General features: G+C 62.0%; 52 protein-coding genes (2 of these 52 cut by a window edge). 35 read left to right on the top strand and 17 right to left on the bottom strand.

Annotation, left to right across the window (positions count from 1 at the left end; all coding sequences use genetic code 11):
- The 3 genes in view from ACIQUI_RS02810 to ACIQUI_RS02800 are tightly spaced (each overlapping or abutting the next) and all read right to left on the bottom strand, a layout consistent with a single transcriptional unit that may run on beyond the window.
- On the bottom strand, positions 1–70 hold the beginning of the coding sequence (locus tag ACIQUI_RS02810; protein WP_403194779.1) for an MFS transporter. Its footprint begins 1,142 nt before the window's first position; the window shows 70 of its 1,212 coding nt (coding positions 1–70); its start codon is at positions 68–70; its stop codon lies beyond the left edge, outside the window.
- The gene (locus ACIQUI_RS02805; RefSeq protein ID WP_403194777.1) at positions 67–855 is read right to left on the bottom strand and encodes an alanyl-tRNA editing protein; all 789 of its coding nucleotides are present in this window, start codon (positions 853–855) and stop codon (positions 67–69) included. The genes ACIQUI_RS02810 and ACIQUI_RS02805 overlap by 4 nt, the downstream gene beginning before the upstream one ends.
- Complete coding sequence (locus tag ACIQUI_RS02800) at positions 852–1,565, bottom strand: serine O-acetyltransferase (protein ID WP_403194775.1); 714 nt, start codon at positions 1,563–1,565, stop codon at positions 852–854. Before ACIQUI_RS02800 ends, ACIQUI_RS02805 begins: the two co-directional genes overlap by 4 nt.
- 171 nt (positions 1,566–1,736) lie before the next feature.
- On the opposite strand from ACIQUI_RS02800, the gene ACIQUI_RS02795 reads away from it, so the two are divergent.
- The 7 genes from ACIQUI_RS02795 to pdeM all read left to right on the top strand — a co-directional run bounded on the left by ACIQUI_RS02795 (position 1,737) and on the right by pdeM (position 13,099).
- Positions 1,737–3,077 carry a PLP-dependent aminotransferase family protein gene (locus ACIQUI_RS02795; protein WP_403194773.1) on the top strand — a complete coding sequence of 447 codons (1,341 nt, stop codon included), beginning with the start codon at positions 1,737–1,739 and terminating at the stop codon, positions 3,075–3,077.
- Between the two features lie 103 nt (positions 3,078–3,180).
- Positions 3,181–5,622, top strand: a complete 2,442-nt coding sequence (locus ACIQUI_RS02790) for a penicillin acylase family protein (RefSeq protein ID WP_403194771.1) — start codon at positions 3,181–3,183, stop codon at positions 5,620–5,622.
- Positions 5,623–5,800: 178 nt separating this feature from the next.
- Positions 5,801–6,817 carry a ligase-associated DNA damage response exonuclease gene (locus tag ACIQUI_RS02785; RefSeq protein WP_403194769.1) on the top strand — a complete coding sequence of 339 codons (1,017 nt, stop codon included), beginning with the start codon at positions 5,801–5,803 and terminating at the stop codon, positions 6,815–6,817.
- Positions 6,814–8,472, top strand: a complete 1,659-nt coding sequence (locus ACIQUI_RS02780; protein WP_403194767.1) for an ATP-dependent DNA ligase — start codon at positions 6,814–6,816, stop codon at positions 8,470–8,472. The genes ACIQUI_RS02785 and ACIQUI_RS02780 overlap by 4 nt, the downstream gene beginning before the upstream one ends.
- Positions 8,473–8,815: 343 nt before the next feature.
- Complete coding sequence (locus tag ACIQUI_RS02775; RefSeq protein ID WP_403194765.1) at positions 8,816–9,931, top strand: succinylglutamate desuccinylase/aspartoacylase family protein; 1,116 nt, start codon at positions 8,816–8,818, stop codon at positions 9,929–9,931.
- 67 nt (positions 9,932–9,998) lie between these two features.
- Positions 9,999–12,452, top strand: coding sequence for a ligase-associated DNA damage response DEXH box helicase (locus ACIQUI_RS02770; protein WP_403194763.1), 2,454 nt, complete (start codon positions 9,999–10,001; stop codon positions 12,450–12,452).
- Complete coding sequence (pdeM, locus tag ACIQUI_RS02765; RefSeq protein ID WP_403194761.1) at positions 12,449–13,099, top strand: ligase-associated DNA damage response endonuclease PdeM; 651 nt, start codon at positions 12,449–12,451, stop codon at positions 13,097–13,099. Before ACIQUI_RS02770 ends, pdeM begins: the two co-directional genes overlap by 4 nt.
- Before the next feature lie 6 nt (positions 13,100–13,105).
- Here the strand turns inward: pdeM and ACIQUI_RS02760 are convergent, their stop codons facing one another.
- Positions 13,106–13,333 carry a hypothetical protein gene (locus ACIQUI_RS02760; protein ID WP_016498226.1) on the bottom strand — a complete coding sequence of 76 codons (228 nt, stop codon included), beginning with the start codon at positions 13,331–13,333 and terminating at the stop codon, positions 13,106–13,108.
- A 94-nt stretch (positions 13,334–13,427) separates the two neighbouring features.
- Positions 13,428–13,994 carry a dCTP deaminase gene (gene dcd / locus ACIQUI_RS02755; protein WP_003258001.1) on the bottom strand — a complete coding sequence of 189 codons (567 nt, stop codon included), beginning with the start codon at positions 13,992–13,994 and terminating at the stop codon, positions 13,428–13,430.
- 327 nt (positions 13,995–14,321) lie between these two features.
- Between dcd and ACIQUI_RS02750 the strand changes: the two genes are divergently transcribed.
- Positions 14,322–14,531: a cold-shock protein gene (locus tag ACIQUI_RS02750; RefSeq protein ID WP_016488765.1), complete on the top strand. Its 210-nt coding sequence runs from the start codon at positions 14,322–14,324 to the stop codon at positions 14,529–14,531.
- A gap of 186 nt (positions 14,532–14,717) precedes the next feature.
- Here the strand turns inward: ACIQUI_RS02750 and apbC are convergent, their stop codons facing one another.
- Positions 14,718–15,812, bottom strand: coding sequence for an iron-sulfur cluster carrier protein ApbC (apbC, locus tag ACIQUI_RS02745; protein ID WP_403194759.1), 1,095 nt, complete (start codon positions 15,810–15,812; stop codon positions 14,718–14,720).
- A 158-nt stretch (positions 15,813–15,970) separates the two neighbouring features.
- On the opposite strand from apbC, the gene metG reads away from it, so the two are divergent.
- From metG to ACIQUI_RS02710, 7 genes are all read left to right on the top strand, one after another.
- Positions 15,971–18,010 (top strand): methionine--tRNA ligase, encoded by a 2,040-nt coding sequence (gene metG, locus ACIQUI_RS02740; RefSeq protein WP_403194757.1) that lies wholly within the window; start codon positions 15,971–15,973, stop codon positions 18,008–18,010.
- 89 nt (positions 18,011–18,099) lie between these two features.
- On the top strand, positions 18,100–18,648 hold the full coding sequence (locus ACIQUI_RS02735) for an Rnf-Nqr domain containing protein (protein ID WP_403194756.1): 549 nt from the start codon (positions 18,100–18,102) through the stop codon (positions 18,646–18,648).
- Complete coding sequence (locus ACIQUI_RS02730; RefSeq protein WP_403194754.1) at positions 18,645–19,619, top strand: RnfABCDGE type electron transport complex subunit D; 975 nt, start codon at positions 18,645–18,647, stop codon at positions 19,617–19,619. The genes ACIQUI_RS02735 and ACIQUI_RS02730 overlap by 4 nt, the downstream gene beginning before the upstream one ends.
- Positions 19,616–20,218, top strand: coding sequence for an RnfABCDGE type electron transport complex subunit G (locus ACIQUI_RS02725; protein ID WP_403194753.1), 603 nt, complete (start codon positions 19,616–19,618; stop codon positions 20,216–20,218). The genes ACIQUI_RS02730 and ACIQUI_RS02725 overlap by 4 nt, the downstream gene beginning before the upstream one ends.
- Positions 20,211–20,735: an Rnf-Nqr domain containing protein gene (locus ACIQUI_RS02720; RefSeq protein WP_403194751.1), complete on the top strand. Its 525-nt coding sequence runs from the start codon at positions 20,211–20,213 to the stop codon at positions 20,733–20,735. Before ACIQUI_RS02725 ends, ACIQUI_RS02720 begins: the two co-directional genes overlap by 8 nt.
- A 4-nt stretch (positions 20,736–20,739) precedes the next feature.
- A complete protein-coding gene (gene nth, locus ACIQUI_RS02715) occupies positions 20,740–21,378 on the top strand; it encodes an endonuclease III (RefSeq protein WP_403194749.1) in 639 nt (212 codons plus the stop codon).
- Positions 21,379–21,482: 104 nt separating this feature from the next.
- Positions 21,483–21,659 (top strand): PA3496 family putative envelope integrity protein, encoded by a 177-nt coding sequence (locus tag ACIQUI_RS02710; protein ID WP_403194747.1) that lies wholly within the window; start codon positions 21,483–21,485, stop codon positions 21,657–21,659.
- 55 nt (positions 21,660–21,714) lie between these two features.
- Here ACIQUI_RS02710 and ACIQUI_RS02705 read toward each other — a convergent pair whose 3' ends face one another.
- On the bottom strand, positions 21,715–22,338 hold the full coding sequence (locus ACIQUI_RS02705) for a response regulator (protein ID WP_403194745.1): 624 nt from the start codon (positions 22,336–22,338) through the stop codon (positions 21,715–21,717).
- A 369-nt stretch (positions 22,339–22,707) separates the two neighbouring features.
- Between ACIQUI_RS02705 and ACIQUI_RS02700 the strand changes: the two genes are divergently transcribed.
- Positions 22,708–23,190, top strand: a complete 483-nt coding sequence (locus tag ACIQUI_RS02700; RefSeq protein WP_403194744.1) for a hypothetical protein — start codon at positions 22,708–22,710, stop codon at positions 23,188–23,190.
- A gap of 71 nt (positions 23,191–23,261) precedes the next feature.
- On the opposite strand, the gene ACIQUI_RS02695 is transcribed toward ACIQUI_RS02700, so the two are convergent.
- Positions 23,262–24,479, bottom strand: coding sequence for an argininosuccinate synthase (locus ACIQUI_RS02695; RefSeq protein WP_403194742.1), 1,218 nt, complete (start codon positions 24,477–24,479; stop codon positions 23,262–23,264).
- A 480-nt stretch (positions 24,480–24,959) separates the two neighbouring features.
- Positions 24,960–25,880 carry an OmpA family protein gene (locus ACIQUI_RS02690; protein ID WP_403194741.1) on the bottom strand — a complete coding sequence of 307 codons (921 nt, stop codon included), beginning with the start codon at positions 25,878–25,880 and terminating at the stop codon, positions 24,960–24,962.
- A gap of 130 nt (positions 25,881–26,010) precedes the next feature.
- Here ACIQUI_RS02690 and pyrC point away from each other — a divergent pair, with 130 nt between their 5' ends.
- Positions 26,011–27,057, top strand: a complete 1,047-nt coding sequence (gene pyrC / locus ACIQUI_RS02685) for a dihydroorotase (RefSeq protein WP_403194739.1) — start codon at positions 26,011–26,013, stop codon at positions 27,055–27,057.
- 23 nt (positions 27,058–27,080) lie between these two features.
- Positions 27,081–27,728 (top strand): ribonuclease T, encoded by a 648-nt coding sequence (gene rnt, locus ACIQUI_RS02680; RefSeq protein ID WP_391138263.1) that lies wholly within the window; start codon positions 27,081–27,083, stop codon positions 27,726–27,728.
- 166 nt (positions 27,729–27,894) lie between these two features.
- Here the strand turns inward: rnt and ACIQUI_RS02675 are convergent, their stop codons facing one another.
- Both ACIQUI_RS02675 and ACIQUI_RS02670 read right to left on the bottom strand, forming a co-directional pair.
- Entirely contained in the window at positions 27,895–29,205 is a 1,311-nt protein-coding gene (locus tag ACIQUI_RS02675) for an IS4 family transposase (RefSeq protein WP_403194819.1), read from the bottom strand.
- A 120-nt stretch (positions 29,206–29,325) separates the two neighbouring features.
- Complete coding sequence (locus tag ACIQUI_RS02670; protein ID WP_264360545.1) at positions 29,326–29,928, bottom strand: peroxiredoxin; 603 nt, start codon at positions 29,926–29,928, stop codon at positions 29,326–29,328.
- A 224-nt stretch (positions 29,929–30,152) separates the two neighbouring features.
- Between ACIQUI_RS02670 and ACIQUI_RS02665 the strand changes: the two genes are divergently transcribed.
- Together ACIQUI_RS02665 and bfr are read left to right on the top strand one after the other, a co-directional pair.
- Positions 30,153–30,371, top strand: coding sequence for a bacterioferritin-associated ferredoxin (locus ACIQUI_RS02665; RefSeq protein ID WP_045185737.1), 219 nt, complete (start codon positions 30,153–30,155; stop codon positions 30,369–30,371).
- A gap of 201 nt (positions 30,372–30,572) precedes the next feature.
- Complete coding sequence (gene bfr, locus ACIQUI_RS02660) at positions 30,573–31,046, top strand: bacterioferritin (RefSeq protein WP_060497889.1); 474 nt, start codon at positions 30,573–30,575, stop codon at positions 31,044–31,046.
- A gap of 57 nt (positions 31,047–31,103) precedes the next feature.
- On the opposite strand, the gene grxD is transcribed toward bfr, so the two are convergent.
- Both grxD and ACIQUI_RS02650 read right to left on the bottom strand, forming a co-directional pair.
- Entirely contained in the window at positions 31,104–31,439 is a 336-nt protein-coding gene (gene grxD, locus ACIQUI_RS02655) for a Grx4 family monothiol glutaredoxin (protein ID WP_056802131.1), read from the bottom strand.
- 91 nt (positions 31,440–31,530) lie between these two features.
- On the bottom strand, positions 31,531–33,639 hold the full coding sequence (locus ACIQUI_RS02650; RefSeq protein WP_403194736.1) for a molybdopterin oxidoreductase family protein: 2,109 nt from the start codon (positions 33,637–33,639) through the stop codon (positions 31,531–31,533).
- A gap of 374 nt (positions 33,640–34,013) precedes the next feature.
- Between ACIQUI_RS02650 and argF the strand changes: the two genes are divergently transcribed.
- Positions 34,014–34,934 carry an ornithine carbamoyltransferase gene (argF, locus tag ACIQUI_RS02645; protein ID WP_403194735.1) on the top strand — a complete coding sequence of 307 codons (921 nt, stop codon included), beginning with the start codon at positions 34,014–34,016 and terminating at the stop codon, positions 34,932–34,934.
- Positions 34,931–36,040 carry an ABC transporter ATP-binding protein gene (locus ACIQUI_RS02640; protein ID WP_403194733.1) on the top strand — a complete coding sequence of 370 codons (1,110 nt, stop codon included), beginning with the start codon at positions 34,931–34,933 and terminating at the stop codon, positions 36,038–36,040. Before argF ends, ACIQUI_RS02640 begins: the two co-directional genes overlap by 4 nt.
- A gap of 137 nt (positions 36,041–36,177) precedes the next feature.
- Here ACIQUI_RS02640 and ybaK read toward each other — a convergent pair whose 3' ends face one another.
- Positions 36,178–36,648: a Cys-tRNA(Pro) deacylase gene (gene ybaK, locus ACIQUI_RS02635; protein ID WP_016488787.1), complete on the bottom strand. Its 471-nt coding sequence runs from the start codon at positions 36,646–36,648 to the stop codon at positions 36,178–36,180.
- Between the two features lie 303 nt (positions 36,649–36,951).
- On the opposite strand from ybaK, the gene ACIQUI_RS02630 reads away from it, so the two are divergent.
- The 4 genes from ACIQUI_RS02630 (at position 36,952) to glpD (ending at position 42,364) form a co-directional block, all read left to right on the top strand.
- The gene (locus ACIQUI_RS02630; RefSeq protein WP_403194731.1) at positions 36,952–37,803 is read left to right on the top strand and encodes an MIP/aquaporin family protein; all 852 of its coding nucleotides are present in this window, start codon (positions 36,952–36,954) and stop codon (positions 37,801–37,803) included.
- Positions 37,804–37,854: 51 nt separating this feature from the next.
- Positions 37,855–39,354 carry a glycerol kinase GlpK gene (gene glpK, locus ACIQUI_RS02625; RefSeq protein ID WP_403194729.1) on the top strand — a complete coding sequence of 500 codons (1,500 nt, stop codon included), beginning with the start codon at positions 37,855–37,857 and terminating at the stop codon, positions 39,352–39,354.
- A gap of 272 nt (positions 39,355–39,626) precedes the next feature.
- Entirely contained in the window at positions 39,627–40,382 is a 756-nt protein-coding gene (gene glpR, locus ACIQUI_RS02620) for a DNA-binding transcriptional repressor GlpR (protein WP_403194726.1), read from the top strand.
- Positions 40,383–40,837: 455 nt separating this feature from the next.
- Positions 40,838–42,364: a glycerol-3-phosphate dehydrogenase gene (gene glpD / locus ACIQUI_RS02615; RefSeq protein WP_403194724.1), complete on the top strand. Its 1,527-nt coding sequence runs from the start codon at positions 40,838–40,840 to the stop codon at positions 42,362–42,364.
- Positions 42,365–42,388: 24 nt separating this feature from the next.
- Here glpD and ACIQUI_RS02610 read toward each other — a convergent pair whose 3' ends face one another.
- Positions 42,389–46,714, bottom strand: coding sequence for an NEL-type E3 ubiquitin ligase domain-containing protein (locus ACIQUI_RS02610; protein WP_403194722.1), 4,326 nt, complete (start codon positions 46,712–46,714; stop codon positions 42,389–42,391).
- A 341-nt stretch (positions 46,715–47,055) separates the two neighbouring features.
- On the opposite strand from ACIQUI_RS02610, the gene ACIQUI_RS02605 reads away from it, so the two are divergent.
- From ACIQUI_RS02605 to ACIQUI_RS02575, 7 genes are all read left to right on the top strand, one after another.
- The gene (locus tag ACIQUI_RS02605) at positions 47,056–47,973 is read left to right on the top strand and encodes a glutamate/aspartate ABC transporter substrate-binding protein (protein ID WP_391137335.1); all 918 of its coding nucleotides are present in this window, start codon (positions 47,056–47,058) and stop codon (positions 47,971–47,973) included.
- Positions 47,974–48,115: 142 nt separating this feature from the next.
- On the top strand, positions 48,116–48,862 hold the full coding sequence (locus tag ACIQUI_RS02600; protein ID WP_403194720.1) for an amino acid ABC transporter permease: 747 nt from the start codon (positions 48,116–48,118) through the stop codon (positions 48,860–48,862).
- Positions 48,863–49,534, top strand: coding sequence for an amino acid ABC transporter permease (locus ACIQUI_RS02595; protein ID WP_201201001.1), 672 nt, complete (start codon positions 48,863–48,865; stop codon positions 49,532–49,534).
- Entirely contained in the window at positions 49,531–50,265 is a 735-nt protein-coding gene (locus ACIQUI_RS02590) for an amino acid ABC transporter ATP-binding protein (RefSeq protein WP_201173783.1), read from the top strand. The genes ACIQUI_RS02595 and ACIQUI_RS02590 overlap by 4 nt, the downstream gene beginning before the upstream one ends.
- 73 nt (positions 50,266–50,338) lie before the next feature.
- Positions 50,339–52,243, top strand: coding sequence for an ATP-binding protein (locus ACIQUI_RS02585; RefSeq protein ID WP_403194717.1), 1,905 nt, complete (start codon positions 50,339–50,341; stop codon positions 52,241–52,243).
- Complete coding sequence (locus tag ACIQUI_RS02580) at positions 52,240–53,568, top strand: sigma-54-dependent transcriptional regulator (protein ID WP_403194715.1); 1,329 nt, start codon at positions 52,240–52,242, stop codon at positions 53,566–53,568. Before ACIQUI_RS02585 ends, ACIQUI_RS02580 begins: the two co-directional genes overlap by 4 nt.
- A gap of 25 nt (positions 53,569–53,593) precedes the next feature.
- The gene (locus ACIQUI_RS02575; protein WP_403194714.1) at positions 53,594–53,929 is read left to right on the top strand and encodes a GlpM family protein; all 336 of its coding nucleotides are present in this window, start codon (positions 53,594–53,596) and stop codon (positions 53,927–53,929) included.
- Positions 53,930–54,104: 175 nt separating this feature from the next.
- On the opposite strand, the gene ACIQUI_RS02570 is transcribed toward ACIQUI_RS02575, so the two are convergent.
- The gene (locus ACIQUI_RS02570) at positions 54,105–55,100 is read right to left on the bottom strand and encodes an alpha/beta fold hydrolase (protein WP_403194712.1); all 996 of its coding nucleotides are present in this window, start codon (positions 55,098–55,100) and stop codon (positions 54,105–54,107) included.
- 196 nt (positions 55,101–55,296) lie between these two features.
- Here ACIQUI_RS02570 and metR point away from each other — a divergent pair, with 196 nt between their 5' ends.
- On the top strand, positions 55,297–56,214 hold the full coding sequence (gene metR / locus ACIQUI_RS02565; RefSeq protein WP_403194710.1) for a transcriptional regulator MetR: 918 nt from the start codon (positions 55,297–55,299) through the stop codon (positions 56,212–56,214).
- Here metR and ACIQUI_RS02560 read toward each other — a convergent pair.
- Entirely contained in the window at positions 56,198–56,611 is a 414-nt protein-coding gene (locus ACIQUI_RS02560; protein ID WP_403194708.1) for an NUDIX domain-containing protein, read from the bottom strand. The genes metR and ACIQUI_RS02560 overlap by 17 nt on opposite strands.
- Before the next feature lie 228 nt (positions 56,612–56,839).
- Here ACIQUI_RS02560 and ACIQUI_RS02555 point away from each other — a divergent pair, with 228 nt between their 5' ends.
- Positions 56,840–56,849, top strand: partial view of a DEAD/DEAH box helicase gene (locus tag ACIQUI_RS02555; RefSeq protein WP_403194706.1) — the 5' end (the start) only. 4,265 nt of this gene lie beyond the right edge of the window; only the first 10 of its 4,275 coding nucleotides appear in the window; the start codon lies at positions 56,840–56,842; its stop codon lies beyond the right edge, outside the window.

Below are 56,849 nucleotides of genomic sequence, written 5' to 3'. Positions count from 1 at the left end.
CGGCAGTGGTCAGGTTGATCGACTGTGCGGTGAAGTACAGGTACGTGCGCCGCGGTAACGTGCTGTTCATAGTGCGTGCTCGTGGTAGGTGGACACGTCGACTTCGGCATCGGGGAATGCGCAGATCAGCCGTTCCTTGCCTTTGCCCAGGCGTTTGCGCCTGACGCTCAGGCGCCCGATGCGCCGAGGTGAATCGAGGTGCGTGCCACCACACGGAATTTCGATACCGTTGTAGGTCCACAGGCGCGCGTCTTCCAGGCCCTCGACCGCATAGTGCTCGATGGGCGCATCACAGCCGATCAGTTCATTGGCCCGCCGCTCTATTTCAACCACCTCGTCGGCTGTGAAGGCGTCCTCGACCAGGAAGTCGAAACGTGCCGAATCCTCCTTGATGTGGCAGCCGATGGTCCATTGCTTCAGTTCTTCACGCAGCCCGATGGCAGCGGCATACAGGAAGTGGCTGGCACTGTGGGACAACGTCAGCCGTTCGCGCCGTTCGATATCGATAGTGACCCGGGCAGGCATGCCGACAGTGACCTCATCCAGCAGGTGCAGGTCATCAGGGTGCACGCTATGAATAATGATCCCACCGAGTTTTCCGCCTTTGAAACCTTCAAGGCGAATAGGGCTGCCATACAGTTTTTTTACCCAGACGAAACGCACGGTGCCTATCGGTAATTCAATGGTGCCAATATCAGCTTCCTGACCGCCACCTTCCGGATAAGCCACGGTACTTTGCAATTCGATACCGTCACCATGCACCCGTGTTACTTGAGTATTCGCACCCGCCAGGTATTGGTCCTTGTAATACAGTTTTTCGGTATTGCGTAAAACTTCATAGTTCAGAGCGTTCATGATTCAAGTACCACCTGCAATGATGTTTTAACCTGTACCCGGGCAGCGGCTGGTACATCTTTGGTAATAATGCAACCCGGCCCGATAAATGCGCCGTCACCCACGTGGATAGCACCCAGCACACTGGCAAAAGCGCCGACTTGTACCCCGTTGCCCAGGGTCGGGTGCCTGCGGCTCGACGGGTTGCCACTGATACCCCGGGCGCCCAGCGTGACGCCGCCAAGCACGTAGCAATCGTCACCAATGGTCGACGTTTCGCCGATGACCGTGCCCATGCCGTGGTCGATGATGAAGCGCGCACCGATGCGGCTGCGGAAATGGATCTCCGCTCCCGAGAGCATCTTCCCGCGCCTGGAGATCATCGCCGCCAGGCATTGGCCACCGGCGCCGTAGGCCGCCGCAGTATTGTTGTAGATCCAGTGGGCAAGCCGATAATGCAAAACCGCAGAATACGAAGTGTAGGTTTTTGCAATAAATACCAGGTCGCGACCAGCCGCCGGATCCTTCAGGGCAAAAGCCTGCAAATCAGCATGGGCTTGTTCGGTGACGCACTGAATAACCGTGGTGTCTTTCAAGGCTTCGAATTCATCAACTGAACAACACTCCAATAGCGCCGATGTAACAAGGTTCCTTACAACCTTGAATGTTTCCAGTTCATCAGGCACAGGTAGCCTGGCAATGACGGCTGATTGCATATCCATAGAGTGCATGGGCTCGATATCCAGTTGTCTGGTTGCACAGACGCTAAAGGTGCTGCCTCTGCGGGCAGCCAAAACTTCCGACACAGGGATAGTGGCATGTACTGGCCATTTGCAAACGAACAGTCGACAAGCATTTCCGTTAACTGTTAGGCTTTTTTTTCTAACGGTTCGAGACCTGCCATGAACCCCAGCAGCCTTCATCACCAGTTGAAACAACGCCTGGATGCAGGGGAATGGCTGCCCGGGCAGCGCATGCCCTCCATCAGGAAACTGACCGCTGCGGTCGAATTCAGTTACCACGACGTGGTATCGGCCTATGCCCAGCTGGTCAGCGAAGGTGTATTGACGGCATCACCGGGCCGCGGCTACTTCGTCGCGACCCGGTCACGGCAAACAGGCGTGATCCACGAACCCGAGTGCATGGCAGGCGACCCACTGTTCAAATTGCTCCAGGGTGGCCAGCACTACACCAAGCTGGGCAGCGGCTGGCTCCCCCCTGCCTGGCGCGACACCGAGTTGCTGGCCAAGGCCATTCGCCGCACGGCGCGGCTGGAGCAGAGCTCGCTGGCCGAGTACGGCGACATCCAGGGCTACCTGCCCATGCGCAAACAGCTGTGCGTGCACATGAAGCGGCTGACCCGTGTCGATGTCCGGCCCAACCAGTTGCTGACCACGCTGGGCGCCACCCAAGGCCTGGACCTGGTCGCGCGGCTGCTGATAAAACCGGGCGATCACGTTTTCGTGGACGAGCCGGGCAACGGCAACCTGATCAAGCTCATCCAGCTGGCCGGCGGGCACGTGGTCGGCATTCGGCGTACCCAGGATGGGCCGGATGTAGAAGAAATGCGGCGCTACCTGGTGCACAACAAGGTCAGGGCGTTCTTCTGCAACAGCACGTTCCACAACCCGACCGGCAGCAACATCAGCCCGCACAACGCGTTCAGCGTGCTGCGCCTGGCGGTGGAGCATGAGTTCTTCGTGGTCGAAGATGACGTGTATGGCGACTTCAGCCCTGCCGTGCGCCAGACCTTCGCCGAGCTGGATAACCTGGACCGGGTGATCTATATCGGCAGCTTCTCGAAATGCCTGTCTGCCTCCTTGCGTGTGGGTTTCATCGCCTGCTCGCTAGACCTGATAGAACCGCTGACACGCCTGAAACTGCTGACCTGCGTTGCGGTACCGGCATTTTGCGAACGCTTCGTCAACACTATATTGTCGGATGGCACCTATGCCCGGCATATGAAAGATGTGCAGCAGCGCATGATCAGGCAGCAGGTGCAGACCCAACGGTTGCTGGTTGAGCGCGGCTGGCAGTTTGAAATCGCACCGCAAGGCGGCATGTTCCTCTGGGTCTATCACCCGGACCTGCCAGACCTGCAACCCTTGGTGCGCAAACTGGAACAACACAAGATCCTGCTGATGCCCGGCTCGGCGTTCGCCGTCACCCGTGACTACCGCCGCTATGCACGGATCAACTGCACGCATTTTTCCGACACGCTGGCAGACCACTTCAACGTTTGAGTCAAGGTCGGCAAATAAACCGCCCGCGGACCTTGCACGGCGCCTGCGCGCTTACTACCTTAGCGCCTTTCGAAACCCGCCACGCCCTGCAGGAGCCCTTGCCATGGCCGCCCCCGCCTTTCCTCCCTTCCGCCCGCGGTTTGCAACCGCTGCCACGCTGCTCGGCATGCTCGGGCTGGCCGGCTGCCAGACGGGCGGCTACCAGGACAGCGTGCCACCGACCAGCGGCGTGCAGCCGCTCAAGGGCCTGGCACAGAACGTCTCGGTGCGCCGCAACGCCATGGGCGCCCCGCTGATCGAAAGCAGCAGCTTCCATGACGCGCTGTTCAGCCTGGGCTACGTGCACGCAGGTGATCGCATCGAACAGATGGTCGCCATGCGCCTGCTTGCCCAGGGCCGTCTGGCGGAACTTGCCGGCAGCGACGCGCTGGACATCGACCGCCTGATGCGCGCCGCCAACCTCAAGCAGAGCGCCGCCCAGCAATATGCCGACGCATCGCCGCGGCTCAAGCGCTTCTTTGAAGTGTACGCACGCGGGGTCAATGCCTACCTGTTCCGCTACCGCGACAAGCTGCCTGCCGGCCTGGCCAACAGTGGCTATCGCCCGGAGTACTGGAAGCCTGAAGACTCGGCGCTGATCTTCAGCCTGTACGCGTTCAGCCAGTCGGTGAACCTGCAGGAAGAACTCAGCGCCCTGACCCTGGCGCAGAAGGCCGGCAGCGACAAACTGGCCTGGCTGCTGCCCGGCGCCCCGGACGAGCCGTTGGCCGAAGGCGAAGTGGACAAACTCAAAGGCCTCAACCTGGCCAGCCAGTTGCCGGGCTTGCCAGCACTGGCCGCTGCCAGCCAGAAGCTGGCCGACCTCGACCTGCTCGGCAGCCCGGGTTCGGCCAACCTGGCCCTGGGCCCGCAGCGCAGCCGCAGTGGCAAGAGCCTGCTGGCCAGCGACAGCCGCGCCGCGTGGGCCCTGAGCCCGGTACAGATCCATACCGGCAAGTACCAGGTCGCCGGCCTGTCGTTACCCGGCCTGCCGATTGTGCTGGCCGGCTACAACGGCAAGCTGGCGTGGAGCAGCAGCGCAGTGATGGCCGACAACCAGGACCTGTACCTGGAGCAACTGCGCCGCCAGGGCAGCCAGTTGAGCTACCTGGCCGATGGCAAATGGCTGCCGGCCCGCCCCCGGAGCGAAACCTTCTTCGTCCGTGGCCAGCGCCCGCTGCGCGAAGTGATGTACGACACCCGCCACGGCACCCTGTTGGCCCAGCCCGACAACGCCAGCCTGGGCCTGGCGCTGAACTTGCCGCAATACAAGGCTGACCGCAGCCTGGATGCATTGTTCGACCTGACCCGGGCCAAAAACGTGGAGCGCGCTTTCGACAGCACCCGTGAGGTGACTGCCGCCGCCCTCAACTTCGTGTTCGCCGAGCCTGAGCATATCGGCTGGCAGGTCAGCGGCCGTTACCCCAACCGCCGCGAAGGCCAGGGCCTGCTGCCCTCGCCGGGCTGGGACGGGCGCTACGACTGGGACGGCTATGCCGACCCGATGCTGCACCCTTACGACCAGGACCCACCTGCCGGCTGGATCGGCCACGCCAACCAGCGCAGCCTGCCACGCGGTTATGGCATGCAGCTTTCAAGCACCTGGTACTACCCTGAGCGTGCCGAGCGCCTGGCGCAGCTGGCCGGTAATGGCCGCCACGACAGCCGCAGCCTGATGGCGCTGCAAAACGACCAGGTGACCTTGCTGGCCGACAAGCTCAAGCAGATGTTCGACGCCCCTGGCATGGCCCAGCCTCTCAAGCAGGCGATTGATGCCCTGCCCGGTGCACAGCGCGACAAGGCCCGTGACGCACTGGCCCGGCTCAAGGCCTTCGACGGCCGCCTGAGCCCGGTGTCGGCAGATGCCGCGCTGTACGAGCTGTTCCTGCAAGAAGTTGCGCGGCAGACGTTCCTCGACGACCTCGGCCCGGAGTCCGGCCCAGCCTGGCAGGCCTTCGTCAGCAATGCCCGGTTGTCGTTCTCGGCGCAGGCCGATCACCTGCTGGGCCGCGACGACAGCCCGTTCTGGGATGACCGCAACACCCCGCAGAAAGAAGACAAACCCGCCATCCTCGCCCGCAGCCTGGCAGCTGCAGTAGATGCCGGCACCACGCAACTCGGCGCCGACCGCCGCGCCTGGCAGTGGGGCAAGCTGCACCAGTATCGCTGGCCGGCCCCGGCCTACCATGGCCTGGGCGACCCACTCAACCGTGCGCCGCTGGCCGCAGGTGGCGACTTCACTACCCTGGCCCTCACCCCCTACGCCTGGGGCAGCGACTTCGACACCCGCCTGCCGGCCTCGGCGCGCATGATCGTCGACTTCGGCCAGGCCGAGCCGTTGCAGGTGCTGACCAGCAGTGGCCAGTCCGGCAACCCGGCCAGCGCGCATTACAGTGACGGGCTGGATGCCTGGTTCAAAGGGCGCTTCATGAGCCTGCCGCTGCAGCAGCAGAACTTTGGCCGGGCGTATGGCAACCAGCGACTGACCTTGGTGCCCGGCAAGTAAACGGCATCGCCTGTTTTGGGGCTGCTTTGCAGCCCTTCGCGGGCACGCCCGCGAAACAGGCGACGCGGTGGCGCTGGCTTGCCGGCGACGGGGCGCGAAGCGGCCCCAAGCATTTCCAGTCGAACTTCCTTTCCCCTGCGTGGCTCCTAACTGGTAACTCCAAACCAGCGCCCATGCCATGGACCTCGTCATCGCACGCCCCGAAGGCCTGTACTGCCCGCCCGGTGATTTCTACATAGACCCGTGGCGGCCCGTGGACCGTGCCGTGATCACCCACGGCCATGGTGATCACGCACGGACCGGCAACGCCCACTACCTGACCGCCACCCCAGGCGCCGGTATCCTGCGCAGCCGCCTGGGCCAGGACATCAACTTGCAGACCTTGCCCTACGGCGAGCGCCTGCTGCACCACGGGGTGACCCTGAGCCTTCACCCGGCCGGGCATGTACTGGGCTCGGCGCAGGTCCGGCTTGAGTACCAGGGTGAAGTCTGGGTTGCGTCCGGTGACTACAAGGTTGAGCCCGATGGCACCTGTACCCCCTTCGAACCGGTGGCGTGCCACACCTTCATCACCGAATCGACCTTCGGCCTGCCGATCTACCGCTGGCCCAGCCAGGGCGAGATCTTTGCCGACATCAACGCGTGGTGGCGGGCCAACAGTGAACAGGGAAAGGCCAGCGTGTTGTTCTGCTATGCCTTCGGCAAGGCCCAGCGGATTCTGCATGGACTGGACGAAAGCATCGGCCCGATCCTTGTGCATGGCGCGGTCGAGCCGCTCAACCGGGTGTACCGAGACGCCGGCATACGTTTGCCGGAAACCCGCTATGCCGGCGATATCCCGCGCAATGACCCTCTCCTGCGCCAGGCCCTGGTCCTGGCGCCTCCCTCGGCCGGTGGCAGCAGCTGGATGCGCCGCTTCGGCGAGTACAGCGATGCCTTCGCCAGCGGCTGGATGCTGTTGCGCGGCACCCGCCGGCGGCGCGGCGTGGACCGGGGCTTCGTGCTCTCGGACCATGCCGACTGGCCCGGCCTGCTGTGGGCAATCGGCCAGACCGGCGCCGAGCGGGTGATGGTCACCCACGGTTCGGTCAACGTGCTGGTGCGTTACCTCGATGAACAAGGCCTCGATGCCCGCGCCTTCGTCACCGAGTACGGCAACGAGGACGACGTTGCCACCGCCGAACTCACGCCATGAAAGCCTTCGCCACGTTGTACCTGCGCCTGGACGCGACCACGTCCAGCAACGCCAAGCTCGAGGCACTGCGCGACTATTTCGCCAATGCCCCTGCCGAAGATGCGGCCTGGGCGGTGTACTTTCTGGCCGGCGGGCGCCCGCGCCAGCTGGTGCCTACTCGCCTCCTGCGGGAAATGGCCATGGCCATGGCCGGGCTGCCAGACTGGCTGTTCGAGGAAAGCTACCAAGCCGTAGGCGACCTGGCCGAAACCATTTCGCTGCTACTTCCCCAGAGCGCCAATGCTACTGAAGAGGGCTTGGCCTGCTGGGTGGAGCAATACCTGCTCCCCCTGCGTGGGTTACCGCCTGAACAGATCCAGCAGCGCCTTCCACCGCTGTGGGCCCGGCTGGACCGCCCAAGCCTGATGCTGTGCCTGAAACTGATCACGGGCAGTTTTCGCGTGGGTGTGTCCAAGCTGCTGGTCACCCGCGCCCTGGCGCAGTTGGCCGGGCTGGACACCAAGCGCGTGGCCCAACGGCTGGTTGGCTACACCGATATCAGCCACCGCCCCACGCCAGCCAGCTATCAGCGGCTGGTGGCTGCCGAGTCGGCTGAAGAACACCACCAGCGCGGTGGCCAGCCTTATCCGTTCTTCCTGGCTCACCCGCTGCAAGTACCAACCGAACAGTTCGACGCATTGCTGGGGCCGCCGAGTGCCTGGCAGATCGAATGGAAGTGGGACGGCATCCGCGCCCAGGTGGTCAAGCGTGAGGGCCAACTTTGGGTGTGGTCGCGTGGCGAAGAGCTGGTGACCGAGCGCTTCCCGGAACTGCACAGCCTGGCGCAAATGTTACCCGACGGCGTAGTGCTGGATGGTGAGATCCTGGTCTGGAAGCCAGGCGACAGCGCTGTTGACCTGGCCGTTCAGCCTTTTGCCTTGCTCCAGCAGCGCCTTGGCCGCAAGACACTCGGTAAAAAACTGCTGAACGACGCACCTGTGGTCTTGCAGGCCTACGACTTGCTGGAGTGGCAAGGCGAGGACTGGCGCAACCGGCCTCAGTACCAACGCCGTCGACAACTGGAACAACTGGTGGAGAACCACCCGCTTGCCCCGGTATTGCTGTCGCCCCTGCTTGCAGGCCCCGACTGGGCCGACCTTGCACGCCAACGCGAGCAATCACGCAGCCTGGGTGTCGAGGGCTTGATGCTCAAGCAACGCGAAGCCCTTTACGGCGTTGGGCGCACCAAGGACATGGGCATCTGGTGGAAGTGGAAGATCGACCCGTTCAGCGTCGATGCCGTGTTGGTCTATGCCCAGCGCGGTCATGGCAGACGGGCCAGCCTGTACAGCGACTATACCTTCGCGGTCTGGGACGCACCGGTCGGCACACCTGGGCGTGCACTGGTGCCTTTTGCCAAGGCCTACTCCGGGCTGACCGACGAAGAAATGCGCAAGGTGGACGCCATCATCCGCAAGACCACGGTGGAAACCTTCGGCCCGGTGCGCAGCGTGACACCGACGCTGGTGTTCGAGCTGGGCTTTGAAGGCATCGCATTGTCGAAACGCCACAAAAGCGGCATAGCCGTGCGTTTTCCGCGCATGCTGCGCTGGCGGCAGGATAAGCCTGTGGAAGAGGCGGATGACCTGGCCACGTTGCAGGCGTTGCTGGCCTGAGAAAAGCTTGAGGCCGTGCTGGCTTCTTCGCGGGTAAACCCGCTCCCACAGGGGCAATGCTACCCTCGGCCTTATCGCTGTCCCGGTGGGAGCGGGCGTGCCCGCGAAGAATCCAGCGCGGTGCATGGCACCGGCTGCGCCGGTGTTCGCGGGCTTGCCCGCTCCCACAGGGTCCCTGCTAAATCAGTAGGTGATGTGCAGTTCTGTGGGAGCGGGTTTACCCGCGAAGAAGCCAGCACGGTGCCCTTGCCTTCATCGACAGAGGCGCAAGGCCTGAAACTATGCTTCTATCTTTGAGCCGACCCGTGTCGCAGACCGTATTCGCCACGCACCCAGGACCACCATGCACCATTCAACCCACGACCTGCTCTCGCCCGTTCCAGGCGTCACTCGCCAACTGCACAGTTTCCACTTCGGCCCCCGCGGTGGTGGCAAAGTGTATATCCAGGCCTCGCTGCACGCCGACGAACTGCCGGGCATGCTGGTGGCCTGGCACCTCAAGCGCCGCCTCGTACAGCTGGAAGAACAAGGCCGCCTGCAGCGTGAAATCACCCTGGTACCGGTGGCCAACCCGGTTGGCCTGGAGCAAGTGCTGCTGGATGCGCCCCTGGGGCGCTTCGAACTGCAAAGCGGCGAGAACTTCAACCGCAACTTCGTCGACCTCACCGACAGCATTGGCGACCAGATCGAAGAACACCTGACCCAGGACCCGGCGCACAATGTTGCGCTGATCCGCGAGTACCTGCGCCGTGGGCTGGATGCACACCCGGCCCGCACGCCGCTACAGGCCCAGCGCCTGATCCTGCAGCGCCTGGCCTGTGATGCCGACATGGTGCTGGACCTGCACTGCGACTTCGAAGCCGTCGAACACCTGTATACCACGCCAGACGCCTGGCCACGGATCGAACCCCTGGCCCGCTACCTCGGCGCCCAGGCCAGCCTGCTGGCCACCGACTCGGGCGGGCAGTCGTTCGATGAGTGCTTCAGCCTGGTCTGGTGGCAGTTGCAGCAACGCTTCGGCAAGCGCTTCCCGATCCCGCTGGGCTGCAGTTCGGTCACCATCGAGCTGCGCGGCCAGGCCGATGTCAGCCATGACCTGGCCAGCAAGGACTGCCAGGCGATACTCGACTTCCTGACCCATGCGGGCGTTATCAAGGGTTCCAGCCCCGCCCTGCCTGAATTGCTCCGCCCTGCTACCCCGCTGGCTGCCGTGGAACCTGTGGCCACGCCACTGGGCGGGCTGCTGGTGTACCACGCCAAACCAGGGCAGTACCTGGAGGCTGGCCAGTTGATCGCTGAAGTCATCGACCCGCTCAACGACCGGGTAACCGCCGTGCGCAACAGCCAGCCTGGCCTGTTGTATGCGCGCAGCGTAAGGCGCATGGCCACCGCAGGCATGGTCGTTGCCCATGTGGCCGGCGAGCAGGTATGCCGCAGCGGCTATCTGTTGGCCAACTGATGCGGTAAAACCATTGCCCTCGGCAAGTGGTCTGTAGAAGCACAGCCTTCAACGGACCCACTGCCTCATGCCCGCCGCCACCGACCTTGCCAATGCCTGGTTTGCCAAACGCGGCTGGAAGCCGTTCGCTTTCCAGCGACGCGTGTGGGCAGCCGTCGAGCGCGGTGAGTCTGGCCTGTTGCACGCCAGCACCGGCGCCGGCAAAACCTACGCGGTGTGGCTTGCTGCGCTTCGCGCGTTCAGCACCCAGCCCCAAGGCCGCCAGCCTGCACCCATGCAGGTGCTGTGGATTACGCCCATGCGCGCCCTGGCCGCCGACACTGCCCGCGCCTTGCAGGCCCCGGTGGACGAACTGGGCCTGGCCTGGAGCGTGGGCGTACGCAGCGGCGACACCGGCAGTGCCGAACGCGCCCGGCAGGCCCGGCGCTTGCCCAGTGTACTGGTCACCACACCCGAAAGCCTGACCTTGCTGCTGACACGGGCACAAGCCCAAGAGGATTTCGCCACGCTACGCCTGGTGGTGGTGGATGAATGGCACGAACTGCTGGGCAACAAACGCGGGGTCCAACTGCAACTGGCGTTGGCCCACCTGCGCCAATGGCATCCTGGCCTGCCAACCTGGGGCCTGTCCGCCACCCTCGGCAACCTGCAGCACGCGCTCGACGTACTGCTGCCGCAAGGTGGAATGCTGGTACAAGGGCGACAGGACAAGACGCTACAGGTCGATACCCTGCTGCCGACAGCGATCGAGCGTTTCCCCTGGGCCGGGCACATGGGCCTGAAGATGCTCGACCAGGTCGGCCAAGAGATCGATGCCAGCGCCAGCTGCCTGGTGTTCACCAACACGCGCGCGCAAGCCGAACTCTGGTATCAGGCCCTGCTTGAAGCCCACCCCGACTGGGCTGGCCTGATTGCCTTGCACCATGCCTCGTTGGCCAGGGATACCCGTGACTGGGTCGAACGCAGCCTCAAGCAAGGCAGCCTGAAAGCGGTGGTGTGTACCTCCAGCCTGGACCTGGGCGTGGACTTTCTGCCGGTGGAGCGGGTGCTGCAAATCGGCTCGGCCAAGGGCATTGCCCGGCTGATGCAGCGGGCCGGTCGTTCCGGGCATGCACCGGGGCGGTGCTCGCGGGTAACCCTGGTGCCCACTCACACGCTGGAACTGGTGGAAGCTGCTGCGGCCCGGCAGGCACTGGCAGCGGGGCACATCGAAGCCCGCGTGTCGCCACGGCTGTGCATGGATGTGCTGGTGCAGCACCTGGTCAGCATGGCCCTGGGCAGTGGTTTTCACCCCGACACGCTGCTGGCCGAAGTTCGCAGCACCTGGGCATTCGCCGAGTTGCGCGACAGCCAGTGGCAGTGGGCGCTGGACTTCGTCTGCCATGGCGGCAGCACACTCAGTGCCTACCCGGACTACCAGCGTGTCGAACGCCAGGCCGACGGGGTATACAAGGTGGCCAGCGAACGCCTGGCGCGGCGCCACCGCATGGGCATCGGCACCATTGTCAGCGATGCCAACCTGCAACTGAAATACTGGAGCAAGGGCGGCGGTGGCAAGACGCTGGGCAGCGTCGAAGAAGCCTTTATCGCCCGCTTGCGACCCGGCGATACGCTGGTGTTCGCCGGCCGCGTACTGGAACTGGTACGGGTGGAAAACATGACAGCGTATGTGCGTCGCAGCAGCGCTCGCAAGGCTGCGGTGGCGCGCTGGAACGGCGGGCGAATGCCGCTTTCGAGTGAGCTGGCCGACGCGCTGGTCGAACAACTCGACGCCGCAGCCCATGAACGCTTCGACGGCCCGGAAATGCGCGCGGTGCGCCCGCTGCTGACGTTACAAGCACAATGGTCGGCGTTGCCCACCACGGGCACGTTGCTGGCCGAAACCTTCAAGTCCCGCCAGGGCTGGCACTTGTTCCTGTACCCGTTTGCCGGGCGCATGGCCAACCTGGGCCTGGCCAGCCTGATTGCCTGGCGGGTGAGCCGCGTGCAGCCGCTGTCAGTATCCATAGCGGTGAACGATTACGGCTTTGAACTGCTCAGCCCCGGCGAAGTGGACTGGGCTACGCACCTGCCACAGGCGCTCGGTACCGAGCACCTGCTGGAAGATGTGCTGGCCAGCCTGAATGCAGGCGAGATGGCGCTGCGGCGCTTTCGTGAAATCGCCCAGATTGCCGGGCTGGTATTTGGCGGGTATCCGGCAGCGCAAAAAAGCACCCGGCAGATTCAGGCATCGAGCGGGCTGTTCTACGAGGTGTTTCGCAAGCATGATGCAGGCAACCTGCTGCTTGGCCAGGCACGGGATGAGGTCTTGGCAGAAGAGCTGGAAATCGATCGGCTGCACCGCCAGTTGGTGAAAATGGGCAACCTGCAACTGGACTTGCGGGTGTTGAAGCGGCCGGGGCCACTGGCGTTTGCCTTGCTGGTGGAGGGCATGCGCGAGACGCTGAGTACCGAGAAACTGGCGGACCGGATTGCGCGGATGGTGGCAGAGCTGGAACGCGCAGCAGGCGGGCCGCAATGACCTATCAGCCCATCGAGCATTGCGGTGAAACACTTTGGCTGCTCCCCGACAAAGCCCTGTATTGGCCTGCCCGCAAGGCCCTGTTGGTGGCCGATGTGCACATTGGCAAAGCGGCGAGCTTTCGTGCCCTGCATCAACCGGTGCCACGTGGTACCACTGCCGAAACCCTCGCCCGGTTGGATGCCCTGCTGGCCGCTCATGACTGCGAGCAACTGGTGATCCTTGGCGACTTCCTTCATGCCCGCACCGGGCGTGCACCCGCGACCCTGGCCAGGCTGCACGCGTGGCGTGAGCGGCATGGGCAGCTGAAAATCATGCTGATTCGCGGCAACCATGATCGCAACGCCGGCGACCCGCCCGCTTCACTGCACATCGAGGTCAAGGACGAACCGTGTGTCATGGAACCGTTCGCACTGCAGCACGAAGCCCGCCCCCACCTGACGTGCCCAGTGCTGGCCGGCCATGTACATCCGGTTTTCGTGCTGCGCAGCAAGGCCCGACAACGCCTGCGCCTGCCCTGCTTCCTGATGGATGACCAGGTCAGCTTGCTGCCGGCGTTCGGTGAATTCACCGGCGGCTGGGAAATCACCCCAGCCAAGGGCAGCCGCATTTACCTGGCCGGCGCAGGGCGCGTCTGGCCGCTTTAACCGCGTTCAGGCTACAGGTGCTGGAGGCGGTTCATCCGGCAAGGTCGGCTCGCCCGGTTCCATAGGTTGCGTTTCACCCGGCTCGGGTGGCTGCGGCGTGTCGGGATCAGGCTGGTGGGGCACGCCCCCCGCCTGCATGGGCAGCGGGTGCGCCAGCAGTGACCAGGGCAACAACCCGATGTGGTTGGGCTGCAGGCCTGCCAGCTTGGCACTGATTGCGGGATGGAGTTTCATTGGCTGCTCCTGACGAAGGCCGATGCACATCATGCGCACCGGCATTACTCCGTTGGAGTGCCATGGGCGCGGGGAATTCCCCGCGTTTGTCGGCTCAGGTACGCGGCAGGGTGACGCCGCGCTGGCCTTGGTATTTGCCACCCCGGTCCTTGTAGGACACTTCACACTCTTCGTCAGACTGCAGGAACAGCATCTGCGCCACGCCTTCGTTGGCGTAGATCTTCGCCGGCAGCGTGGTGGTGTTGGAGAATTCCAGCGTCACGTGGCCTTCCCACTCAGGCTCGAGCGGGGTGACGTTGACGATGATGCCGCAGCGGGCATAGGTGCTTTTGCCCAGGCAGATGGTCAGCACGTCCCGCGGGATGCGGAAGTACTCGACGGTGCGGGCCAGGGCGAAGGAGTTTGGCGGAATGATGCACACGTCGCTCTTGATATCGACGAAGCTGCCGGCATCGAAGTTCTTGGGGTCGACGGTGGCCGAGTTGATGTTGGTGAACACCTTGAATTCGTCGGCGCAGCGCACGTCGTAGCCGTAACTGGAAACACCGAAGGAGATCACCCGGCTGTCCTGCTCGCCGCGCACCTGGCGCTCGACGAACGGCTCGATCATGCCGTGTTCCTGCGCCATGCGGCGAATCCACTTGTCCGATTTGATGCTCATGGCGGGGTGTCCTGAAGAGTTGCGTGGTGAAAATCGTGACGCGCATCTTACCGGTCCCGGCGCCCAGGTTAAAGTTCTATGCCTCATCCCGCGCCGGACGGGGGCTGCAGCCGCCGTCGATCCGAATTTGCGTAAAGCGCCTCATGACCATTGGCAGGTTGTGGAAAGTGGGGTAAGGTGGCGCAACTGTGCTGCACGTGACACCGAGAATCTCTAGTTTGATGCACGATCCTGATCGGCCCATCGCTGAATTTTCTGCTCTCTTTGCGCTCAGTCCCGGGCAGGAATTTTCCTGACCGTTATCAAATTGTCCAAGGAGACAGAAAAATGTCCAACCGTCAATCCGGTACCGTTAAGTGGTTCAACGATGAGAAAGGCTACGGCTTCATCACCCCTCAGTCGGGCGACGACCTGTTCGTGCACTTCAAAGCCATCCAAGCTGACGGCTTCAAAACCCTGAAAGAAGGCCAGGCTGTTACTTTCGTCGCTACCCGCGGCCAGAAAGGCATGCAGGCTGAAGAAGTTCAAATCGCCTAAGTCGATTTAGCTTCCTCGCTTTCAAAAAAAACCCGCCTTCTGGCGGGTTTTTTTATGCCTGGCAGAAAGACCGGTGCTGGCTTCTTCGCGGGTGAACCCGCTCCCACAAGGACTGCACAGGGCTTGAAGCTTGTGCTGTACCTGTGGGAGCGGGCAAGCCCGCGAAGCAGGCGACTCGGTCTGCGGTCAATCTTCGCTGATGGTAATGCTCGGCATCGCCGGCGCCGCGGCTTCCTGCAGCACAATCCGCGCACCGACCTGGCGCGCCAGTTCCTGATAGACCATGGCAATCTGGCTTTCCGGTTCGGCAATCGCCGTCGGCTTGCCGCTGTCGGCCTGCTCACGGATCAGCATCGACAAAGGCAGGGATGCCAGCAGGTCGACACCGTACTGGCTGGCCAGCTTCTCACCGCCACCTTCGCCGAACAGGTGCTCGGCATGGCCGCAGTTCGAACAAATGTGCACAGCCATGTTCTCGACCACGCCCAGTACCGGAATATTGACCTTGCGGAACATTTCCACGCCCTTCCTGGCATCCAGCAATGCCAGGTCCTGCGGGGTGGTGACGATTACCGAACCGGCCACCGGCACCTTCTGCGCCAAGGTCAGCTGGATATCACCGGTGCCCGGTGGCATGTCGATCACCAGGTAATCCAGGTCGTCCCAGGCCGTCTGGGTGACCAGTTGCAGCAGTGCGCCGGAGACCATCGGGCCACGCCAGACCATCGGCGTGTTGTCATCAGTGAGGAACGCCATCGACATGACCTCCACACCATGGGCCTTGATCGGCACAAACCACTTCTGCTCGCGAATCTGCGGCCGGGTGCCTTCGGCGATACCGAACATCACGCCCTGGCTGGGGCCGTAGATGTCGGCGTCGAGAATACCCACCCGCGCGCCTTCGCGGGCCAGGGCCAGGGCCAGGTTGGCCGCAGTGGTCGACTTGCCCACCCCGCCCTTGCCCGAGGCCACGGCGATGATGTTCTTGACGTTGGCCATGGCCGGCACCTGGGCCTGAGCCTTGTGCGCAGCGACCTGGCAATCGATCAATACCTGCGCGTTGCTGACGCCCTCGAGGTTGCCGATGGCGGTCTGCAGCACCTGGGCCCAACCGTTCTTGAACAACCCTGCGGCATAGCCCAGTTGCAGCTGCACGCTGACTTGCCCGCCCTGGATGTCGATGGCGCGCACGCAGCCGGCGCTGACCGGGTCCAGGTTCAGGTAGGGGTCGGTGTACTGGCGAAGCACGCCTTCGACGGCGGCACGGGTGACGGCACTCATGGAGACTCCCATTGGCAAACTGAATGTAAAACAGGCGCCTATCGTAACCCGTCAATCGTCAGCATATGCTTCTGCTGGGTGAAATATCTTCGCCAGCCCTTTATAGTGGCCGATCACCCTTAATTTTTACCCGTAGCCAGATAAGTAGCCGAGCCACCATGTCCGAGCCACGTCAGATTCTCGTCACCAGCGCCCTGCCCTATGCCAATGGATCAATCCATCTAGGCCATATGCTCGAGTACATCCAGACAGACATGTGGGTCCGCTTCCAGAAAATGCGCGGCAACCAGTGCATCTACGTCTGCGCCGACGACGCCCACGGCTCGGCCATCATGCTGCGTGCCGAAAAGGAAGGCATCACCCCGGAACAGCTGATCGCCAACGTCCAGGCCGAGCATAGCGGCGACTTCGCCGACTTCCTGGTGGATTTCGACAATTTCCACTCCACCCACAGTGAAGAAAACCGCGAACTGTCGAGCCTGATCTACACGCGCCTGCGTGAAGCCGGGCACATTGCCACCCGTTCGGTGACGCAATACTTCGACCCGGAAAAAGGCATGTTCCTGGCCGACCGTTTCATCAAGGGCACCTGCCCCAAGTGTGCGGCCGAAGACCAGTACGGCGACAACTGCGAAAAATGCGGCGCCACCTACGCGCCTACCGAGCTGAAAAACCCCAAGTCGGCAATCTCCGGTGCCACCCCGGTACTGCGCGATTCGCAGCACTTCTTCTTCAAGCTGCCTGATTTCCAGGCCATGCTGCAGCAGTGGACCCGCAGCGGCACCCTGCAGGACGCAGTGGCCAACAAGCTCGCCGAATGGCTGGATTCCGGCCTGCAAGAGTGGGACATCTCCCGCGATGCGCCGTACTTCGGCTTCGAGATCCCGGGCGAGCCGGGCAAGTACTTCTACGTGTGGCTGGATGCGCCGATCGGCTACATGGCCAGCTTCAAGAACCTGTGCGCACGCCGCCCGGAGCTGGACTTCGACGCCTTCTGGAAGGAAGACTCCAAGGCCGAGCTGTACCACTTCATCGGCAAGGACATCGTCAACTTCCACGCCCTGTTCTGGCCTGCGATGCTCGAAGGCGCGGGCTTCCGCAAGCCGACCGCCGTCAACGTGCACGGCTACCTGACCGTCAACGGCGCCAAGATGTCCAAATCGCGCGGCACCTTCATCAAGGCCCGCACCTACCTCGACCACCTGCAACCGGAATACCTGCGTTACTACTACGCAGCCAAGCTGGGGCGTGGCGTCGATGACCTGGACCTGAACCTGGAAGACTTCGTGCAGAAGGTCAACTCCGACCTGGTTGGCAAGGTGGTCAACATCGCCAGCCGCTGCGCCGGCTTCATCCACAAAGGCAATGACGGTGTGATGGTCGCTGGCGATGCCGCCCCCGAACTGACCGAAGCCTTCCTCACTGCCGCCCCGTCGATCGCCGAGGCCTACGAAAGCCGCGACTTCGGCCGCGCCATGCGCGAAATCATGGCACTGGCCGACCGCGCCAATGCCTGGATCGCCGACAAGGCACCTTGGTCGCTGGCCAAGCAGGAAGGCAAGCAGGATGAAGTGCAGGCCATCTGCGCCCAAGGCATCAACCTGTTCCGCCAGCTGGTGATCTTCCTCAAGCCAGTGCTGCCAGTATTGGCCGCCGACGCCGAGGCCTTCCTCAACGTTGCCCCACTGGCCTGGAACGACCACCAGTCGCGCCTGGAAAACCACCAACTGAACCCGTTCAAGGCACTCATGAGCCGTATCGAACCGGCCAAGGTCGAAGCCATGGTCGCAGCCAGCAAGGAAGACCTGCTGGCCGCGGAAGCCAAGGCCCCGGCGGGCAATGGCGAGCTGACCAAGGATCCGCTGTCGGCAGAAATCGAGTTCGACACCTTCGCCGCTGTCGACCTGCGCGTGGCGCTGATCGTCAAGGCCGAGGCCGTGGCGGGTGCCGACAAGCTGCTGCAACTGACCCTGGACATCGGCGATGAGCGCCGTAACGTGTTCTCCGGTATCAAGTCGGCCTACCCTGACCCGTCCAAACTGGAAGGCCGCCTGACCATGATGGTCGCCAACCTCAAGCCACGGAAAATGCGCTTTGGCGTGTCCGAAGGCATGGTCATGGCAGCCGGCCCTGGTGGTGAAGAAATCTACCTGCTGAGCCCGGACAGCGGCGCCAAGCCAGGCCAGCGCATCAAGTAACGCCCCCTGCCCCGGCCCTCGTGCCGGGGCAGTTCCTTGTGTACCTTGATTGCCGGACAATCACCCTGATTCCCGGCTATCGTCATCTCATGAGCGACTACATTCTGGTCCTGATCAGCGCCGCGCTGGTCAATCACCTGTGCTTGTTGCAACAACCAGCCTCCAGGCTGCACCTGCATGTGCACGGCCTGGCCTGCGCGCTATGCATAGCCCTGGGCGTGATCGGCGCCCAGTTGCTGATGCGAGGGGTGCTTTTACCGTTGCGCATCCCCGACCTTGCCCTGTTCGTGCTGCTACCCTGGCTGGCTATGCTGGCTTGGGGCGTACCAACGCTGCTGGCCAGATGGCGCCCTAGCTGGCCCGTGACAGGGTTGCCAGCGCTACTGCTGGGCAACGCCGCAGCGTTGGGGCTGGCACTTCAGCAAACCCGCGACGACAGCACCTGGCTTGCCACACTGCTGCAAGGCCTGCTGGCCGGTGGTGGTTTCTGGCTGGTGCTGATCCTGTTCAACGACCTGCGCCTACGCAGTGCGCATGCCGACATGCCTGGCCCGCTGCGCGGGCTGCCCATCGAGTTGATCGGTGCAGGGGTAATGGCCATGGCGTTTTCCGGCCTCAATGGGTTGTTCGTGCAATGAGCGCTACGCCCGATCCGCGACTACGCGCCAGCATGGGACTGGTCTTGCTGGCCTGTATGCCCGGCCTGCTGACGCTGCTGTGGCTGCACGGCTGGAGTTTTCTGGTAAACCTGTTGCTGTGCACCAGTGCGGCCTTGTTGTGCGAAGCGTTGCTGCTGGGCATGCGCTCACAACCGCTGGTAGCGGCGCTGAACGATGGCAGCGCTGTAGTGACCGCTGTGTTACTGGCATGCGCCCTGCCTACCCTGGCCCCGTGGTGGTTACCCATGGTCGCCGCCAGTGTTGCCATCGGCATTGGCAAGCAGGCCTTTGGGGGTGTCGGACGCAACCTGTTCAACCCGGCCATGGTCGGTTATGCCTTCGTATTGCTGAGTTTCCCGTTGCAGATGAACCATTGGCCAGGGCCGGCACCTGGCTTGCTGGACAGCCTGCAACAGATATTCGCGGGGGGCGAACACATTGATGCCTGGGCCCGGCCGACACTGCTCGACGGCCTGCGCCACAACCGTAGCCTCACCATTGATGAGCTGTTTGCCAGCCACCCGGGCTTCGGCAGCATCGGCGGGAAGGGTAGCGAATGGGCCAACCTGGCGTTCCTGCTCGGCGGCCTGTTCCTGCTGCAGCGCAAAGTGATCAGCTGGCATGCGCCTGCGGGCTTGCTGGCAGGGCTGTTCGTGTTCAGCCTGTTGGGCTGGAACGGTTCGGGGTCGGATTCCAACGGCTCACCTTTGCTGCACCTGTTCTCCGGTTCGACCATGCTGGCGGCGTTCTTCATTGCCACCGAACCCGTGTCCGGCCCCAGGAACGACTGGGCCAGGCTATGCTTCGGCGTGGGAGCTGGGCTGCTGATCTACCTGATTCGTACCTGGGGCAGCTACCCGGACGGCACGGCGTTCGCCATTCTGCTGATGAACCTCACGGTACCGAGCCTTGAGCGCCTGGCCTTGCAGCGCCAGCAGGCCACCCGATGAAACGACTGGCGCGTGATGCGGGCCTGCTGTTGCTGACCGGGGCCCTGGCACTGTCTGCCACGCTGGCATGGCGACAATGGACCAGCACTGCCGTCACCAGCGCCGAGAAACGGCTGCAAAGCCATCAACGACTGGCGCTGCTAGCGCAAGGCAGTTACGACAACCAGCCCCTGGACACTCCCCTTCCAAGGCCCGCCGCACAACGCCCGAACAGTAGAATCCTGGCGGCTTACCGCGCCATGCGGGCAGGCAAACCCAGCGCAATCATAATTGTCACCCAAACCCAGGGGTACGCCGGGCCAATCGTGCTCAGCGTCGCCATCAGCACGGACGGCCGACTGATTGGCAGCCAAGTGATCGAACAACAGGAAAGCCCGAAGTTGGGCGCACGCCTGGCAGACCCGCAGGTGCACTGGCTGGAGCAGTTCAGCAACCGCCAGTTGACCGACCGCTGGGCACTCAAGCGAGACCAGGGTGACTTTGATCAACTGGCCGGCGCGACCGTGACCTCGCGCGCCGTGATCACAGCCCTGCAGGAAGCCCTGAGCTATTTCGATGAACAGCACACCGTGCTGCTGGGGAGCTCTGCGCATGAATAGTATGTACTTCATGGCCGCAAGCCTTGTACCGGTATTGGGCGCCACTCGCACCCTGCGCGAAGGTGTCGCCATCGGCCTGTGCGCGATCGTGATGAACAGCCTTCACCAGGTGTTGCTGACCCCCTTGCGCCAGCGGCTGGCCACCTGGGCGTACGTGCTGGCCAGCCTGCTGCTGCTGGCAGCCCTGGCCAGCTGCCTGCAACTGGCACTGCGTGCGTGGCAATTGCCACTTGCGCTTGCCCTTGGCCCTTACCCCGCGTTGTTGTGCCTGCACTGCCTGACCACCGACCACCTGCTGCCCCACGAAGGGCGCTGGCGCCTTCTGGCCAGATACCTTTGCACCCTGTTTGCCGCTTGCCTGCTGCTCGGCGGCTGCCGCCAATGGCTGGCTGACGGCGCCGGGCTGCACCTGGCCAGCCTGGCCCCTGGCGCGCTGATACTGCTCGGACTGCTGCTGGCCTTGTACAATCGCCTGCGTCCGGGCCCCGCCCACCCACGTCGTCAAGGAAAGCTCTGATTTCATGAATGCCGCCAAACGCCTGGAGATTTTTCGCAGGCTGCACGAAGACAACCCCGACCCGAAGACTGAACTGGCCTACACCACCCCGTTCGAACTGCTGGTCGCCGTGACATTGTCCGCGCAATCCACCGACGTCGGCGTCAACAAGGCCACCGCCCGCCTGTTTCCCGTCGCCAACACCCCCGAAGCGATCCATGCCCTTGGTGTTGAAGGACTGAGCGAATACATCAAGACCATCGGGCTGTACAACAGCAAGGCCAAGAACGTGATCGAGGCCTGCCGGCTGCTGATCGAACTTCACGGCAGCCAGGTGCCACAGACCCGCGAAGCCCTGGAGGCACTGCCTGGCGTGGGCCGTAAGACCGCCAACGTGGTGCTGAACACAGCGTTCCGCCAGCCGACCATGGCAGTGGATACGCATATCTTCCGGGTCAGCAACCGCACGGGCATTGCGCCAGGCAAGACGGTGCTGGAAGTGGAGAAGAAACTGGTCAAGTTCGTGCCCAAGGATTACCTGCTCGACGCCCACCACTGGCTGATCCTGCATGGACGCTACGTATGCCAGGCACGCAAGCCAAGGTGTGGCAGTTGCCGGATCGAAGACCTGTGCGAGTACAAGCACAAAACCAGCGACGATTGAGCCGATAGCAAGAAACCGCTTGCGACGATTGAAAAAATCTTTTTTACCAGCGCCTGCTTTCTGGTTATAAGGACGGCCAATGGCCCCTTGGCTTGGAGCGACTCATGAGCACCGATAAAGACGAGCTGTCGATCGAAGATGACTTTGTTGCCACAGAAGATGACGCGCAACCCCAGGTGGAGAGCGCAAAGACCAACCTGAGCAAGCGCCGCACCATCGACAACATGCTGGAAGAACGGCGCCTGCAAAAGCAGCTGGCCGATTTCGACTACGACCTGTAGCCAAGGCTTGCCGCCCTGGTAAAGCCTCCCGTCCGGAGGCTTTACCACATGACGCTCAGTTAAGCCCTTGCCGTTGCGCCAGCTCGATCAGGTCGACCAGCGAGCGCGCATTGAGCTTGAGCAAAAGCCGGGACTTGTAAGTGCTGACCGTCTTGTTGCTCAGGAACATGCTGTCGGCAATCTCCTTGTTCGAACGCCCGCGTGCCAACTGCTGCAACACCGTCATTTCGCGCGCCGACAGGCGCTTGACCATATCTGTCTCGCTACCCCCACTCCTGCCGCGCGACGCATGCAGGGCCTGGTTGGGGAAGTAGCTGTAACCCGATAACACGGCCTTGATGGCGCTCAGCAACTCGGTGAGTTCCTGTTGCTTGCACACGTACCCCGAGGCCCCCGCCTGCATGCAGCGCATGGAGAAGTTGCCGGGCGCTTGCGACGTCAGCACCAGCACTTTGCTGCCAGGGCTATAGGTTGCCAGGCGCGCAATCACCTCCAGGCCATCCAGCCTGGGGATGCCAATGTCGAGCACTACGATATCCGGCAGATGTTGCCGGGTAAGCTGCAAGGCAGCCACCCCATTGTCGGTCTCCGCCACAACGTCATACCCATGCCGCTCCATCAGCATGCGTACGGCCAGGCGTATGACCGGGTGATCATCGACGATAAGCACTTTATTCATGCGACATCCATTCTTTCATTATTTTTGCTTTGGCACGCCACGATAACCGACAGCGCGCCCGATGGCGCGGCGAATTCCCGGCGAAACTCATGAGCAGATGAAACTTACAACAATTGCAGAATTTTCCTACAAATTATGGAAGCAGTTGTAACAACCAAATTCCTTATTACCAAACCGACGTTATCACCCGGCTTCAACCGTGTACTAGTTGAAAACTGACGCTCACTTGAAGAAAAATCCAATTCAACCACGATGAAAATTCAAGGTATCCAGAACATCTGGCGATTACTCCTCCCTCGGAAACCCGTCCAGTCTTTAGTTGAGTGCAACGGTAAGGTAAAGATGGGTAAAACCGCTGGAGACGGCCATATGACCCAAGCACAACCTGTTGCCCCGCTGACGATCATTGCCATCTTCGCGGGGATTATCGAAGCCTCCGCCCTTGCCACACTGCCGTTTCTCAGCGAGGCCAGTCAAAAGCTCTACACCTGGTTTCTGGTGGGTTTCCCGTTCTTCCTGACGGCGCTGTTCTTCCTCACGCTCAACTTCAACTACAAGTCGTTCTACAGCCCACCCGTCGCCAGCGTGACAAACGACAACACCCCTTCAGCGAACACCCAGAGCATGCCTGCCGCCCCAAGCAATGCCTGTGAGACGGTTAAAAGCGAGCCCGTGACGTTCATGTTTACCGGCCCCGACGCCAACCGCATGTTGGAGCAGCATCTTCTGTCTGCACTCGCCCAACCCGCCGTACCAGCGCGTACCTGGCGCTTTTGCAATCTGGAAAGACACCAATGTGCACAGCTATCGATCAGCCCGCTTGAAGATGATCTTGCAGGCGACCAACCCTGATCACCCTGGCGTTTCTTCAGGCATAAAAAAACCCCGGCCTGAACCGGGGTTTTTCAAGCAACCGCCAGCTATCAGAGCAGCGAACGGCCCTTGTTGGCAGCGATGCGCATGCGCAGTGCGTTCAGCTTGATGAAGCCGGCAGCGTCCGCCTGGTTGTAGGCGCCGCCATCTTCTTCGAAGGTCGCGATATTGGCGTCGAACAGCGAGTCGTCCGACTTACGGCCGACTACGGTGACATTGCCCTTGTACAGCTTCAGGCGTACCACGCCATTCACGTTGACCTGCGAAGCGTCGATCATCTGCTGCAGCATCAGACGCTCCGGGCTCCACCAGTAGCCGGTGTAGATCAGGCTGGCGTACTTCGGCATCAGCTCATCTTTCAGGTGAGCGACTTCACGGTCCAGGGTGATCGACTCGATGGCACGGTGAGCCTTGAGCATGATGGTACCGCCCGGGGTCTCGTAGCAGCCACGCGACTTCATGCCGACATAACGGTTTTCGACGATGTCCAGGCGGCCGATACCGTTGGCACCACCGATGCGGTTCAGTTCGGCCAGGACGGTGGCCGGGGACTTCTCTACGCCATCGATGGCAACGATGTCACCATTACGGTAGGTCAGCTCGATGTAGGTGGCCTGGTCCGGGGCGTTCTCAGGCGAGACGCTCCATTTCCACATGTCTTCTTCGTGCTCGGTCCAGGTATCTTCCAGGACACCGCCTTCGTAGGAGATGTGCAGCAGGTTGGCGTCCATCGAGTACGGCGACTTCTTCTTGCCGTGGCGCTCGATCGGGATACCGTGCTTCTCGGCGTAGTCCATCAGTTTCTCGCGGGACAGCAGGTCCCACTCACGCCATGGGGCGATGACCTTGACGCCTGGCTTCAGCGCGTAGGCACCCAGTTCGAAACGAACCTGGTCGTTGCCTTTGCCGGTGGCGCCATGGGAAATGGCGTCAGCACCGGTTTCGTTGGCGATTTCGATCAGGCGCTTGGCAATCAGCGGGCGGGCGATGGAAGTACCCAGCAGGTACTCGCCTTCGTAGACGGTGTTGGCGCGGAACATCGGGAACACGAAATCACGCACGAATTCTTCGCGCAGGTCGTCGATGTAGATCTCTTTAACGCCCATTGCCTGGGCCTTGGCACGGGCCGGCTCGACCTCTTCGCCTTGACCCAGGTCAGCGGTGAAGGTCACCACTTCGCAGTTATAGGTATCCTGCAGCCACTTGAGAATCACCGAAGTATCAAGGCCGCCGGAATACGCCAGTACGACCTTTTTTACGTCCGCCATGCCATCACTCCACGGGGTTGTACGGAAAGGGATCGATTCTAACGGCCTTGCGGACAAATTTACAGTGGGGCGACAGCTTCTGACGACAAAGCGACAGGAAGTGTCGGAAGGGCGACGGGGATTGTGAGAGGGACTTCTGGATATCTGGTCAGGCCATGGAAGTGCATGCCTTGAGAGGTGTGCCGCCTGTGAGATCGAGCGCCGCCCACGCGGCGCTTCGCGGGGCAAGCCCGCTCCCACATTTGTTGCAACGTGACCATGCCTGTGGAAGCGGCGTTGCCCGCCTTGGTGTATGTCTCAAGACAGGTGGGACGACGGATGCGCCAGTCGAGAAATCCAGACAGGGCAACAAGGCTGACAACCATGGCCTGACAGGTTCGGCACGTTGCAACAAATGTGGGAGCGGGCTTGCCCCGCGAAGCGCCGCGCGGGCGGCGCTCGATCTCATAGGCGCTGAAAATCTTGTGACAAACGCTCAGTTCACGGCGCCTTGGCTGGCGCAGCGGGCGCGGCTTGCTCCACCGGTTTCTCCACCGGCTTCACAATCACCGTAACCCGGTCCAGCTCGATATTTACACGCCGATTGCGCGCCCGATTGGCAGCGCTGTTGTTCTTCACCAACGGGTATTGCTCACCATGGAAGCGCACGATGATCTGATCTTCCGCCACACCATGGGCCTTGAAGTAATCAGCCACCGCGAGCGCACGACGGCGCGACAGGTCGCGGTTGGTCAGGCGGTTGCCACTGTTGTCGGAGTGGCCGTCGAGTTCGATGTGGTTAACGGTCGGGTCGGCTTTCATGTAATCGAGGATCAGGTCCAGCCGCGCCTTGGCGGCCTCATCCAGGTCGATGCCGCCCCCCGGGAAGCCCACCTGGGTCTGGCGCACCTGGTCGTAGTTCATCGCCAGGAGCTTGCCAGCACACACAAGATAGTCGCTGTACGCCTTGGCAAAGCTGACCGGCAACACGCGCACCTCCATCGGCCTGCCCGCCTCACCGGTATAATTGCGCACCACCGTGCTGCGCCCGTCGAGCAGGCCGTTGATCAGGCGACTGGCCTGCCCTTGGGATGAGCTGAACAACACACCTGTGCGGGCCAAGCGCACAGTGCCCAGGTTGATATCGCCGCGCCCAGGTTGCCACGGCGCGGCCGCCGCCAGCAGGCTGGCGCTGCCTGCACCCAGCACGTTGCTATCCGAACGCAACTGGAACACCGGCTGCTCACCTGCCCGGCGCACGAACTCTGCGCTGCCAAAACCTTCGATCGGCTGGATCAGTCGGCACTCGAACTGGTCACCCTCGACCTTCCAGGCAATGTTCTCCATGCGCGTCTGGAAAGTCAGTGCGCCGGCCGGCAGGCTGGCGAACAGGGTCAACAGGGCTAGGTAACGCTGGCGCACGGGCGGCTCCACAAATTCTGACGGCTTACCTGCAGGCTATCGGACGCAGGCCGGAAAACTTGATAGCCGTGCTCGCCCCAGGGTTTTCCGGTAGCATTGGGGCTTGAGTTCGACCCGCCTGGAATCCCCAATGTCCGATCGCCTGACCCTCCTGCGCCCCGACGACTGGCACATCCATCTGCGCGATGGTGCCGTCCTGCCCCACACCGTTGGCGACGTGGCGCGCACTTTCGCCCGTGCCATCATCATGCCTAACCTGGTTCCGCCAGTGCGCAATGCCACCGAGGCCGGCGCCTACCGTGAGCGCATCCTGGCCGCCCGCCCTGCCGGCAGCCGCTTCGAGCCGCTGATGGTGCTGTACCTCACCGACCGCACCAGCCCTGAAGACATCCGCGCGGCCAAGGCCAGCGGTATCGTGTACGCCGCCAAACTGTACCCGGCCGGCGCCACCACGAACTCCGACTCCGGCGTGACCAGCATCGACAACATCTTCCCGGCCATCGAGGCGCTGGCAGAAGTCGGCATGCCGCTGCTGGTGCATGGCGAAGTGACCCGCAGCGAGATCGACGTGTTCGACCGTGAAAAACGCTTCATCGACGAGCACATGCGCCGCGTGGTCGAACGCTTCCCCACGCTGAAAGTGGTGTTTGAGCACATCACCACCAGCGACGCCGCGCAGTTCGTCACCGAGGCCTCGGCCAACGTCGGCGCAACCATCACCGCGCAGCACCTGCTGTACAACCGCAACCACATGCTGGTTGGCGGCATTCGCCCGCACTTCTACTGCCTGCCGATCCTCAAGCGCAACACCCACCAGGTGGCGCTGCTGGACGCGGCCACCAGTGGCAACCCGAAGTTCTTCCTCGGCACCGACTCGGCGCCGCACGCCCGTCACGCCAAGGAAGCGGCTTGCGGATGCGCCGGTTGCTATACCGCCTATGCGGCCATCGAAATGTACGCCGAAGCGTTCGAGCAGCGTAACGCGCTGGACAAGCTGGAAGGCTTTGCCAGCCTGCACGGCCCGGCCTTCTACGGCCTGCCGGCGAACACCGACACCATTACCCTGGTGCGTGAAGAATGGACCGCCCCGGACAGCCTGCCGTTTGGCGAGCAGACCGTAATCCCGTTGCGCGCTGGTGAAAAACTGCGCTGGCGCCTGCTGGAGGACAACGCGTGAGCGAAGACCTTTACGAAGACGACATGGACAGCCAGGGCAGCGGCGGTCCGCGCCACCCGATGGCCGAGCGCTTCCGCGGCTACCTGCCAGTAGTGGTGGACGTGGAGACGGGCGGTTTCAACAGCGCCACCGATGCCCTGCTGGAAATTGCCGCAGTCACCATCGGCATGGACGAGAAAGGTTTCCTGTTCCCCGAGCACACCTACTTCCACCGGGTAGAGCCGTTCGAGGGCGCCAACATCGAGCAAGCGGCGCTGGAGTTCACCGGGATCAAGCTGGACCACCCGCTGCGCATGGCTGTCAGCGAGGAAAGCGCGCTGACAGACATCTTCCGCGGCGTACGCAAGGCGCTCAAGGCCAACGGCTGCAAGCGGGCGATCCTGGTCGGCCACAACAGCAGCTTCGACCTGGGCTTCCTCAACGCAGCGGTGGCACGCAACGACCTGAAGCGCAACCCGTTCCACCCGTTCTCCAGCTTCGACACTGCAACCCTGGCGGGCCTGGCCTATGGGCAGACCGTGCTGGCACGGGCTTGCCAGAGCGCCGACATCGACTTTGACGGGCGTGAGGCGCACTCGGCGCGTTACGACACCGAGAAGACGGCCGAACTGTTCTGCGGCATCGTCAACCGCTGGAAAGAGATGGGCGGCTGGCGCGATTTCAACGACTGAGCTGCAAAAGCATTCGCGGGCATGCCCGCTCCCACAAGTTCACCTATGCCTTCAGGCATGCAGAGAACCTGTGGGAGCGGGCGCGCCCGCGAAGAGGCCGGCACAGGACGGCACAAAAAAACCGGCCACAAGGGCTAATGCCAGTCAGTTAAGCTGACTGGCATTTTCATTTTCGGGTCGGATATTTTGCGGGTCGTTGCTTCACTACTCTTGGGAACCAACGATCAGGTCGTCGATGAGGCAAGACATACTGCGCCGCTGATGCCTGCAGATCGGCCAGAAATCCTGGCAGGTTACCGGGATGATTCAGTGACGTGCCATGCAACAAGCCCAAGATTGCCCAGCTGCAGGCGGTAAAGCTCATTTCGCAGGGGTAGACGCCCGGGCACTGCTTCGACATCTGAACCATCTGATAACGCAACAGGTTGTAGCCCAGCAGTACGCCCCACAGCTCTTGCGCAATCATCTCTGGCGTCTTGCTTCTCAGCGTGTATTCACCGCCCAAGAGCCCTTGCTTGATCTCCCGGTAACCCAATTCGATTTCCCAGCGCTGACTGTAAAGATCGACGATCTCATCACCTGGGAAGCGCAGCGGATCGGTCATCGAGGTCAAGACGTTCACAACCTTTCCTTTGATCGTTTTGCTCAGCAGCCGCGCTCGAATCTCATCCGGCAAGCCTGGCCATTGCTTACGCGCCTGAGGCGATGTGCGCAGAACGACCAAAGCATCATTGCGCCCAAGCTTATGCTCTACCTCGTACTGACTACTCTTTTTCAAGGGGATCAGCCAGTGTCGATGCTCGCCTTGTGATTGCCAGTGATGCAGCAAGCCCAACGAGTAGGAACCTTTGTCGAAAAGGGTCAGGGAATGGTTCGGCGTGCTGGCAACCAGCTGTTCAGCCAGCTTCGTTTCACTGCTGTGATAGCTTTCAAAAGTGCTGCTGATCAGCAAATGGCTGGTCAGCTCCATCTGACAGACCATTCGAACTTGAGGAAAACCGCCGTCCCCATGCTGGTTGGTCGCACCACCGTAGAACGCGCGGTTCTCTGCCGTGTCAGGGGTGTTCCAAACGACGCCGTCCACGCCAAGCAGCGTCAGCCCCAACCATTGCGGGTGTTTGGTCTCTTCGTGCCATCGTTGCTGGGTGAGAGTGAAAACTTCACGCACCGCTTCGCTACCCAATCGCTGCCGACCTTGCACAACAGCACTGGGGGCAACGAGTGGCCGCTTGCCGGGCAGCATGATGTCCATGTGGTTCACGACATCCCAGGCTGACATGCGGCGGAACAACGCCATACCAATGATGCACCACACCAGGCTTTCAAGCGGCAGGCGGCGCTTGCGGATGGTTGAGACGCCAGCGGTCTCGAAAGCCTGCTTCACGATGTCCGGATCAAGCAAAGCCCCTAGCCCTTCAAGGGCATTTGGCCTGGATGCCATTTCGTGAGTGAGGGACAGTGCTTTTGCTAGGCGCATAAAAAATCCGATGCTCGTTTCCAAGCATCGGATTGTGCGGCCTACGGGCTAAAGCTCAAAGCGTCAGTCTTAACTGACTGGTATTAGCCATGAAGGCCGGTTTTTTTATGCGAGCGACAATTACAGCTTGCCGGCGTTCTCGCTCAGGTAGGCAGCAACGCCTTCTGGCGAAGCGTTCATGCCTTTGTCGCCTTTTTTCCAGTTGGCAGGGCAAACTTCGCCGTGCTCTTCGTGGAACTGCAGGGCGTCAACCAGGCGCAGCAGCTCGTCCATGTTGCGGCCCAGTGGCAGGTCGTTGACGATCTGCGAACGGACAACACCGTTGGTGTCGATCAGGAAGGCGCCACGGAAGGCTACGCCGCCTTCGGACTCGACGTCGTAGGCTTTGCAGATTTCGTGGGTGATGTCGGCAGCCAGGGTGTACTTCACCTGACCGATGCCGCCGTTGTTGACCGGGGTGTTACGCCAGGCGTTGTGGGTGAAGTGCGAGTCGATCGACACGCCGATCACTTCAACGTTGCGGGCCTGGAAGTCAGGGATGCGGTTGTCCAGGGCGATCAGCTCGGACGGGCAGACGAAGGTGAAGTCCAGCGGGTAGAAGAACACCAGGCCGTACTTGCCCTTGATGGCCGAAGCCAGGTTGAAGCTGTCGACGATCTCGCCATTGCCCAGCACAGCCGGAACGGTGAAATCGGGGGCTTTCTTACCAACGAGTACGCTCATTGTAATCTCCTGATGAGGGTGAAAAACCGTTTGCCGGGCCAGACGGGCTTGCCCGACATCCAACAAAGGCCGACCATCATACACGGCTTCTGATGACAGGCCGAATCCCTCGACAAAGCAACCGCCGGTCGCTCAAACACAGCCCTTCCAGAAAGTATTTTGACAAGCATTCTCATTAACATTAAGCTCCAACCCATCGACTCAACCAGCGATGGTCAGCCCTTATGTATGTGTGTCTTTGTGTCGGCGTCACCGACGGACAGATCCGCGACGCGATCTATGAAGGATGCTGCAGTTACAAGGAAGTGCGAGCCGCGACGAACGTCGCCAGCCAGTGTGGCAAATGTGCCTGCCTGGCCAAGCAAGTGGTCCGTGAGACCCTGACCGAGCTCCAGGTCAGCCAGGCAGCCCTGCCCTACCCCGTAGAATTTACTGCGGCCTGAATACCCCTATTTTGAAGAACCGGACCTCGTGTCCGGTTTTTTTATGCCTGTAATTCAATAAGTTAGCCCCGCAACGCGGTTCACAAACATTCTTATTCCTATTAATTTTCACTTATTATTCAACAACTTAGGTTTGACACACCTAAGTATCGGGCTCAAACTTCACTGTATTGGCACACTTCTACAGGGCAGGAACCCGCAATGAAAGGCGACGTAAGCGTCATCCAGCATCTCAACAAGATCCTCGGAAACGAGCTGGTCGCGATCAACCAGTACTTCCTGCACGCACGTATGTACGAAGATTGGGGCCTGAACAAACTCGGCAAGCTCGAGTACAAGGAATCCATCCACGCGATGAAAGACGCTGACAAACTGATCAAGCGTATTCTCTTCCTCGAAGGCATCCCGAACGTTCAGGACCTGGGCAAGCTGATGATCGGCGAGCACACCAAGGAAATGCTCGAGTGTGATCTGAAGCTCGAGAAGAAAGCCCTGGTAGACCTCAAGGCGGCCATTGCGCATTGCGAAACGGCTGGCGACTTCGGCTCGCGTGACATGCTTGAAGATATTCTCGAGTCCGAGGAAGAGCACATCGACTGGCTGGAAACCCAACTGGGGCTGATCGACAAGATCACTATCGAGAATTACCTGCAGTCGCAGATGGGCGAAGAGTAATTCTTCACCGCATAAAAAAACCCGCGATCCGCGGGTTTTTTTATGCTTGCCGGAAAATCAGGCTTCGGAAGCCTTGGCCTTGGCAGCCGCTTCCTTGATCAGGGTTTGCAACTCACCCTTCTCGAACATTTCCAGCATGATGTCGCTGCCGCCAACCAGCTCACCGGCTACCCACAGCTGCGGGAAGGTCGGCCAGTTGGCGTATTTTGGCAGGTTGGCACGGATTTCCGGGTTCTGCAGGATGTCGACGTAGGCGAACTTCTCGCCACAACCCATCACAGCTTGCGATGCCTTGGCCGAGAACCCGCACTGCGGGGCATTCGGCGAGCCTTTCATGTAAAGCAGAATGGTGTTGTTGGCAATCTGCTCTTTGATCGTTTCGATGATATCCATGTAGCACCTCGGCTGAACTTTCCGACGCGGTCGTCGGCACGGTGGCGCATTGTAACGGAAAGCCGAGCAGCGTGCTCGGCCTTACCATCGCTCATGCGGCCTCTACCTGCACGGGCACGCCATTGAGTGCGGCGTTACCGGAAACCGCGTCCCGAAAGCGCTCGTCAGTCAGGTCGTTGGCACTCACGCCCGGTTGTGCCTGGGCGACCTGCATGTGCACGCCCTGGCGGCCATGGCCGAAGCCATGGGGCAGGCTGACCACCCCCGGCATCATGTCCTCGCAGGCCAATACCTCGACTTCGAGGGCCCCCGTGCGCGAGCGGATACGCACCCGCTGGCCGTCCTGCAGGTGCCGCTGCTGCAAGTCTTGCGGGTGCATCAACAACTGATGACGCGGCTTGCCTTTCACCAGGCGATGGAAATTGTGCATCCACGAGTTGTTGCTGCGCACATGTCGGCGGCCAATCAGCAACAGTTCGCCGGCTGTCGGGGGCGCCTGTTGCGCCAGGCGCTGCAAGTCGTCCAGCAACACTTGGGGCGCCGCTTCGACCGCCTTGCTGGCAGTTGCCAGGCGCGCAGCGAGGTTACTGCGCAAAGGGCCCAGATCAAGCCCGTGCGGGTGATTGGCCAGCGTCGCCAGCGAGAGCTGCCAGGGCGTTGCCTCACCGTATGGCCCTTTGCGCAGGGCCATGTCGATCATCTGCGCCGGGGCCCAGGTCGGTTTCAACTCCAGCTCGGCTCGCCTGGCAAACGCCTGCGCCAGGCCGACGAATATTTCCCAGTCGTGCAGGGCGCCTTGCGGCTTGGCCAGGATCGCCCGGTTGAAGCGGGTGACGTTGCGCACGGCCAACAGGTTGAAGGTGCTGTCGTAGTGATCATTTTCCAGCGCTGAGGTGGATGGCAGGATCAGGTCGGCATGGCGGGTGGTTTCGTTGATGTAGAGGTCGATGCTGAGCATGAATTCAAGCCCTTCCAGCGCCGCATCCAGCTGGCGACCGTTAGGCGTGGACAGCACGGGGTTGCCGGCCACTGTAACCAGGGCACGCACCTGTCCTTCGCCAGGTGTCAGCATCTCTTCGGCCAGGGCCGCTACGGGCAACTCGCCGCCGTACTCGGGCAAGCCCGATACCCGACTTTGCCAGGCGTTGAAGTGGCCGCCAGAGGTGGTCGCGACCAGGTCGACAGCAGGCTCCGTGCACAACGCGCCGCCTTCACGATCGAGGTTGCCGGTGACCAGGTTGATCAGCTGCATCAACCAGTGGCAGAGCGTACCGAAAGCCTGGGTGGAGACACCCATGCGGCCGTAGCACACGGCTTTGCCTGCGGCAGCGAAATCCCGTGCCAGCTGGCGGATATCCGCCGCGGCAATGCCGCAGTGCGCACTCACGGCCTCGGCGCTGAGCGGCGCCAGTGCTTCGCGCACCTGCTGCAGGCCATTGACCGATAAATGCGAGCCCTGCCCCAGGCCCTCTTCGAACAGGGTATTGAGCAGGCCGCACAGCAAGGCCGCATCCCCACCCGGGCGAATGAACAGGTGGGTATCGGCAATCGCCGCCGTTTCGCTACGCCGGGGGTCTACGACCACCAGGCGCCCGCCCCGCCCACGCAGGGCCTTCAGGCGCTTTTCCACATCTGGCACGGTCATGATGCTGCCGTTGGAAGCCAGCGGGTTGCCACCGAGAATCAGCATGAAGTCGGTATGGTCGATGTCCGGGATCGGCAGCAGCAGGCCATGCCCATACATCAGGTGGCTGACCAAATGTTGTGGGAGCTGGTCCACCGAGGTGGCCGAAAAACGATTGCGCGTCTTGAGCAGGCCGAGGAAGTAGTTGCTGTGGGTCATCAAGCCATAGTTATGCACGCTCGGGTTGCCCTGGTACACGGCCACGGCATTGCGCCCGTGCGCCTGCTGGATTGCCCACAGCTTGTCGGCAGCCAGGTCAAAGGCTTCATCCCAGCCGATGGCTTCCCAGCGCTCACCCACCCGTTTGTGCGGCTGACGCAAGCGGTCAGGGTCGCTCTGGATGTCCTGCAAGGCCACCGCCTTGGGGCAGACGTGGCCACGGCTGAATGGGTCCTGGGGGTCGCCTTTGATCGAGCTGACAAGCGCACGCCCGTCATCCTCATGGCTGACTTCAATGTTCAGCCCGCAGATCGCTTCGCACAGGTGACAGGCACGGTGATGCAGGGTCTTGGTCATGGCCGCCTCTGCCTTGTTGTTGTCGAACACTGACTATGCGCCCGGCCCCTGCCCCAGGCCAGCGCGCTTTGCCGCGTGAATCCACCGACATCAGGCGCACGATTTGCGACAGCCATTTGCCAAATTGCCAGCAAGCCGTGTACAACCCTGTGTAGTAAATAAAAAACAGCACCGGCCAGCGGGTAAAGACACCCTTTGCAACATCCTTTCGAATGGGCCGCTGTTTCCCCCCTTGGCTTCAGGCGACATTTACTTATAGTATTGCGCCTTTCCCTATTTCGTCCGCCCCGTGCGGCTTACGCCGCAGGTCACTCCCGTTGTCAAAAAAAACCATACGGTCGACCTGCATACCGTTGCAGATAAGGTAGTCAATCATGAGCGCTAGGCACTTTCTCTCCCTGCTGGACTTCACCACCGACGAATTGCTCGGGGTGATCCGCCGCGGCATCGAGCTGAAGGACCTGCGCAAGCGAGGCGTGCTGTTCGAGCCCCTGAAGAGCCGTGTGCTGGGCATGATCTTCGAGAAGTCCTCGACCCGCACCCGCGTATCGTTCGAGGCCGGCATGATCCAGCTTGGTGGCCAGGCCATCTTCCTGTCGCCACGCGACACGCAGCTGGGCCGTGGCGAGCCGATTGGTGACAGCGCCATCGTGCTGTCGAGCATGCTCGACGTGGTGATGATCCGTACCCACGCCCACAGCACCCTGACCGAATTCGCCGCCAAATCGCGCGTGCCGGTGATCAACGGCCTGTCCGACGAGTCGCACCCGTGCCAGCTGCTGGCCGACATGCAGACGTTCCTTGAACACCGCGGTTCGATCCAAGGCAAGACCGTGACCTGGATCGGCGATGGCTTCAACATGTGCAACTCTTATATCGAGGCCGCCCGGCAGTTCGATTTCCAGCTGCGCATCGCCTGCCCCGAAGGCTACGAACCGGATGAGCGCTTCATGGCCCTGGGCGGCGACCGCGTGCAGATCATCCGTGATGCCAAGGAAGCCGTGCGCGGCGCACACCTGGTAGTCACTGATGTCTGGACTTCGATGGGCCAAGAGGAGGAAACTGCACGGCGCCTGGCGCATTTCGCGCCTTACCAGGTCACCCGCGAACTGCTCGACCTGGCGGCACCCGATGTCCTCTTCATGCACTGCCTGCCCGCCCACCGTGGCGAGGAAATCAGCCAGGACCTGCTCGACGACCCACGTTCGGTCGCCTGGGACGAGGCTGAAAACCGCCTGCATGCACAGAAGGCGCTTCTCGAATTCCTTGTAGAACCGGCTTACCACCACGCATGAGTCAAACCCTACTGCTCAACCTGCGTAACCTCGCCTGCGGCTATGGCGACCAGCGCATCGTCCAGAACCTCAACCTGCACCTGAACGCAGGCGACATCGGTTGCCTGCTGGGTTCATCCGGTTGTGGCAAAACCACTACCTTGCGCGCCATTGCCGGCTTCGAACCGGTACACGAAGGTGAGATCCAGCTGGCTGGGGACGTGATTTCCCGCGCTGGTTTCACCCTGGCCCCGGAAAAGCGCCGCATCGGCATGGTGTTCCAGGACTACGCGCTGTTCCCGCACCTGACCGTGGCGCAGAACATTGCCTTTGGCATCGCCAAGCACCCGCGGCAGGCCGAGGTCATCGAAGAGATGCTCGAGCTGGTCAAGCTGGGCGGCCTGGGTGGGCGTTACCCCCATGAGCTTTCTGGCGGCCAGCAGCAACGGGTCGCACTGGCCCGTGCGCTGGCGCCTGAACCCCAGCTGCTGCTGCTCGACGAACCGTTTTCCAACCTTGACGTTGAGCTGCGCCGGCGCCTGAGCCATGAGGTTCGCGACATTCTCAAGAGCCGTGGCACCAGCGCCATCCTGGTGACCCATGACCAGGAAGAAGCCTTTGCCGTCAGCGACCAGGTAGGCGTGTTCAAGGAAGGCCGCCTGGAGCAGTGGGACACGCCCTACAATCTTTACCACGAGCCGCAGACGCCCTTCGTGGCCAGCTTCGTTGGCCAGGGTTACTTCATCCGTGGACAGATGAGCAGCCACGAAGCGGTCAATACCGAACTGGGTGAACTGCGCGGCAACCGCGCCTACATAATGGCGCCGGGCAGCTCGGTGGATGTGCTGTTGCGCCCCGACGATATCGTTCATGCGCCAGACAGCCCGCTGCGGGCGGCCATCGTTGGCAAGAGTTTCCTTGGGGCATCGACCTTGTACCGCCTGCAGCTGCCAACCGGCAGCCAGCTGGAAGCGATTTTCCCCAGCCATGTCGACCATCAGGTCGGTGGCGATGTGGGGATTGCGGTGAAAGCCGATCACCTGGTGCTGTTCCCGGTGCCGGGCAGTGTGGCGGCGCAGTTGCCGCGGCAGGAGAACGGCGTTCGCCGGTACAGCTCGGCGACCTGATTCCAGATCCTTGGGGCCGCTTCGCGGCCCATCGCCGGCAAGCCAGCTCCCACAGGATCACCACAAGCCCTGAAGGTAGCGCTGTACTTGTGGGAGCGGGCAAGCCCGCGAAGGGCTGCAAAGCAGCCCCAAAAATCTCAGCCCCGGCCAATCCCGGCAAACTTGCCCTGGGTATGCTCGGCCAGCACCGCTGCCGCCAACTCCACCTCCAGTCCACGCCGTCCGGCACTGACATGGATGGTTGCAAAGTTCTGCGCTGAATCGTCGATGAACGTGCGCAGACGTTTCTTCTGCCCCAAAGGGCTGATCCCGCCGACCAGATACCCCGTGGCCCGTTGCGCTGCTGCAGGGTCTGCCATCTCGCACTTCTTTACCCCGGCAGCATGGGCCAGGGCCTTGAGGTCCAGCGTACCGACCACCGGCACAACCGCCACCAGCAACTCGCCCTTCTCACTGCTTGCCAGCAAGGTCTTGAACACCTGCTGTGGATCAAGCCCGAGCTTTTCCGCCGCCTCCAGGCCGTAGGACGCCGATTTCGGGTCATGCTCATAACTGTGCACGCGGTGCTCGGCGCGGTGCTTCTTCAACAGGTCTAGGGCGGGGGTCATGCAAGGGCTCCGGTCAGGTACGGCTCGGCGGCTACTTTAGGACAATTCCCACAGTGCAGCCAGCGCACCGCAATCGCACACGTCTAGTACGGGGATCCGCAGCTGATTTTAGCGGCCATTTCGTGACTGGGCGTTCACTTTCGACCTTTGACATCAGCGTTTCTTGTCTATATTTTTTCGCTTCTGAACAAATAGCGCACTTTTAAGGTGCGTTTCCTGTATCTGCCCGGGGTCAATGGGGATCGGCACCGGGCTTTGCTGTCGAGCGCCACGCGCCTCACAACAAAAAAAACGAGGTCATACATGACGACTGCTCTACGCCAACCCACGCTGTCCAGCCAATGCCTGGCCGAGTTCCTCGGCACCGCACTGTTGATCTTCTTCGGTACCGGCTGTGTGGCCGCGCTCAAAGTCGCTGGCGCCAGCTTCGGCCTGTGGGAAATCAGCATCATCTGGGGCGTTGGCGTAAGTATGGCCATCTACCTCACTGCCGGCATTTCCGGTGCACACCTGAACCCGGCCGTAAGCATCGCCCTCACCCTGTTCGCCGGTTTTGACAAACGCAAGCTGCCTTTCTACATGCTGGCCCAGGTATGCGGTGCGTTCTGTGGCGCTGCCCTGGTCTACACCTTGTACAGCAGCTTGTTCTTCGATTTCGAACAGGCCCACGCCATGTTGCGCGGTAGCGAAGCCAGCCTGGAGCTGGCCTCGGTGTTCTCCACCTACCCACATCCTTCGTTGTCCACCGGCCAGGCGTTCCTGGTTGAAGTGGTGATCACTGCCATCCTGATGGCGGTGATCATGGCCCTGACTGACGACAACAACGGCTTGCCGCGCGGCGCCATGGCACCGCTGCTGATCGGCCTGCTGATCGCCGTGATCGGCAGCGCCATGGGCCCGCTGACCGGCTTTGCCATGAACCCTGCCCGCGATTTCGGGCCAAAACTCATGACCTTCCTGGCCGGCTGGGGCGAAATCGCCTTCACTGGCGGACGGGACATTCCTTATTTCCTGGTTCCGGTGCTGGCACCGATCCTTGGCGCTTGCCTGGGCGCCGCGACCTATCGTGGCCTGATTGCCCGCAACCTGCCGATCGCGCCTGCCGCGAACCCTGAGACAAATGACAACCGCCAGGGCGATACTCAAGTCAATTGATGCCGGCATCACGCCCAGCCCTGACCCCCTATTTTTGCAAGGCCTACGACCATGACAGACACCCAGGATAAGAACTACATCATCGCCCTGGACCAGGGCACCACCAGTTCGCGGGCCATCATTTTCGACCGCGATGCCAATGTGGTGGGTACCTCCCAGCGCGAGTTCGCCCAGCACTACCCGCAGGCGGGCTGGGTCGAACACGACCCGATGGAAATCTTCGCCACACAGAGCGCGACCATGGTCGAGGCCTTGGCCCAGGCTGGCATCAGCCACGCCCAGGTTGCCGCAATCGGTATCACCAACCAGCGTGAAACCACCGTGGTGTGGGACAAGGAAACCGGCCGCCCGGTGTACAACGCCGTCGTCTGGCAGTGCCGCCGCAGTACCGAAATCTGTGCCCAGCTCAAGCGTGACGGCCATGAGGACTACATTCGCGAAACCACCGGCCTGGTCACCGACCCGTACTTCTCCGGCACCAAGCTGAAGTGGATCCTCGACAACGTCGAAGGTGCCCGTGAACGCGCCGAGCGCGGCGAACTGCTGTTCGGCACCATCGATACCTGGCTGATCTGGAAGTTTTCCGGCGGCAAGGTGCACGTCACCGACTACACCAACGCCTCGCGCACGCTGATGTTCAACATCCATAGCCTGCAGTGGGACGACAAGCTGCTGGAAATCCTGGGTATCCCGCGGCAGATGCTGCCCGAAGTTCGCCCTTCCTCCGAGGTGTACGGGCACACCAAGAGCGGCATTGCCATCGCCGGTATCGCGGGTGACCAGCAATCGGCGCTGTTCGGCCAGATGTGCGTGGAGCCGGGCCAAGCCAAGAACACCTATGGCACCGGTTGCTTCCTGCTGATGAACACCGGCGCCCAGGCGGTAAAGTCGTCCCACGGCCTGCTCACCACCATCGCTTGCGGCCCGCGCGGCGAAGTGGCCTATGCACTGGAAGGCGCGGTGTTCAATGGTGGCTCCACCGTACAGTGGCTGCGTGACGAACTGAAGATCGTCAACGACGCGCTGGATACCGAATACTTTGCCAGCAAGGTCAAGGACAGCAATGGCGTGTACCTGGTACCGGCGTTTACCGGCCTGGGTGCACCGTACTGGGACCCTTATGCCCGCGGTGCGCTGTTCGGCCTGACCCGTGGCGTGAAAGTGGACCACATCATCCGCGCCGCGCTGGAGTCGATCGCCTACCAGACCCGCGACGTGCTCGATGCCATGCAGCAGGACTGTGGCCAGCGCCTGTCCGAGCTGCGCGTGGACGGTGGCGCGGTGGCCAACAACTTCCTCATGCAATTCCAGGCCGACATCCTGGGTACCTGCGTGGAGCGCCCGAAAATGCGCGAAACCACAGCCCTGGGCGCCGCTTACCTGGCCGGCCTGGCTTGCGGCTTCTGGAGCGGGCTGGAGGAACTGCGGGACAAGGCAATCATCGAGCGCGAGTTCAGCCCACAACTGGATGATACGCAAAAAGAGAAGCTGTATGCCGGCTGGCAGAAGGCCGTCGAACGTACCCGCGACTGGGAAGATCACGAGGCCTGAAGCGCCTGAGCAATGCTGCGGCCCCTGTGGGAGATCACCCACTGTCGCGCAGAAAACTGATGCCGGGCGCACCGCGTACCCTGTGGGAGCGGGCGTGCCCGCGAAGAATCCAGCGCGGTGCATGGCACCGGCTGCGCCGGTGATCGCGGGCACGCCCGCTCCCACAGAGATTCAGGCAAGCACCAGGGAGTTGAGGCTATTCGTCTACTGGCCGTAGTCCCCTTCCTACGGCATCATTGCAGAATTTGTCCGGCAGCCCCAAAGGACCGCCCATGAATCTGCCCCCCCGCCAACAACAAATCCTCGAACTGGTGCGCGAGCGCGGTTATGTCAGTATCGAAGAAATGGCGCAGCTGTTCGTCGTGACACCGCAAACCATCCGTCGTGACATCAACCAGCTTGCCGAGCTCAATCTGCTACGCCGTTACCACGGCGGCGCGGCTTATGATTCGAGCATCGAAAACACCGCCTATGCGATGCGTGCCGACCAGATGCGCGACGAAAAGCAACGCATCGCCGAAGCCGTGGCCCGACAGATTCCCGATCATGCCTCGGTGTTCATCAACATCGGCACCACCACCGAATCCATCGCCCGTGCACTGCTGAACCACAACCACCTGAAGGTCATCACCAACAATTTGCACGTGGCTGCAATCCTGGCCGCCAAGGATGATTTCGAAGTGCTGGTGGCGGGCGGCACGGTGCGCCGCGACGGTGGTGTGGTGGGCCAGGCCAGCGTCGACTTCATCAACCAGTTCAAGGTTGATTTCGCCCTGGTGGGCATCAGCGGTATCGACGAGGACGGCAGCCTGCTCGACTTCGACTATCAGGAAGTGCGGGTATCCCAGGCGATCATCGCCAATGCCCGGCAAGTGATCCTCGCCGCCGACTCCAGCAAGTTCGGGCGCAATGCCATGGTGCGCCTGGGTTCCATCAGCCTGGTCGACTGCCTGGTGACCGACCAGGCACCCACCCCCGCCCTCACCCAACTGCTCAACCAGTACAAGATACGGCTTGAGGTGGTTTGAGGGCTGACAGGCGCATGCCGCTAGGGTTATGGCGCCTGTGAGATCGAGCGCCGCCCGCGCGGCGCTTCGCGGGGCAAGCCCGCTCCCACATTTGTTTCGGGCCAGTGAGTCCTGAGGCATAGGCGCGCGGCCCCTCTTGGCGCATGGCTCGATATCGCGTCGTACAAACAAGGGGCCGCGCACCAACAGCACAGGATTGATTGGCCCGAAACAAATGTGGGAGCGGGCTTGCCCCGCGAAGCGCCGCGCGGGCGGCGCTCGATCTCATAAGCGCCACACCTCTCAAACCGATCACCCCCGATCACCCAAAATCTTCGTAAATGTTCACTTTATTGTCATCTGATCAGTTTTTTCTATAAAGACTGACTGGCGACCGGCCTAATGTTGCGCTAGTATTTTCGGAAACGAACATCGATGTTCATATTCGATGCGACCAGCCTCAGGAGGCCTTGCCCGTGTCCCAGCCCGTTTCGTCCCAGCCACCACTCGCCGACTGCTATGACCTCGCCGTGATCGGCGGTGGCATCAATGGCGTGGGCATCGCTGCCGACGCCGCGGGTCGTGGCCTGAAGGTTTTCCTTTGCGAAAAGGACGATCTGGCCCAGCACACCTCGTCGGCCAGCAGCAAGCTGATCCACGGTGGCCTGCGTTACCTGGAGCATTACGAGTTCCGTCTGGTCCGCGAGGCACTGGCCGAGCGCGAAGTGTTGCTGGCCAAGGCCCCGCACATCGTCAAACCGATGCGCTTCGTGCTGCCACACCGCCCTCACCTGCGCCCGGCCTGGATGATTCGCGCCGGCCTGTTCCTGTACGACCACCTGGGCAAGCGCAAGCGCCTGGGTGCCTCGCGCAGCCTGCGCTTCGGCCCGGGCTACCCGCTCAAGCCGGCTATCACCCGTGGCTTCGAATACGCCGACTGCGCTGTGGATGACGCCCGCCTGGTCGTGCTCAATGCCATGGCCGCCCGCGAACATGGCGCGCACATTCATACCCGTACCCGCTGCCTGCGCGCCGAACGTGTCGATGGCCTGTGGCAGGTTGAACTGCAGCATGCCGACGGCAGCCAGCAGCGCATTCGCGCTCGCGCACTGGTAAATGCTGCTGGGCCTTGGGTGGCCAGTTTCATCAAGGACGACCTGAAGCTCGACGCGCCCTACGGTATTCGCCTGATCCAGGGCAGTCATCTCATCGTGCCGCGCCTGTACGAGGGCGAACATGCCTACATCCTGCAGAACGAAGACCAGCGCATCGTCTTCTGCATTCCCTATCTGGATCGATTCACCCTGATTGGCACCACTGACCGCGAATACAGTGGCGACCCCGCAAAGGTCGCGATTACCGACGGCGAAACCGACTACCTGCTGAAAGTCGTCAACGCGCACTTCAACCATCAACTGGGCCGCAGTGACATCCTGCACACCTATTCTGGCGTACGCCCGCTGTGCAACGACGAGTCGGATAACCCGTCGGCAGTCACCCGCGACTACACGCTGGCCTTGTCCGAAGAGGCTGACCAGGCCCCGCTGCTGTCGGTTTTTGGCGGTAAACTGACCACCTACCGCAAGCTGGCCGAGTCGGCCATGGCCGAACTCAAGCCGTTCTTCACCCAGATGCGCGGCAGCTGGACCGCCAGCGCGCCACTGCCGGGCGGTGAAAACATGAGCACGGTACAGGCGCTGGTCGATGCCGTGATGGCGCGCTGCGGCTGGCTACCAGCCGACATCGCCAAACGTTGGGTACTGGCTTACGGCAGCCGCGTGTGGCGGCTGCTCGATGGGGTCAACGGCCCCGAGGATCTGGGCCAGGCAATCGGTGCAGGGCTTTTCACCCGCGAGGTGGATTATCTCGTGCAGCAGGAATGGGCCGCGAGCGCAGATGACATCCTGTGGCGACGCGGCAAGCTGGGCCTGTCGATGACGGCACAGGAGCAACTCGCACTGCATGGCTATCTGCAACGAACCGACAAGGTCCGCGCAGCCTGAGTGGCCGGGCACGTCCACTTGGAGTCATTCAGGAGGGCGTGCTCCCCATCGTTCATACGCTTCCCACGCCAGGCGTTGAGCCAGTGATCGTTCGCTGCTGTCGTAATCCGTCTTCAAGGCATCGCAACGCCTGAGAAACTCACCCTCATCGATAACCCCCGCCTCTACCTGGCTTTGCAACGTCTCCATGCGTTGATGCAATGGTTCAAGGATTTCCTCGAACCGTTGAGCATGAAACTCCCGGGCATAGTGGTCCCAGAAGGGCCTTTGTGCGAGCGATGCGACCAGCGCTTCAGGCGTTTCACGTTGCAGCACCTGGTTCTGTACCCGCAACAGGTCACTGGTGGTCAAGTTCGCGAAACCCGGGTAATGCATATCGTCGATTTCGATCGGTAAACCCAGCGCACGCGCAAGCCGCTGTCGGTAGTACAACCTGACCTCGATCTCATCGATCTGCGGGGCGCGTTCGGCGCGCATGCGCTGCAGGTGCAGCGACGCTTGGCGGTCTACCTCGTCCAGGCGAAATAACCCGCGTGCCAGGCCAAGCAGCCGGGCCTCGATACGATGCCCCCTGGCATCTTCGACAGCACGTTCGACCATGACGCTCAGTTCCAGTTGCTCGAGAACCATAAGCAACCTGTCTTCACAAGTGCGAGGTCCCGAAGCTTCGAGGAACAAACGCTGGCGCAGCTGCGCATGCTGCTCGCACGCCTCAAGGATTCGCCAGATACGGCTACGGTAATGCCCGGGGTGCTGTTCAAAGTCTTCGGTGTGGGCGAAATCGGCCAGAAAACGGAACAGGCCAGCCGCATCCGGCTCCTGGCGCAAGGCCGACCAGGTAGCCAGTTGGCTATCACGCTCCGTACCTTGCGCACCGCCCGCCCAAGTATCCAACAGACCATCATCGACCACTTGATGGCGTACAGAAACCGATCCGCTTTGCCCAGCAGAAACGCCTCTTGCCTCGTCGAGCAGCGCCTCGTCGTCTTCGCGCAACGGGTTGTCATGCAGTGAGAGCTGTTGCACTCGCAAACGCAACTGATCAACCTCGCGCCGCAACTGGCGAATGTTGTTGTCTCGCAGGTCCACATGCGCACGCAGTGAAATCCGCTCCGGCAAAGCGTCCAGGCCGACTGCGCGCAGGTTTAACTCACGCAGGTTGGCAAGACGGGTCAACACCGGAGCCATGCCCAGCGGGTTAAAGCTGAGGTTCAAGCGCTGAAGCGCCGTTATCTGCGCAAGGCGCCGTTCACCAGCCTCATCCATGACGATGCTGTTGTGGCGCAAGTTCAAATGCCGCAAGCGCGACATACCGTCAAGGCCTGCAGGAATCGCCGCAAGGCGGTTACCGGACAGGTCCAGTTCCACCAGATTGGGAAACCGCTGAAGAAAGTCGATCGGGATTTCAGTCAGCCCAAGGCCGTTCAGCACCAGACGCCTGACGTGGTCAAAACGTACGCCTTCAGGCAGCTCGGGGAGGCTGCCAACACGTTCGCCCTCAATCACCAGCACATAGTCGCCGGCAGCGTCGGTAATCTTGCGCCGCCAGCTGCGCCGCAGCGCCGTCGCTACCCGGCGCCGACGCATGGCATCAAGCGGGTTGCCTGCATCCCGGCGCCATTGACGCAAACTGCTGCGCAAGCGATCAAGCTGGCCCCTCAGTTGGCTGTAGTGTTCCCAGAACCCCACCCGTCGCGCCATCAGATCAAGCAGATAGTCTTGAAGCTGGTCGTCCGTCAGGGTCGGAAACACTTGGTGGATTCCTCGGCCAGTAGCGCGACGGCTACTTTCGCCATGCCCGCTCAGCGCATAACCTAACCGCCCGTCACCCAACCGGGTTGGCGGCCGCAGGCCGGCGCCGAGCGGGGTCATGCCAATGAGTTCAGCTGCTTTGCTGCGGTCAACGGCGGCTGCGTCGACCAAATGCCGGCCCAAGGCTGAAGGACTCACCGCCGCATCACCCAGCGCGGCTTTCTGCACATCGTCCAGTGCCGCCAAGAGTGCTTTGAGATAGGGGCCGGACGTAGTCTGATCGCCAAAACGATAGCCATCACTGCGTCGCAGGACACATCGCGCAGTTTCCTCCTCACCCGCACCGATACTCGCTAAAAGCCGTCCGCTCGGGCTGCCCTCGCGCAGCTCGATGCGCAGCGCTTCTGGCCCGGACAATTCGAGGCTCAGCAACCCCAACGCCAAGCGCTCGGTATCAGGGTTCACGCAGCGCGGCAGGCGCAACCCTGCGCATGCCCTGTCAAGGCGGCTCTCTCGCAGTGCCCAGCGCACTCTTTCTGCAAGGGCCAAGGGAATGCGTTGCCCATTGCTGAGCACACCCAGCTCGGCACCGCTGCACTGCTGCAGCACATCTTGCGTGCAGCGCATGGACAGGCCTGGGAAGGCGCTCTGCAACACGCGCTCCAAACCTGCCGGGCGCGATTGGCGCTGCGAAAATGCCTGGGCCAGCCGCGGCGCGCTGAACTCCGGATGCTGTTCGTGAAGCTGGTGAAGCTCCAATGCATCCAGCAATCGCGCGGGCGCCCCGGCACCCTCCACATGCAAACGACGTATTTGTGCCTCACTCAGCCCGGTAACCTGCAACAAGTATTCACACGTAGCGTCCGGCAATTCTGCCAGGCGCACACTCAGCCGGCGGACCAGATTACCCGCGCCAGTCCAGCGCTGAGGTGCCTCCAGTTCATGTCGCCAGCCTGCGCTGGGGTTTTGCGTGACGCGTGGGCGATAAGCACTGGCGCGATCTGCATGGAGGAGCCTGGGGACGCCATCGTGCTGATCATCAAGCATGCGATAGCTGACTTCATCGACATGCCAGAGCCATTCCTGCGCACCAACACCTCGCCGCGGTGTCGCCTGGTAACCCGGCAGGTCCTCAGCCATGAGCTTTACGTGACCGGGCGCGACGTGCACCGGGGCCAGATCGTCGACAAAAGCGACACGCCCCAAGGCATGGGAGGCAACCTTGCTACCACCCCCGATCAATACCCCCAGTGCAACGTTCCCCGCTACATTGAACAGGTGGTTCATGGCCCCTTCACGGTCGCCAATACGCCAATCCTGATAACCTTCATAGACTTCGTCGGCAATCTGTACCGCGTTTGCCACCATGAGCACCTCGCCAAGCACCGGCACCAACAAGCTGGCCACATTCAGCAGGTTCATGCCGAGCTCCATGTAACCCTGCAGCCTTGCCTCACGGTCTTCAGTGTCTTCAACGTCGGTTGGCACGGCGAGCACCTTGGCGTCATCCATGATTTTGGCCAGATACTGGCTGCGCAGGTGCACGAAAGGCGCCGCAGCTATCGAAGCATCGCGGGCATCGAGCTCCACGACAGTGCTCTGCGCCTGGGCCACCCTTTCATTCAGCAACCGGTAAAAATCATTGCGCTCACGCTCAGTGATGAAACGCGCAAAAAAACGGCGGTACGCCGGCTCACAAAACCGCTTCCCCAGGTACCGGTCAAGCGCCGCCCACCCGCCATGCCGGGATACAGGCGTTTGCCGGTCACCGGGCACCCACAGGATCACAGACTCCACCGGTGCACTGGCATCCGCCCGAACTTCAAGTGTCAGCACGCCATGGATCCGGCGGCCCAGCAGGTACAATTGACGGGGCATGACATGCCCGACCACGGCAGGCACGATCGGCTTTTCTGCCACCTCAGGCAACATGAGAAGGTAGCTGCGCTCATCGATTTCGCCTTTCAGCGCCGCTATCCGCATGGCTACCTCAAAATTGGCTTTGAGGCTTTGCTCGAATAATTGGTGCACGCGTGAAATAGCTTGCCCAGGTTCGTCCTCCGGCCCGTCTTGTGGCTCCAGATGCTGCTTTAGCAGCGCCTGATAGTTGCCTCCTGCATCTAGCGCACGGCATAGGGAGGCAAACGAAAAAAAACTCATCGGCAGGCGATTACCGGCTTTATCGTGCAGTTCACCGTTACGCAACTGCCCTGGCCGCGTTTCGCTGCGGTGGTAATTGTGCAGTGCCGCAGCCAGAAGTGATCGTCTGGAGCGGCGAAGATACGTTGGCAAGGACAAGGCAGGTGAGACGCTAGGCAGCCACACCCGCTCCGTAATGCCCACCTTGCTGCCCATTACGTCTGGCTTGTGGATACCGCTGTGACGAAGCTTTTCTTCCAGCAAGCCGGCAGCGTACGTGTCCAATGCAGGAATTGCCTGCAAGACCGGACCAAGCCGTGCATGGCAATGCGCCTGCCGGCGCAGGGCTGCACGCAGTGCATCGAGCCGCTGCGGCTGCGCGTGATCGACCAGCCACCTGGGTAAACGCTGGGCGATGAGGTTGTCTATGGAATCTAAGGGCAATTGGGGGCTGCTCATGGGCTGGCGTCTCCTTGGCAAAAAAGACCAGCACACCACCACGGCCCTGCCGCAACGCACTGCATGGTTACCACCCGTACTACCGCAGCCGCCCGGCGAGAGCGAACCGTTCGGATTGCCGACTGCCTTTGGCGCAATTCATTCGGATTTACGAACGATCCCGACACAACCTGAAACTGTCAAAGCCGCGTCACCATGCGCCTTTGAGGTCGACACCATGGCTTGGCACGAGTCATGCTCTACACTTGGTAGCCGAATGCACTCGCTTCTTGCTGTATTCGTTGAACGAAAGAGTCCGCCAACGGCTCCATAAAAAAAACAAACACGTCGAGGAAAATTTGATGCGTATCGTTCGTCAATTGCTGGGCGCCGCCATCGCGGCCGCTGTGATCGCTTCGCCGGCCATGGCCGAAGAACTGACTGGCACCCTGAAGAAGATCAAGGATTCGGGCACCATCACCCTGGGCCACCGCGACTCCTCCATCCCGTTTTCCTACCTGGCCGGCAAGCCCGAGCCCGTGGGCTACTCGCATGACATCCAGCTGGCTGTCGTCGACGCCCTGAAGAAGCAACTGGGTACGGACATCAAGGTCCGTTACAACCTGGTCACCTCCCAGACCCGTATCCCGCTGGTGCAGAACGGCACCGTGGACCTGGAGTGCGGCTCCACCACCAACAACGTCGAGCGCCAGCAACAAGTCGGTTTCACCGTGGGCATCTTTGAAGTCGGTACCCGTCTGCTGACCAAGGTCAAGGACGGTCAACCTGCGTACAAAGACTTCCCGGACCTGGCCGGCAAGAACGTGGTGACCACCGCTGGCACCACCTCCGAGCGCCTGCTCAAGGCGATGAATGCCGACAAGCAGATGAAGATGAACGTGATTTCCGCCAAGGACCACGGTGAAGCCTTCAACATGCTCGAAAGCGGCCGCGCCGTGGCCTTCATGATGGACGACGCCCTGCTCGCCGGCGAAATGGCCAAGGCGCGCAAGCCGTCGGACTGGGTCATCACTGGCACTCCACAGTCGTACGAAATCTACGGCTGTATGGTGCGCAAGGATGACGCGGCCTTCAAAAAAGCGGTGGATGACGCCATCGTTGGCTACTTCAAGTCGGGCGAAGTCAACAAGAGCTACGACAAGTGGTTCCAGCAGCCGATCCCGCCAAAGGGCCTGAACCTGCAGTTCAAGATGAGCGACGAGCTGAAGAAACTGATCGCCGAGCCGACCGACAAGGCGGCGGACGAGAAGAAGTCCTGACCCCCAGCCTGTGGCCTGCTGCGCTGCAAAGCGCGAATTAAACCTGCAGGCCACCCGTTAGTGTCTAACCTTTCATCCGAGGGCTTAACGCCCTCGGATGTTGGAAGGTGCCCGTGAAACAACCGTCTGAGGGGAAATCCCGATGAATTACAACTGGGACTGGGGCGTATTCTTCAAGTCCACCGGCGTGGGCAGCGAGACCTATCTGGACTGGTACGTCACCGGTCTGGGCTGGACCATCGCCATCGCCATTTCCGCCTGGATCATCGCCTTGCTGCTGGGCTCGATACTGGGTGTGATGCGTACCGTGCCGAACCGCCTGGTATCGGGCATCGCCACCGCCTACGTGGAGCTGTTCCGCAATGTGCCGCTGCTGGTGCAGCTGTTCATCTGGTACTTCCTGGTACCGGACCTACTGCCCGAAGGCCTGCAGGAATGGTTCAAACAAGACCTCAACCCGACCACCTCGGCGCTGATCAGCGTGGTCATCTGCCTGGGCCTGTTCACCGCCGCACGCGTCTGTGAACAAGTGCGTACCGGCATCCAGGCGCTGCCCCGTGGCCAGGAAGCCGCTGCCCGTGCCATGGGCTTCAGCCTCCCGCAGATCTACACCAATGTGCTGCTGCCACAGGCCTACCGGATCATCATTCCGCCGCTTACCTCGGAATTCCTGAACGTGTTCAAGAACTCCTCGGTCGCCTCGCTGATCGGCCTGATGGAGCTGCTGGCGCAGACCAAGCAAACCGCTGAGTTTTCGGCCAACCTGTTCGAAGCCTTCACCCTGGCCACGTTGATCTACTTCACCCTGAACATGGGCCTGATGCTGCTGATGCGCATGGTCGAGAAGAAAGTTGCCGTGCCTGGCCTGATTTCCGTGGGGGGCAAGTAAATGGAAATGGATTTCAGCGAAATCATCCCTGCCCTGCCGGCCCTGTGGGAAGGCATGGTCATGACCCTGCAACTGATGGTCATGGGCGTGGTTGGCGGTATCGTGCTGGGCACCATCCTGGCCCTCATGCGCTTGTCTTCGAGCAAGCTGCTGTCGCGCGTGGCCGGTGCCTACGTCAACTACTTCCGCTCCATCCCGCTGCTGCTGGTAATCACCTGGTTCTACCTGGCGGTGCCGTTCGTGCTGCGCTGGATCACCGGCGAGGACACCCCGGTGGGTGCCTTCACCTCGTGCGTGGTGGCGTTCATGATGTTCGAGGCTGCGTACTTCTGCGAAATCGTCCGCGCCGGCGTGCAGTCGATCTCCAAGGGCCAGATGGGCGCTGCACAGGCACTGGGCATGACCTATGGCCAGACCATGCGCCTGATCATACTGCCCCAGGCCTTCCGCAAGATGACCCCGCTGCTGCTGCAGCAGAGCATCATCCTGTTCCAGGACACCTCGCTGGTGTACACCGTGGGCCTGGTGGACTTCCTCAACTCGGCACGCTCCAACGGCGACATCATCGGGCGCTCCCATGAGTTCCTGATCTTCGCCGGCGTCGTGTACTTCATCATCAGCTTCTCCGCTTCGTGGCTGGTCAAGCGCCTGCAAAAAAGGATCACCGTATGATTTCCATCAAGAACGTCAACAAGTGGTACGGGGACTTCCAGGTACTGACCGACTGCAGCACCGAGGTCAAGAAAGGTGAAGTGGTGGTGGTCTGTGGCCCTTCGGGTTCCGGCAAGTCCACCCTGATCAAGTGCGTCAACGCCCTGGAGCCGTTCCAGAAGGGCGACATCGTGGTCGATGGCACCTCGATTGCCGACCCGAAGACCAACCTGCCCAAGCTGCGCTCGCGGGTTGGCATGGTGTTCCAGCACTTCGAGCTGTTCCCGCACCTGTCCATCACCGAGAACCTGACCATCGCCCAGCGCAAGGTGCTTGGCCGTAGCGAGGCCGAAGCGACCAAGAAGGGCCTGGCCCTGCTTGACCGCGTCGGCCTCGGCGCCCATGCCAAGAAGCACCCCGGCCAGTTGTCCGGTGGCCAGCAGCAGCGTGTAGCCATCGCCCGCGCCTTGTCGATGGACCCGATCGTCATGCTGTTCGACGAACCGACCTCGGCCCTGGACCCGGAAATGGTCAACGAAGTGCTGGACGTAATGGTCGAACTGGCCCACGAAGGCATGACCATGATGTGCGTGACCCACGAAATGGGTTTTGCCCGTAAAGTGGCCAACCGCGTCATCTTCATGGACAAGGGCAACATCATCGAGGACTGCCAGAAGGAAGCCTTCTTCGGTGACCCGTCGGCCCGCCACGAGCGTACCCAGCACTTCCTCAGCAAGATCCTGCAACACTGATTTTGCCTCCCTGAACCGGTCGGCGCCGCTGCCCTTTCGGGCTGCTGGCGCTGGTCGTGACAAGGCCACTGTGATGAAATGCGACCCTTCGCTTCTTCTCCCTGCCAAGCCTGCCGTGAATTCCCGCCTGCTCCGCCAATTGTTGTTGCCGCCCCTGATCATCCTGCTGATGGTCGGCTTGGGCTTGGCTGGCTACCTGGTCAGCGAGAGCAACGGTATTCGCACCCTCAGCGAAAACGGCGAGCGCCAGCTGGAGCTGCACGCGCGCACGGTAGAAAGCGAAATCAGCAAATACACCTACCTGCCGAGCCTGCTGGAGCTGGAAGACAGCGTCTCGCACCTGCTCACCGACCCTGATGGCGGCTCACGGCAAACCGTCAACGAATACCTTGAAGGCCTGAACCGGCGCAGCCGCAGCCGGGCCATCTTCGTCCTCGACACCAATGGCCGGGTACAGGCAACCAGCAACTGGCGCGACGCCGATTCGTTCCTCGGTGAAGACCTGTCATTCCGCGCCTACTTCCAGACCGCCGTGCGTGGCGAGCCAGGGCGCTTCTACGGCATCGGCAGCACCACTGGCGAAGCCGGCTACTACCTGGCCCATGGCCTGGAAGAACACGGCAAGATCATTGGCGTGGCAGTCATCAAGGTGCGCCTGGACACCCTTGAAGAGCGCTGGCAGCGGGCCCGCCTGGAGGCATTCGTCAGCGACGAAAACGGCATCATCATCCTTTCCAGCGACCCGGCCCGGCGCCTGAAATCGGTGCGCCCGCTCACCCCGCAAATCAAGGAGCGCCTGGCGCGCAGCCTGCAGTACTACTGGTGGCCGCTCAACGAACTGCAGCCACTGGCCCGGGAAACCCTGGCCGATGGCGTGGAAAAACTCACCTTCCCGGCCAACAGCGAAACCGCAACGGGCAAACCCCACGAGGTTTCCTACCTGGCCCAGACCCGTCGCCTGGTGGATACCCCTTGGCATTTCACCCTGCTGACGCCCCTGCAGGACCTGCGCCGCGAATCCATGGTGCAAGGTATCCTGGTGGGGGTGGCCTTTGCCCTGCTGGCAATTCTCGGTATCGCCTGGAACGAACGGCGCAAGGTCATTGCCACTCGCCTGGCAGCCCGTGAAGCCCTCGAGGAAGCCAACAGCCAGCTGGAGCGGCGGATTACCGAACGTACAGCCGACCTGCGGGCCAGCAACGAGCGCCTGAAAGGCCAGATTCGCGAGCGCCGGCATGCCGAGCAGACCTTGCGCCACGCCCAGGATGAGCTGGTGCAGGCTGGCAAGCTAGCCGCCATCGGGCAGATGTCCACCAGCATTGCCCATGAGCTGAACCAGCCGCTGGCCGCGCTGCGCACGTTGTCTGGCAACACCGTGCGTTTCCTCGAGCGCGGGGCGCTGGAAACCGCCAGCGCCAACCTGCGCACCATGAACGACCTGATCGACCGCATGGGCCGCATTACCGCCAGCCTGCGCTCGTTCGCCCGGCGTGGCGACGATAGCGGCCAGGCCTCACTGGCCAAGGCGGTTGAGGCTACCTTGCAGGTACTGGCCAACCGCATCAGCGCCTGCCATTTGCAGTTGCATCACCAGTTCGAGGACCAGCAGCTGGCCATCGACCAGACCCGCCTTGAGCAGATTCTGGTCAACCTGATCGGCAATGCCCTCGACGCCATGGCTACGCAACCGTTGCCGGAGCTGTGGCTGGAAGGCGAACTGCAGGGCGACAAGTACCGTTTGCAGGTGCGCGACAATGGCCACGGCATTGACGCCGAAGCGCGCAAGCACCTGTTCGAACCTTTCTTCACCACCAAACCGGGCGAACATGGCCTGGGCCTGGGCCTGACCCTGTCTGCGAGCCTCGCCGCCGCCGCCAAGGGCAGCCTCAACGTCGAGCACCCCGCCACTGGCGGCACGGCCTTCGTCCTGGCCCTGCCCCTGGTTTCACCTCCTAGCGAATCGGCAGAGCATCCATGAACCAAGCGCCTCTTACCGTCCTGATCGTCGAAGACGACCCGCATGTGCTGCTCGGCTGCCAGCAGGCACTGGCCCTGGAGGATATCGCCTGCGAGGGCGTGGGCAGCGCTGAACAAGCGCTGGAACGCATCGGCGACGATTTCGCCGGCATCGTCGTCAGCGATATCCGCCTGCCGGGCATCGATGGCCTGGAGCTGCTCAACCGCCTGAAGGCCCGGGACCGCAGCTTGCCGGTGGTGTTGATCACCGGTCACGGTGATATCGACATGGCGGTCGGCGCCATGCGCAATGGCGCCTACGACTTCATGGAAAAACCGTTCTCGCCGGAGCGCTTGGTCGACGTGGTGCGCCGCGCCCTCGAACAGCGCGGGCTGTCACGCGAAGTGGTGGCCCTGCGCCGCCAGCTGAGCGAACAGAGCAGCCTGGAGGGGCGGATCATCGGTCGCTCGGCGGCCATGGAGCACCTGCGCGAATTGATCGCCAACGTCGCCGATACCTCGGCAAACGTGCTGATTGAAGGCGAGACGGGTACCGGCAAGGAACTGGTCGCCCGCTGCCTGCATGATTGCAGCCGTCGACAGGGCCAACCCTTCGTCGCGCTGAACTGTGGCGGCCTGCCGGAAAACCTGTTCGAAAGCGAAATTTTCGGGCATGAGGCCAACGCTTTCACTGGCGCCGGCAAACGCCGTATCGGCAAGATCGAACACGCCAACGGTGGCACGCTGTTCCTCGATGAAGTCGAGAGCATGCCGATCAACCTGCAGATCAAGCTGTTGCGCGTGCTGCAGGAGCGCACGCTGGAGCGCCTGGGCTCGAACCAGAGCATCCCGGTGGATTGCCGGGTGATCGCTGCGACCAAAGCCGACCTGGACAGCATGGGCCAGAGCGGCCAGTTCCGCAGCGACCTGTACTACCGGCTGAATGTGGTAACCCTGGAGTTGCCTCCGCTGCGCGAGCGCCGCGAAGACATCCTGCAACTGTTCGAACACTTTCTGCAGCAATCGGCCCTGCGCTTCGACCGCGAAACACCGACGCTGGACAGCCAGACCCTGTCTCGCCTGATGGCCCACGACTGGCCGGGTAACGTGCGCGAATTGCGCAACGTGGCCGAACGCTACGCACTCGGCCTGCCGGCATTCAAGAAAGGCCCCAGCGGCGGCGCCAGCCAGGGGCTGGGCTTTGCCGAGGCGGTGGAGGCATTCGAGCGCAACCTGCTCAGCGATGCCCTGCAGCGCACCGGTGGCAACCTGAGCCAGGCCAGCCAGGAACTGGGCATGGCCAAGACCACCCTGTTCGACAAAGTAAAGAAATACGGCCTCGGCTGACCTCAACCCAAACTGGAAAGACAACGTGGACCTGGTATTCAAAGCTGCCTTGGGCGCTGGCGTGGTGCTGCTGCTGGCGGTGCTGTCAAAGACGCGGAATTACTACATAGCCGGCCTGGTACCCCTGTTCCCGACCTTTGCCCTGATTGCCCACTACATCGTTGGCAAGGGGCGCGGCATTGCCGACCTGAAGACCACCATCCTGTTCGGCATGTGGTCGATCATTCCGTATTTCGTGTACCTGGCGACCCTGTATGTGCTGGTCGACCGGCTGCGCCTGGAGGCCTCGCTGGCACTGGCCACGGTGGCCTGGCTGATGGCCGCGACCGTGCTGGTGACCTTGTGGGTGCGGATGCACTAGTCTGGAAGGGTGCGCTAACCCTGTGGGAGCGGGCATGCCCGCGAAACAGGCGACGCGGTGGATGGCACCGGCTTTGCCGGTGTTCGCGGGCGCGCCCGCTCCCACAGGGATTGCGCAAGCTTTCAGATCTTGAACAAGACAGTCGCTCCCACAATGGACCGCGCCTGCCTTTAGTTCAAAGCCCAGCGATATGCGTGACATCCTGCCTGTGCGCCTGCAGGTAAGGCAGCACTGCCCCCAGCAACGGCGCCTTGAACGGCTCCTGAAAGCGGTGCGCCAACCCCGGAATCAGGCGCAGCTGGCTGCCCTGGATATGCGCCGCCAGATGCACGCCATGCATCACCGGCAGCAGCGGGTCAGCCGTGCCGTGAACCACCAGTGTCGGCACCCTCAACTGGTTCAAGAGCTCGACCCGGCTCGGCTCGGCCAGTATCGCCATGATCTGGCGCTTGGCCCCGTCCGGGTTGAACGCCCGGTCGTAAGCTACCGCCGCCTGGTGCAGCAACGTAGCGCGGTCATCGCGCACTTCAGGGCTGCCCAGGGCTGCCAGCAGGTCGGCCTGCTGCTCGATGGCCACTTCGCGGTTGGGCGCGCTGCGCCGGGCCAGCAATTGCACCAGCGCCGGGTCCGGCGCCGGCAGCCCCGCCGCGCCTGAGCTGGACATGACCAACGTCAGGCTGCGTACACGCTCGGGTGCCATGGCTGCCAAATGCTGGGCGATCATGCCGCCCATGCTTACACCCAGTACGTGAAACTGGTGCACACCCAGCGCGTCCATCAGGCGCAGGCCGTCATCGGCCATATCGGTCAGCGTGTAGGGCGCCGCCACCGGCAGGCCCAACTTGTAACGCAACAACTCGACCGTCAGGTTGGCCGACGGTGGCACCTGGTTCCAGCGTGACAGGCCTACATCGCGGTTGTCATACCGGATGACCCGAAAGCCCTGGCGGCACAAGGCCTCGACCACATCGTCCGGCCAATGGATCAGTTGCCCACCCAGGCCCATGACCAGCAACAAGGCCGGGTCACGCGGAGCACCGACGCTCTGGTACACCAGGCTGACGGCGCCAAGGTCGGCGCGCTGTACCGGAACATGGGCGTCACAACGCTGTTCGGCAAAACTCGCAGGTACGCTGATCAGGAAGAAAAGAAAAAGCCAAAAAGCCCGCATAAAAGAAACACCAGAATGCAGATCCCCAGTAGAACGCGAGTCTGATGAATTCTGTTCGGGCGCGCTGCCACAGTTCGGTGACAGTTTCATGACTCCCGCCAGACGGTGCGGCCGAACGTCCAGTCGACAGCCGTAGCAACATGAGAGAAACTCAACTCATCCCCTGCTTGTTCAATCTCACACCCCGGAGTCAGCTGTGCTGGAGATCCGTCACCTGAAAACCCTTCATGCCTTGCGCGAGGCCGACAGCCTGGTAGAGGCCGCCGATCGTTTGCATCTGACTCAATCGGCGCTGTCGCACCAGTTCAAGGAGCTGGAAGAGCGCCTTGGCCTGCCGCTGTTCGTGCGCAAGACCAAGCCGATACGCTTCACCAGTGCCGGGCTGCGCCTGCTGCAACTGGCCGATGCCACCCTGCCGCTGCTGCGCGGCGCCGAGCGTGACATTGCCCGCCTGGCCGGTGGCACGGCAGGGCGCCTGCACATGGCCATCGAATGCCACAGCTGTTTCCAGTGGCTGATGCCAACCATCGACCAGTTCCGTGATGCCTGGCCGGAAGTAGAGCTGGACCTGGCCTCCGGGTTTGCCTTCGCTCCACTGCCAGCCCTGGCCCGCGGCGATCTTGACCTGGTGGTGACATCCGACCCGCTGGACCTGGCAGGCATCACCTATGTACCGCTGTTCACCTATGAGGCGATGCTGGCGGTGGCCAACCAGCACCCGCTGGCCAGCAAGCCGTACATCGTGCCACAGGACCTGCTCGACCAGACGCTGATCACTTACCCGGTGGAGCGCGACCGCCTGGACATCTTCACCCGCTTCCTCGAGCCGGCCGACATCGAGCCGGCCGCGGTGAGAACCTCGGAGCTGACAGTGATGATGATGCAGCTGGTGGCCAGCGGCCGTGGCGTGTGTGGCATGCCGCACTGGGCACTGCACGAGTACAGCTCGCGCGGCTATGTGAAGGGCAAGCGCCTGGGTGAGAAAGGCCTGTTTGCTACCCTTTATGCGGCCGTGCGCACCGACATGCTCGATGCGCCGTACATGCGCGACTTCCTGCTGACCGCCAAGGACACTTCGTTCGCCACCCTCGACGGCGTCAGCGCGGTGCGCTGACCGCCTGGCGGTACAGCGGCAGGATCAGGTCGCGGGTCAGCGGCGCCAGTTGCATGACGGGCGCCTGGTCAGCGGCCAGCCAGACCACCTCTTCGATCTCCGCAGCTGGCACCACGGCTGCGGCGCTGTCGACACGGAACAGCTCGGCCTGCACCTCGAAGCCTGGTTCGTTCGCGGCCGGGGCACTGAACTGGCCCAGGTGCACGGCCTGGGCCGGGTCGATGTGCAGGCCCAGCTCCTCGTGCAGTTCGCGCACCAGTGCCTGCACCGGCGTTTCACCGGCATCGATCTTGCCGCCAGGCTGCATGAAGGCCTCGGTGCCACGCTTGCGTACCAGCAGGGTGCGGCCCTGCGGGTCGATCAACAGGGCGGCGGCGATGCGGATGGTGTTGGGCATGGGCTGGGTTCGCTAAAAAGTCTGGCCGGGGAGGATCCCATGCGGTTGATTGGCCTGACAAGGCCAGTGCCTCCTGTACCGGCCCTTTCGCGGGCACGCCCGCTCCCACAGGTTTGCGCTGTACCTGTGGGAGCGGGCGCGCCCGCGAAGAGGCCGGCACAGGCTACAAATGCCCAGCCAGACGAACGGCCCCTTGCCAAAGGCTTCGCTCCCCGCCATAACCAACTGATGAACCTGC

Origin of the sequence: Pseudomonas sp. NPDC090592, from assembly GCF_044769185.1 — a bacterium.
In the GTDB taxonomy this organism is placed as follows: domain Bacteria; phylum Pseudomonadota; class Gammaproteobacteria; order Pseudomonadales; family Pseudomonadaceae; genus Aquipseudomonas.
The sequence above is the reverse complement of the archived record's forward strand: the minus strand, read 5'-3'. Positions and strand labels throughout refer to the sequence as shown.

Coding starts and splice junctions, on each gene's coding strand:
- ACIQUI_RS02570 (WP_403194712.1), bottom strand. CDS start 55,100: ATGCGGGCTTTTTGGCTTTTTCTTTTCTTCCTGATCAGCGTACCTGCG.
- ACIQUI_RS02735 (WP_403194756.1), top strand. CDS start 18,100: ATGAGCGACTACATTCTGGTCCTGATCAGCGCCGCGCTGGTCAATCAC.
- ACIQUI_RS02650 (WP_403194736.1), bottom strand. CDS start 33,639: ATGACCAAGACCCTGCATCACCGTGCCTGTCACCTGTGCGAAGCGATC.
- ACIQUI_RS02775 (WP_403194765.1), top strand. CDS start 8,816: ATGCACCATTCAACCCACGACCTGCTCTCGCCCGTTCCAGGCGTCACT.
- ybaK (WP_016488787.1), bottom strand. CDS start 36,648: ATGACCCCCGCCCTAGACCTGTTGAAGAAGCACCGCGCCGAGCACCGC.
- ACIQUI_RS02695 (WP_403194742.1), bottom strand. CDS start 24,479: ATGGCGGACGTAAAAAAGGTCGTACTGGCGTATTCCGGCGGCCTTGAT.
- ACIQUI_RS02780 (WP_403194767.1), top strand. CDS start 6,814: ATGAAAGCCTTCGCCACGTTGTACCTGCGCCTGGACGCGACCACGTCC.
- ACIQUI_RS02595 (WP_201201001.1), top strand. CDS start 48,863: ATGGAAATGGATTTCAGCGAAATCATCCCTGCCCTGCCGGCCCTGTGG.
- ACIQUI_RS02590 (WP_201173783.1), top strand. CDS start 49,531: ATGATTTCCATCAAGAACGTCAACAAGTGGTACGGGGACTTCCAGGTA.
- ACIQUI_RS02800 (WP_403194775.1), bottom strand. CDS start 1,565: ATGCACTCTATGGATATGCAATCAGCCGTCATTGCCAGGCTACCTGTG.
- metG (WP_403194757.1), top strand. CDS start 15,971: ATGTCCGAGCCACGTCAGATTCTCGTCACCAGCGCCCTGCCCTATGCC.
- ACIQUI_RS02605 (WP_391137335.1), top strand. CDS start 47,056: ATGCGTATCGTTCGTCAATTGCTGGGCGCCGCCATCGCGGCCGCTGTG.
- ACIQUI_RS02600 (WP_403194720.1), top strand. CDS start 48,116: ATGAATTACAACTGGGACTGGGGCGTATTCTTCAAGTCCACCGGCGTG.
- dcd (WP_003258001.1), bottom strand. CDS start 13,994: ATGAGCATCAAATCGGACAAGTGGATTCGCCGCATGGCGCAGGAACAC.
- ACIQUI_RS02785 (WP_403194769.1), top strand. CDS start 5,801: ATGGACCTCGTCATCGCACGCCCCGAAGGCCTGTACTGCCCGCCCGGT.
- ACIQUI_RS02730 (WP_403194754.1), top strand. CDS start 18,645: ATGAGCGCTACGCCCGATCCGCGACTACGCGCCAGCATGGGACTGGTC.
- ACIQUI_RS02610 (WP_403194722.1), bottom strand. CDS start 46,714: ATGAGCAGCCCCCAATTGCCCTTAGATTCCATAGACAACCTCATCGCC.
- grxD (WP_056802131.1), bottom strand. CDS start 31,439: ATGGATATCATCGAAACGATCAAAGAGCAGATTGCCAACAACACCATT.
- pdeM (WP_403194761.1), top strand. CDS start 12,449: ATGACCTATCAGCCCATCGAGCATTGCGGTGAAACACTTTGGCTGCTC.
- ACIQUI_RS02720 (WP_403194751.1), top strand. CDS start 20,211: ATGAATAGTATGTACTTCATGGCCGCAAGCCTTGTACCGGTATTGGGC.
- glpR (WP_403194726.1), top strand. CDS start 39,627: ATGAATCTGCCCCCCCGCCAACAACAAATCCTCGAACTGGTGCGCGAG.
- apbC (WP_403194759.1), bottom strand. CDS start 15,812: ATGAGTGCCGTCACCCGTGCCGCCGTCGAAGGCGTGCTTCGCCAGTAC.
- ACIQUI_RS02705 (WP_403194745.1), bottom strand. CDS start 22,338: ATGAATAAAGTGCTTATCGTCGATGATCACCCGGTCATACGCCTGGCC.
- glpK (WP_403194729.1), top strand. CDS start 37,855: ATGACAGACACCCAGGATAAGAACTACATCATCGCCCTGGACCAGGGC.
- ACIQUI_RS02750 (WP_016488765.1), top strand. CDS start 14,322: ATGTCCAACCGTCAATCCGGTACCGTTAAGTGGTTCAACGATGAGAAA.
- argF (WP_403194735.1), top strand. CDS start 34,014: ATGAGCGCTAGGCACTTTCTCTCCCTGCTGGACTTCACCACCGACGAA.
- nth (WP_403194749.1), top strand. CDS start 20,740: ATGAATGCCGCCAAACGCCTGGAGATTTTTCGCAGGCTGCACGAAGAC.
- ACIQUI_RS02725 (WP_403194753.1), top strand. CDS start 19,616: ATGAAACGACTGGCGCGTGATGCGGGCCTGCTGTTGCTGACCGGGGCC.
- ACIQUI_RS02795 (WP_403194773.1), top strand. CDS start 1,737: ATGAACCCCAGCAGCCTTCATCACCAGTTGAAACAACGCCTGGATGCA.
- ACIQUI_RS02770 (WP_403194763.1), top strand. CDS start 9,999: ATGCCCGCCGCCACCGACCTTGCCAATGCCTGGTTTGCCAAACGCGGC.
- ACIQUI_RS02760 (WP_016498226.1), bottom strand. CDS start 13,333: ATGAAACTCCATCCCGCAATCAGTGCCAAGCTGGCAGGCCTGCAGCCC.
- bfr (WP_060497889.1), top strand. CDS start 30,573: ATGAAAGGCGACGTAAGCGTCATCCAGCATCTCAACAAGATCCTCGGA.
- ACIQUI_RS02670 (WP_264360545.1), bottom strand. CDS start 29,928: ATGAGCGTACTCGTTGGTAAGAAAGCCCCCGATTTCACCGTTCCGGCT.
- ACIQUI_RS02640 (WP_403194733.1), top strand. CDS start 34,931: ATGAGTCAAACCCTACTGCTCAACCTGCGTAACCTCGCCTGCGGCTAT.
- rnt (WP_391138263.1), top strand. CDS start 27,081: ATGGACAGCCAGGGCAGCGGCGGTCCGCGCCACCCGATGGCCGAGCGC.
- ACIQUI_RS02790 (WP_403194771.1), top strand. CDS start 3,181: ATGGCCGCCCCCGCCTTTCCTCCCTTCCGCCCGCGGTTTGCAACCGCT.
- ACIQUI_RS02560 (WP_403194708.1), bottom strand. CDS start 56,611: ATGCCCAACACCATCCGCATCGCCGCCGCCCTGTTGATCGACCCGCAG.
- pyrC (WP_403194739.1), top strand. CDS start 26,011: ATGTCCGATCGCCTGACCCTCCTGCGCCCCGACGACTGGCACATCCAT.
- ACIQUI_RS02630 (WP_403194731.1), top strand. CDS start 36,952: ATGACGACTGCTCTACGCCAACCCACGCTGTCCAGCCAATGCCTGGCC.
- ACIQUI_RS02665 (WP_045185737.1), top strand. CDS start 30,153: ATGTATGTGTGTCTTTGTGTCGGCGTCACCGACGGACAGATCCGCGAC.
- ACIQUI_RS02710 (WP_403194747.1), top strand. CDS start 21,483: ATGAGCACCGATAAAGACGAGCTGTCGATCGAAGATGACTTTGTTGCC.
- ACIQUI_RS02580 (WP_403194715.1), top strand. CDS start 52,240: ATGAACCAAGCGCCTCTTACCGTCCTGATCGTCGAAGACGACCCGCAT.
- ACIQUI_RS02805 (WP_403194777.1), bottom strand. CDS start 855: ATGAACGCTCTGAACTATGAAGTTTTACGCAATACCGAAAAACTGTAT.
- ACIQUI_RS02585 (WP_403194717.1), top strand. CDS start 50,339: ATGAAATGCGACCCTTCGCTTCTTCTCCCTGCCAAGCCTGCCGTGAAT.
- ACIQUI_RS02700 (WP_403194744.1), top strand. CDS start 22,708: ATGACCCAAGCACAACCTGTTGCCCCGCTGACGATCATTGCCATCTTC.
- ACIQUI_RS02675 (WP_403194819.1), bottom strand. CDS start 29,205: ATGCGCCTAGCAAAAGCACTGTCCCTCACTCACGAAATGGCATCCAGG.